Here is a 50572-nt window from a genome sequence, read left to right on the forward strand (position 1 = left end):
ACCTTTTTTCTTTTACCGGACAACAGTAAAAGTTTTTAGCAAGAAAGGTTAATTCTTATAGCTGGATGTCGTTTGCTGAAGTTGCATACAAACCGATCAGACTTCCTGTAAAACCACCCGCAACATTTGTTGAAAGGATATCTCCTGATACCGTTCCTCCTAAATTCTTAAATTCATTCTGATCTACTGCATAGTTGAACTTGTATTCAGCACCCTGTGCTTCTACCTGCAATCGAATAGGTTTGCGAACATCTACTTTTTCACTTGCAATGTTCGTGGTTTTACCGTCTTCCGTTCTTGCTAATACAAGATAGAAGTCATTTCCTTTCTTTGTTATTCCAAATACGTAATGAAAGGTTTCTTTCTGGTAGCAAACCAGACCTGCCATGTCTTTCTCTGATCCAGGAGTATATTTTATGTTCACGGTTGCATCAAATGTGCTATGTTGTTGCCTGTAAAATAGGGTAGAGGTGGGTGTTGTAGCATTTAGGCTCTTTTGAAATGGATTAATTGTCAATCCATTCTTTGTTGTGCTGATAAAGTTTTCGCGAGGGCCTCTTATTCCTATCCATCTGAAATCAAGGTTCTTTGATGTGAAATTATCCTTGAAAGTAAAGTTTCCGTTTGGTAGAAAACCATTCTGTCCGGTTTGATTCTTTACTCCAGCAGGCATTTTTGACTTCGGTTTTAATGGTACAAGTCCATTTTCGAATACCGGGTACTTGCCGGTCCAGTCCACAGGTAATATAAAGGTTTCGCGTCCAATGTTGACCTGACCTTTTTCGTTTGGACGAATAGCCAGGAATACACCGTAGTATTTACCATCCGGACCTTCAACTAAATCTGCATGACCAGCCCAATCTACTTTATTAGTCCTGTTCGCAGGAAAGTATCTTTGGGTAAGAATAGGATTATTGTTAGCCGGTACATAGGGCCCTTTGGGACTATCGCTTACAAAAATCACTTCACTATGCCAACCACCTGTGCCTCCTTCTGCACACATCAAATAATAGAGTCCATTTTTTTTATATAAATGAGGTCCTTCAATCCAGATTGGCTTTTGAGAGATGTCTGTACCACCATCCACAATAATTTTATCCGTTCCCGGAATAATTTTATCATTTTGAAGATCGTAATCCCACATTTTGATCACGCGATGGCCCTGATATAGTTCTTTTCCCTTCGCTGGAGCATCATTATGAAGAATAAAAGCCTTGCCATCATCATCGATGAAAATAGAAGGATCTATTCCGTCAAAAAGGAGCTTAATTGGGTCGCTCCAGCCTTTGGCGGGGTCTTTTGTTTTTACTACCATATTGCCAATGCCACCGGCAATTTGAGTGGTTATCATATAAAAGGTGTCATTATATGCACTGTATTTGATGTCTGGCGCATAAATTCCGGCAGATATTCCTGAATTCTCTACTTTCAATTGCGAAGTTCTGTCCAGGACATGTCCTATCTGTTTCCAGTTTACCAAATCGTTTGAATGAAAAATAGGTACTCCGGGGAACATAGAAAATGAGGAATTCACCAGGTAATAATCGTTTCCTTTGCGGGTGATACTTGGGTCTGGGTAACATCCTTGTAATATGGGGTTATAAAACTCATCGGTTTGCAGCGGATTTTCTTTATAGATACGATCATCTCCCCGATAGGTAAATTGATTAAAAAGCGGCGCATTTTTGGGAACCTTGTTTTTTTCCTGCGATGACGCATAAGAGAAGAGTAACATTGAAATTAATAACATCACTATCTGTTTTCTTGGAGTTATAATACACTTTATTTTATTTTCTTTCATCATAAGTAATTGTATACCATTTAAGGCTGCTAAGTTTATAGTTGTTTTGAATTTATTGGTTGTATAAAGTAAAATGACAATATATGCGGCTTCAACAAGAACGACTTTATGTTTAATAATCTGGTTAAATTTCGGTACTAAAAGCTATGAAACAAAAATGGTTCTAAGGTCATTGTATGATGCTTACAAATCGCACTATTTATAGCACAAATGTCCAGATTACCGATAAATATTCAGTTGATCGCTTTTGAGATCAAAGTTCATAGCTAATCAGTCAACACGCCAGCTGAACCTGTTTTAATACTATTTTCCATGTTTTTTAATAAGGTATAAACATTATTTGTATTCATTTGGACAATTGTTCTACTACATGTGCTAAATTCTACTCATTTTTACTGACTGCGTATTTAGAACTAACCGCATTCTAACCATTGGTTTTGAGAAAAATTGAATTCTCATGCCGCCTAATATAAATTGTATATGGAACTTAACTGTCAGCACGCTTAATCATGAAAAAACTAGGCATTATTTTGCTTTATCTGATCTTTCAGGCATTTAATCAAGATGCGTTAGCACAAGATCAAAACTTTTATATATTCCTCTGTTTTGGGCAATCAAACATGGAGGGGAACGCAAAATTCGAGGCACAGGATACCATTGTAGATAGTCGTTTCCAGGTTTTGGAAGCGGTTAATTGTGACAACCTCGGTCGGACAAAAGATAATTGGTACACTGCGGTTCCTCCATTGAGCCGTTGTAATACAGGAATTACACCTGCAGATTATTTTGGTCGTACCCTTGTTGCAAACCTTCCAAAAAATGTTAAAGTAGGTATCATCAACGTAGCTGTCGGCGGTTGTAAAATCGAGCTGTTCGACAAGAATAATTATGAATCGTATGTCACTGCAGCACCTTCCTGGATGACAAAAATGATCAAGGAATACGACGGTAACCCTTATGGACGATTGGTAGAGCTGGCTAAGATTGCCCAAAAAAGCGGAGTGATCAAGGGTATTTTGTTGCATCAGGGAGAATCAAATACGAATGATGCTGCATGGCCACAGAAAGTGAAAGGTGTTTATGACAATTTGCTATCGGATCTTGACCTGAATGCGAAGTCAGTTCCTTTGCTGGCCGGAGAGGTAGTCAATGCGGATCAGGGTGGTATTTGCTCAAGTATGAACACGATCATCGCAAAATTGCCTGAAACTATTCCTAATTCATATGTTATCTCTTCTGCGGGATGTCCTGATGCCGCTGATAATTTGCATTTCAACGCCGAAGGGTACCGGATGTTAGGAACAAGATATGGCCTTGAAATGCTTTCATTACTGGGGTATAAGGCCAACGCATCTAAATAGCACTTTACTTATTTGAAAACATTTTGCTGTTCGAGGTATTGATAGTAATCTATTTGTTTTAGCTTGCTGAGAGCTTAAATTGTGAATAGCGATTGCCGTTTGTTTTAATGCTAACTTTTCTTTTAGAGATCAAATAATGAAAATGAAATTAATTGACTTGACACTGCTGAGCCTGTTTTTGCTTGTCTGCTCCTTAACTTCTCAAGCGCAGAAGGTAAGTAATCCTATAATTCATGCGGATGTACCCGACCTTTCCATGATACGGGTTGGAGATACCTATTATATGAGTAGCACAACTATGCATATGAGTCCAGGCCTCCCAATCATGAAATCAAAGGATTTAGTCTACTGGCATCTGGTAAGTTATGCCTATGATGTTCTCGATGACGTTGATGCGTTAAATTTAAATAATGGAAAGAATGCTTATGGGCAGGGTTCATGGGCAAGCAGTCTTCGTTATCATAATAATACGTATTATGTTTCCACTTTTTCAAGCACCACAGGGAAAACGTACATCTACAGCACCCAGAATATTGAAAAAGGGCCTTGGAAGAAAAGCTCTTTTAAACCTTCACTGCACGATCATTCTTTGTTTTTTGATGATGACGGACGAGTTTACATGGTTTATGGCGGAGGTAAACTAAGATTAGCGGAACTGAATAAAGATCTCTCCGGAATCAAAGCAGGGACCACAGATCAGGTGATTATTGAAAATGCGGCATCACCTACAGGTGCAACCGCTGGACTGCCAGCAGAAGGGTCGCAGCTTTTTAAAATAAAGGGTAAATACTACCTGTTCAATATCAGTTGGCCGGCTGGTGGGATGCGCACGGTAATCATACATCGGGCAGATAAGATTACAGGTCCGTATGAAGGGCGCGTAGCTTTCCAGGATAAAGGTGTTGCACAGGGCGGTCTGATCAGTACACCGAAAGGGGAATGGTTTGCCTATTTATTCCGGGATTTTGGTGCCGTAGGTCGCATTCCTTATTTTGTGCCTGTTAAATGGGAGAACGAATGGCCCGTGCTTGGCATTGATAGAAAAGTACCTGAAACATTAGATTTGCCTGCAAGTAATCATGCTGTTTCAGGAATCGTTGCCTCTGATGAATTCAATCGAGGAAAAAATGATCCTTCTTTGCCACTGGCATGGCAATGGAACCATAATCCCGATGATCGGTTCTGGTCTTTAAAACAGCACAATGGATATCTCAGACTCCTCACCGGTCGTGTTGACACTTCTATTTTATCTGCACGGAATACACTTACTCAACGGGCATTTGGTCCTGAAAGTTCTGCAATTACATCAATTGATATCGCAGATATGAAAGATGGCGATCGTGCCGGTCTTCTTCTTTTACAAAAAAAGTATGGATGGGTAGGTATTAAAGTAGATGCTGGATCAAAATCTATTGTGATGATCAATGCCTCATCCGGTGTTCCGGAAGAGGTTAAAAGTGTTCCTGTCTCTCAGAAAAAAGTTTATTTAAAGGCAGATTGCGATTTTAATGATCGTACGGACAAAGCTTATTTCTATTACAGTTTAGATGGTACAACATGGGAACGAATAGGCTCATCCCTGCAGATGTCTTATACTTTGCCTCATTTTATGGGTTATCGGTTTGGCTTATTTAATTATGCAACGAAAATCGCAGGGGGTTATGTAGACTTTGATTTCTTCCGTGTAAGTGATAAAATTACAGCTTTGAAATAAATCAACTAACGAATGATGATACAACCTTTATTAAAAAAGATTTTATTTGTAATCCTGGTTTTTAGTCTCGCCAGGAGCGGTTACGCTCAAAACCCATTAATCACTAATCAATATACCGCTGATCCTTCAGCTCGCGTTTTTGGCGATCGGGTATACATATACCCCTCGCACGATATTTTGTGCACGGAAGGAAAAGGCCGTATTGGCTGGTTTTGTATGGAAGACTATCATGTTTTCTCCTCGTCAAACCTCACAGACTGGAAAGATCACGGCGTGATAGTAAGTCAGGATAAAGTGCCCTGGGTTGATCCGGCAGGATATAGTATGTGGGCTCCGGACTGTATCTCCAGAAATGGAAAATATTATTTCTATTTTCCTTCAAGAGCAAGGGATACCGTAGCTAATGGAAAGGGTTTTTCTATTGGGGTGGCAGTATCTGATACTCCCATTGGGCCATTTGTTCCTCAATCGGAACCCATCAAGAAGGTTCAGGGTATAGACCCCAATGTGTTTATAGATAAAGATGGACAGGCCTATCTTTATTGGTCGCAAGGAAATATTTATGGGGCAAAACTAAAGGAAAATATGCTGGAGCTGGCTTCAGATCCTGTTATACTTCAGGAATTACCTAGTGAAGGATTGAAAGAAGGGCCTTATGTGTTTGAGCGAAATGGGAAATATTATATGACTTATCCGCACGTACAAAATAAGATTGAAAGACTGGAGTATGCTATTGGTGATAATCCATTAGGTCCATTTAGAAAGGCAGGGGTGATTATGGATGAATCTTCAACTGGCTGTTGGACGAATCATCATTCCATTGTTAATTTTAAAAAACAATGGTATTTGTTTTATCATCATAATGACCTTTCGCCGAACTTCGATAAGAATAGGTCTATTCGGGCAGATAGCTTATTATTTAATACGGATGGAACTATACGTAAAGTAATTCCTACACTTAGGGGGATCGGATTGAGTAGTGCATTGAAGGAAATTCAATTGGACAGATATAGTGATTTGAGTCGGAATGGTGTAAAAGTTGACTTTTTGGATACCGCCAACCGGATGATGGGTTGGAAAGCAACTTTAGCTCAAAGTGATGCCTGGATTAGATATAATGCGGTTGATTTTAGTGTAAGTAAGTTAAAAAAGCTACATGTCAGGGCATGGTCTGCACAGGGAGCTGTACTCGAAATCAGAGTGAACAAAATTGACGGTCCATTGATAGATAAAGTGAACATTGGTAGTTCGACCGACTGGAAGCTGGTAACGTCATCAAAAGCCAGCGTTTTGCGTGGAGTACATGACCTGTTTGTCGTGTTGAAAAGTGCTGATCCTGTCTCGGTTGACTGGATTCGGTTTGAAAAATAAAAATAAAAGAGTAGAACCAAGTAATTTCCCTTGGTTCTACTCTTTTATTAAAACTTTACTACTTCCCAATAAGCCTTTTTAGGTTTTAGATTGGTATCAAATAACAAAGGAAAGTTCTTTCTGCCTCTGCCATCTAACCATGAATACTTGTCGGAAAGATTCCAGAATGTTACCCCTGTTATTTCTTTAGGGTATTTACGAAACACCTCAAATATCATTTTATATTTTTCCAGTTGTTTTTGTTCCATTTCAGGGGTAAAAACAGCAGCTTGCATTTGACCTTGTCCCTGGATCATCTGCCCGCCCTGTCTGCCCGTATAAACAGAAATATCAAGTTCAGTAAATTGGATCTGTAAACCAAGTGATGAGAACAATTGGATCGATTTTTCCAATTCTTCACGTGAAGGTGTATTTATTGACCAATGAGCCTGCAGACCTACGCCATGGATAGGAACTCCTTTGGCTAGCAAGTTCTTCAGCATACGGTAAATCTTTTCTCTTTTCGCAGGGATCTCTGTATTGTAATCATTATAAAAGAGTATTGCTTTAGGATCGGCCTCATGAGCGTATTCAAATGCTTTCTCAACAAAATCTTCACCGGTAATTTCAGACCATTTTGTTTTACGGAAGTAGGTAGAATCATCAGCAATTACTTCGTTAACCACATCCCAGGCATATACTTTTCCCTTATAGCGCGATACAACAGTGTTGATATGACTTTTCAGGCGTTGCAGGAGTACTTTCTTACTAACATCTTTTCCTGCTGAATCAACAAATAGCCAGTCAGGAGTCTGGGCATGCCAGCATAATGTATGTCCCCTGACTTTTATTTTATTCTGAACTCCGAAGGCTACGATTGAATCTGCATCTCTCCAGAAATAGGTATTTTCCTGGGGATGAATAGGTCCCATCTTCATCGCATTTTCGGGAGTGATACTATTGAATTCACTTAGAATTAAGGTTCTTTGGTCGTGATTGCTAGGGTCAGTTGGCCTTATTGCAACTCCGATCGAAAAAAATTTACTGTAGTAATCTTTTAGTCCTTTTGCTTTTTCCTTAATTGGATCGGGTCGTGCTGCAAGTAATACTACTGCAATAAACGAGAGCGCAAGCATAAATTTTGCTGTGTGTCTTTTCATTTTCAATGAATTTTAGATTTCACATAAAACTACAGGTACTCCAATTATTAGAATGATTTGTTTGAATATATTAAAGATACTTATGTTTAAAATAGTTTAATTCGTTGAAAGTTTACTGTTTTTTTTGCGAAAAATTATTTCGCTTATGTCAATGGGCTCTTCATTTAAATTCGGTTGTTTGTCAATCCAAATGAAATGTTTTGTATTTTAAGCAGGACATTAATGGCTATTGTCCTTTTGATTTGAACATTTATGCTATAATTTTTACAATTAAAGCAGTTCGGGCATCATGCAGAAAAATTATCTTCGATTTTAGTTATGAAGATGGATCAAATCACTAGTTTTAACCTAAGTATTTGTTTTGATTTGTATGATCAGATTAAGGGAAGTAGGATTATAGTAATTCTAACATCAGTTTTAAACCTAAGGGCCTGATAGATTCGCAAGTCAACCGGTTCCTGATTACTTAAGTTAACCAATAAAAGATGTTTAAAAAACTACTTAAATATATACCTGTTATTTTTTTTCTTACTTGTTCAAGCCTGGTTTTCTCTCAGGAAAACGAGCTAAACTTTACAAACCTAAGCAGTCGGGAAGGATTGTCATCCAATATAATTACCGCAATTCTTAAAGACAGTTATGGTTATATGTGGTTTGCCACAGATGATGGTTTAAATAAATTTGACGGCAACAAAATCGTGGTATACAGGCATAGTCCTGGCGACTCTAGCAGTATCCCATCAAATGACGTTCTCGATCTTCACGAAGATAAAAAAGGAAATTTATGGATTGGAACCACTGCAGGCTTAGTACTCTACAATCGAAAGATGGATTCTTTCGAAAATGTCTATTCCAATTATAAATATTCTGTGCTTTCAATTAGCAGTGATTTATCAGGAAAAATCTGGACGGCTGGATATGCAGGTGTTTATGTATTTGATCCTAAAACACGTCAGGCAGCCCATATTGAAACACAAAATTCAAAGGATAGGAAGATCGTATCCCAACCGGTGTTGAAAGTCTTTTCCGATAGTAAAGGCCGTATATGGCTCTCTACCGATAAAGGGTTGTTACTTTATATGCGTAAGAACAAAGCTTTTCGGAATTTCTATCATACTAGCAGCACATTTAGTATTGCCAGCAATTCGATCAGTGCAATTGGAGAAGATGATAAAGGGCATATTTGGGTAGGTACCGACAATGGATTAAGTATGCTTCTGCCGAACGGTCAGGATTTTCAAAATTATCATCACGATCCTGCAAATAGTAAATCACTTAGCAGTAATTTCATCTATTCCATTGATTTTGAGAAGGGTGGGAATATTTGGGTAGGAACAGAGGAAGGCTTAAATATATTCGACCCATCAAAAAAAGAAGCCTTACGTATTAGCCGTAATCCAAGGAATCTGTACAGTATGGTCGGTAAAGCGGTGAAAGCAATTTATATCGATAATAATGGAATTTACTGGGTTGCAACATTTAGAGGTGGTGTTAATAAATTTGATAAAAACCTAGCCTTTTTTAACTTAAAACATAGCAACCCTTACGATGCATTTGGTTTAAATGCAGATGTTGCTACTTCTTTTGCTGAAGTAAAGGGAAAAGGTGTTTATGTAGGTACTGATGGTGGCGGTATCAGACTATTTAATATTAAAACAGGACTTTTTTCTCCCATTTCACTCAATAAATCTCCAGCTAAAGGTGGGGGCCTTGCTATCTTAGCCATGGAGAAATGGAATTCTGAAGTATGGATTGGCACTTTTTTAAATGGATTATATATTCTTGATTCTAAGTCTGGAAAGGTTAGGCAAATCACAAAAGGCAAAGGACCAAACAGTTTAAGCGGAAATGATATCTTTTGTTTGAAAAAGGACAGTCAGGGTAATATGTGGGTAGGAACAAACGGTCAGGGTGTCGATTGTTTTGACTCCAAAAAAAAAATTGTAGCACGTTTTAATAAAGCGGCAAAGGGGAGCGAGGAGGTACTGTTAACTGGATACATCCGTGCAATTGAGGAAGACAGAGACGGAAATATTTGGTTTGGATCAAAGGGAGCAGGTATTGCCGTCTATAATCCGCTTACTGGCAATTCGAAGATGTTGAGAAGTGAAAACAGTAAATTGCCCAGCAATAATGTAATGACTATCTGTTCGGCTAAAAACGGTACGGTTTGGGTAGGAACGGGCGGAGAAGGTCTAGCTTATTATGACCCTCGTAAAGCTGAATTCGTTTCATTTTCGGTGAAAAACGGTCTATCAAATGGAGTTATCTACAAAATACTTGAAGACGCAGCAGGAGTTATTTGGGTAAGTACTAATAACGGCCTTTCAAGTTTTAATCCTCGAAACAAGAAGTTTAAAAACTATACCTATTATAACGGATTGCAAAGAAGTCCATTTGTAATAGGCTCAGGACTGAAACTCGCAGATGGTCAACTGTTTTTCGGTGGTGTAGATGGATTCAATTATTTTAATCCTAAAAATTTACACACAAATAAAAATGTACCAGAAGTTGTTTTAACTGAATTAAGGATTTCCAATAAAAGCATTCAACCATCTGAAAGTTCTGAAATTACCGAGCATATTTCTGTTGCCCGAGAAATTACATTAGACTATAAACAGAACTTTTCATTAAGTTTTGCTGCTTTGAATTATACCTCACCACAGGAGAATCGATATCATTATAAGTTAGAAAACTTTGATAAGGAGTGGAATAATGTGGGTTCAGTTACAACTGCTGTTTACACTAATCTAGATCCTGGTTATTATGTGTTTCGTGTTAAAGCTACTAGCGATGCAGGGGAATGGAGCACGCCGGTAACATCAATAAAGATCTACGTTCGCCCTCCGTTTTGGCTTACCTATTATGCATACGCACTATACGTCATTTTTGTGTTATCAGTCTTGTGGTATATGCGATACAGTGGCATTCGAAAGTTAAGGGCTAAATTCGAACTGGTTCAAGAGCGTTTGCAGGTGCAGCAGTTAATTGAACAGGAACGTCGTGAAGCTGAACGCTTGCATGAATTGGATGAACTGAAAATTAAGTTTCTCACCAACCTTAGCCACGAGTTTAGAACACCCATATCGCTGATTGTAGGGCCTGTGGAGCAGTTATTGCAAGTAGAGACGAGTACAAGTAAGTCAAGCCACTTAAACATGATCCGACGTAATGCGCGCAGATTGTTAAATTTGGTAAACCAGTTGCTTGACTTTAGAAATCTTGAAGAAAAAGAGCTGCAGTTAAATACTACAGAAGGGGACTTTATTGCTTTTGTACGAGATGTTGCTGAATCTTTTAAAGATCTTTCGGAACGAAAGCACATCGATTTTGTATACAGAAGTTCGGTAAAATTCTACTTTACTTATTTCGACCGTGATAAAATTGAAAGAGTGATATTTAACCTCCTTTCAAATGCTTTTAAATTTACTTTGAAAGGTGGACAAGTAAGTCTAATGCTAGATAGAGATAGTGAATCGGAAGGATTAAAAATCACACTCAGTGATACAGGTATAGGTATTGAGCCAAGCGAGAAGGATAAAATCTTTGACCGCTTTTTTCAAAGTGAGGTGGGTGATGCGGTTCAGAATAAGGGAACTGGCATAGGTTTATCCATTACCAGAGAGTTTGTTAAACTGCATGGAGGCTCAATTCAGGTGGATAGTACAACTGGTGAAGGTTCAGTATTCGTTATTAGGCTTCCATTCAAAGAAATAGAAGATATTGATGAAGTTAAATTATATAGTAAAGAAGAAGATATTGTAGAAGAGAGCTCTAGTGAAATTGAGAATGAAAACTCTGCTGTGGCGTCGCAGTTGCCAGTAATCCTTATAGTGGAAGATAATGAAGATCTAAGGTCTTATTTAAAAGATAATCTAAAAGCGTTTTATAAGATAGTTGAGGCATCTAACGGCAAAGAGGGGTGGCAAAAAGTTTTATCAGCACATCCTCAGTTAGTGGTCAGCGATATCAGCATGCCCTTGGTAAGCGGTATAGAATTATGCAAAAAGATTAAGTCAGACAAAAGGTCAAGCCATATTCCCGTTTTACTGCTTACCGCATTAGCAGGAGAAGAAGATCAGGTGCTAGGCTTAGAAACAGGGGCTAATGATTACATGACAAAGCCTTTTAATTTTAATATACTTAATATAAAAATCAGGAATTTATTACGGTTAAATCAGCAGTTTAAAAATACGTACAGCAAGCAAATCAAGATGTCTGCCCCTGAATTGACAATTGAATCAGATAATGAGAAGCTATTAAGCAAAGCAATTCAATATATTGAATCCAACCTGAATAATTCACAATTATCTGTTGAAGATTTAAGCAGAAAGATTGGTATGAGCCGGGGATCACTTTATACAAAAATATTGGAGCTTACAGGAGAAAGTCCAGTAGAATTTATACGTTCGGTGAAATTAGACCGTGCTGCAATATTGTTGGAAAAGAGCGACATGAATATTTCTCAGGTAAGCTACTCTGTAGGTTTTTCCACTCCTAACTATTTTGCACGAGCATTTAAGACAAGATTTAATATGTTGCCTTCGGAATATGTCCATTTAAAAAGAGGCGACAAGGGGCAGGTAGGGGTTAAACAATCTTTATAAATCTGCACAAGTAATGTATGAAAATCGTTGGATCCCATATCCAGCCTTTATTATCTCTTTATGCCCGCTATTCATCTTTACGCCAACCTTGGCATAAAGATGTTTTAAAACTTGCAAATAGCCTTTTAAACTAGCTTTTTTGAACAAATTGTACATGAATTTGTACAATTGTGCCCTTTTTTAAAAGGGGTCGGCAGTACCTTTATATCATAAAACTAATTGATAATTAAGCTAAGAATTAACTTCTGAACTGCTACATGTAAGAGTGAGAAATTTTTAAACCAACGGATATTGATCCTTTAAACGATTTTTTACTAATCAACATGAACCGGAACTGAAAGATTAAACCAATTTAAAATTTGCATTCAAGAATATTATTTTATTATAACCAAATTTAAACTATCATGCTAAAAATTTTACAAAGACGGGTTTATTTCCTGAATGAAAGGATGTGTTCGTTCCTTTCAGCTCTTCATTCTTCTGGTGATTACCGGGCAGAAAAAAATCTAAAAATGGTTGTGTTGTTCAATGAATAGGATGGGCACCAGACTTGAGCCAATTGGCTCAATCTATTAGATTCTGGCCATGAAAGAGGTCATACCTAATTATATAATGCTAACAAACAATCTATATTAACGAAAGAAAATAGTCATTTTCCTTGAAAATAGCTATACACTCTTTTGGGAACAACTAAGCAATTCTGTCCTCTGGAATACAAAGGATCAAACGAACAAAAAACTAATTTCTATTTCTTTAAACCCTTTTTAAATAATGGAAAATAATACCATAGTGTATGATGACACACCTTACAGCAATTACGACTGGAGACGTCAGTTAATAAAAATTTGCCTTACTTTAATGATCATTTCCTTGCTGACAAATACTGTAGTGTTTGGTCAGACAAGTCGTGTCTTGAAGGGGACTGTTGTTGATCAGCAACAGAATACAGTTATTGGAGCAACAGTCTCCATCAAAGGTACCAATGTCCGCCTTTCAACCAATGCCAAAGGGGAATTTTCGATACAGGTGCCAGCAACAGGGGAGACTCTTGTTGTTTCTTACCTTGGGATGATCAGTCAGGAAACTAACATAAGGGGAAAAACAAGTGTTAGAGTAATTCTTAGAGATGATGTTGCTAATCTGAAAGAAGTAGTTATTGTAGGATACGGAACACAAAAGAAAGAAAGTGTTGTAGCTGCCATAACACAAACTACAGGAAAGGTACTTGAGCGAGCAGGTGGTGTATCAAATATTGGAGCTGCATTAACAGGTAATGTCCCGGGAGTAGTTACTACATCCAGTACAGGAATGCCAGGTGAAGAAGATCCTCAAATAGTAATAAGAGGGAGAAGTACCTGGAACAATACAGAACCTTTAATTTTAGTTGACGGTATTGAAAGGCCGATGAGTAGCGTGGATATAAGTTCAGTTGAGACCATATCCGTTCTTAAAGATGCATCCGCTACTGCCGTTTTCGGAGTAAGGGGTGCCAATGGCGTAATACTTATAACAACTAAAAGGGGGCGTGATGGCAAAGCTTCTATTAGGGGAACAGTCAATAATACAGTTAAGGTGCCTTCCCAGTTGCCAGGGAAATATGATTCTTACGATGCTTTATCCATTCGAAATAAAGTTATCGAATACGAATTGGGAATTAAGCCCGAGAGTTGGAATGACTATCTTCCACAGGCAACGATAGACAAATATCGTTTTCCAGCAAATGTGGATGAGTCTGAACGTTATCCAAATGTGGATTGGGATAAAGTTTTATTCAAAGACTATGCAATGTCTCATAATGCTAACTTGAATATCGCAGGGGGAACAAAATTAGTCAAATATTTTGCCAGTGCAGATTATTTGAATGAAGGAGATTTGTTCAAGCAATTTACGAATAACCGTGGATATGATCCTGGTTATGGTTTTAAGCGTTTGAATGTAAGAAGCAACTTAGATTTTCAATTAACTTCCTCCACGCTTTTCAAAGTAAATTTATCAGGATCTAGTGGTGTAAAGAAAAATCCATGGGGATCTTCAAGTAATGACTATTCCTATTGGATTTCTGCCTATTCTACAGCACCAGACGTATTTATACCTCAATATGCAGATGGTACATGGGGTTATCATGCGCCAAATGTACAGCGTGGTTTAAATTCAGCGCAAATATTAGCGCTTAGTGGAGTTGAGTTTACTACAACGAATCGAATAACAACCGATTTTACGTTAGATCAGGATTTAAGTAAGCTGGTCAAAGGACTTAATTTTAGGGGAACCATTGCACTCGATAATACATTTGTAGAAGGCGATAGAGGGGTGAATGATTTATATAATAACTCTCAAAGTAAATGGATAGACCCTGAGACTGGTCTGGTAACCTATCAACAGGCTTTCGATGCCACGAATAGGTTTGATTTTCAAGAAGGTATTAACTGGACAACCAGCCCTGGAGCAATACAAAATAATTTAACTCAACGTAAGCTTTTCTACCAGGCGCAATTGAACTACTCAAAAACCTTGGGTGATAAGCATAATCTTACAGCTATGGGACTCTTTAATCGTAATGAAAATGCGATAGGAAGTGAGATTCCAAGTTATCGTGAGGACTGGGTTTTCCGTACTACATACAATTATGCTAATAAATACATGATTGAATACAATGGAGCTTATAACGGCTCTGAGAAATTTGGTCCTGCAAACCGTTTTGCATTTTTCTCTTCAGGTGGTATCGGATGGATGGTCACAGAAGAAAAGTTTATGAAGTCCCTCCCTTTTATTGATATGTTGAAACTTAGAGCATCCTACGGAGCTATTGGTGATGATAATGTTTATGGAAGATGGCTTTACCTAACCCAATGGGTATATGGAGGACAAACTCCATTAGGTGTAACAGGAGAAGGTTCGGAAACAAGTCCTTATATATGGTATAAGGAAAATGTGTTAGGAAACCCCAACGTGCGTTGGGAAAAGGTAAAAAAGACTAACTACGGTATAGATTTTAGCTTTTTTAAAGGCTTGGTTTCCGGTAAAGTTGATATCTTCAAAGACAGTAGAACAGATGTTCTTATTACGGGCGCTAACAGGGCAATCCCTTCCTATTTTGGTGTTGACGCTCCCGTTGCAAACTTAGGAGCTGTTGAAAACCAAGGATATGAGTTAGAGTTGGCATTTACCAAACAGCTTAATACAAATTCAAGGCTTTGGGCAAACTTCAATTATACGCAAGCTAAAGACAAAGTAATTGAGGCTGATAGTCCTGATTTATTTCCTGAATATCAGCAACCAGAAGGTAAGCAGATTAGTCAAAACTACTCATATGTGGGTGCCGGTTATTATAATACCTGGGACGAATTGTATGCTAGTACGATTCATGACGCTGGAGATGATCAAAAGCTTCCAGGAAATTACAACATTATCGACTATAATGGTGATGGTGTAATTGATACGAAAGATAATATACCTTATGCTTATCCATCAGTACCGCAGCATACCTTTAATGCAACTTTAGGTTATGACTGGAAAGGTTTTAGTGCGTTTGTTCAGATATATGGGGTAAATAATGTTACTCGTCAGGTTGTATTCGGAAGTTTATCCAGCCAAAGTCATTTAGTATATGATGAAGGCTCATACTGGTCTAAAACGAATACAAATGGTGATGTACCTCTGCCTCGTTGGTTATCTACACCAAGTGGCTACACTGCTGGTAACAGATTTATGTATGATGGTTCTTATCTAAGATTAAAAAATGCAGAAATAGCCTACACCTTTACTACGAATTCAAAATTTATTAAATCGATTGGTCTTGCTAGTATGAGGATCTACTTGAATGGTAACAATCTTCTTGTTTGGTCCAAAATGCCAGACGACAGGGAATCTAACTTTGCTGGTACAGGATGGGCTTCTCAAGGAGCATATCCAACAGTAAAGCGGTATAATTTAGGTGCTAACATTACTTTTTAACGCTATTCTTATGAAAAAATATATCAAATTCATTGTATGTTTCAACATTTTTTGGGCATGCTTTAGCTTAACTTCCTGTGAAAAATATCTGGATAAAGCAGATGATTCTATAATATCAGAAAAAGAAGCTTTTAAAAACTTTGTTAATTTTCAGGGATATAACGAAGAGTTATACAACTGCATTGTCAACTTTAGTAATAATTATTGGACTAACTCCTTTAATTGGGGAGAAGATGAAATACCTTCTACAGCTGGTACTTTTCATTTTGTAAATAAGATCGATGATGGCAACTTTTGGGGTTGGCAGTCACAGTCTGATGGTTGGGGAGCAGGATGGATGGATCAGCCCGATTTTACAACCGGCACATCTGGCGACAGGGCCTACAGAGACTTATGGAATGCTTCATGGTACGGTTTGCGTAAAGTTAACATTGGCTTAGCTAATATGAATTTAATGACCGACGCAACTGACGAAGAAAGGAATCTGATAAAAGGGCAACTGTTGTTTTTCAGAGGTTGGTTTCATCATCGCCTCATGGAATATTTTGGAGGATTGCCTTATATTGAAACAGTTCTGCCTAGTGCTGAACCGTTAAGATTGCCTCGGCTTAGTTATCATGAATGTGCAGATAAAGCAGCTGCAGATTTTAGAGCTGCTGCTGATCTTCTTCCTGTTAATTGGGACAATACTGTAGCAGGTAGAAGGACCCTGGGAAAAAATCAGTTAAGGATTAACAAAATCATGGCACTGGCTTATTTAGGCAAAAATTACCTTTGGGCTGGAAGTCCTTTAATGAATGAGGAGTCAACTGGTAGTGCCACATACAATGTTGAGTATTGCAAAAAAGCTGCAACGGCTTTTGCTGAGTTGTTAAAACTAACAGAAAGCGGTGAGACTCCTTACAAATTAGTTGATTTTAAGGATTATCATTTGAATTTTTATACCACAGGACAAAACTGGGCTTTACCTGGAAGTACTGAGGCGATATTCCGAGGTCCCTACATGAGCGCAAATAGTTCGAATTGGGGTACAAGTAAACAGTATACACCTGTTATTATTTCTGAAGGTGATCTTAAGTTTGTTCCAACTGCCAATTATGTAGATAATTATGGAATGGCTAATGGGCTACCTATTACAGATCCAACTAAAGCTGATGCCGAGTCGTCTTATGACCCTGAATATCCATGGAAAAATCGTGACCCTCGTTTTTATAACGATATCGTTTATGATGGTGTGAAATTCGTTCAGGGAAGTATTCCAGATCCAAAAGAGGAAACTAACCGTTATTCAAACTTATTTACAGGAGGCAGTTATAGGAATGTATCCTCTGGTAGTCGTACAGGTTATGTGCTTCGTAAGTTTATTCCAATTACTGCTAATAAATATGATAACGGATACAGCTACGGTAATAACTTACATATTTATGTTCCTTATATGCGATTATCAGATGTCTATTTGATGTATGCGGAATCAGCACTAATGGGATATAATTCAGCTCTTGGAAAGGATCCTACTTTTGCAAAAACAGCTGCGGATGCAGTTAATGTTATTCGCGCCAGAGCTGGTGTAAGTCCTGTGGCCACTAAGTTTCTCGGTTCAACGAATTTATTTTTAGGTGAACTGAGAAGAGAAAGAGCTGTAGAACTAGCTTTTGAGGGACTTCGTTTTAACGATCTGAGACGGTGGCTTTTATTAACAGAGAGCCCTTATACCCTAAAAAAATCTATTGAGTTTAATAGAGCAGGTACATTTAACACTACTGATCCCACATTGAACAGGGTAGTCAATTTAAGGGAGGTAACTATACTGGAACGTAGATTCACCAAAAAACATTACTGGTTGCCGTTAAAAAATGCCGATGTAAATATGTATCTGGAGTTTCCTCAAAATCCTGGTTGGTAACAGGTAGTTAAACTAATGTAAATCGAAAATAATGAAGCAAATAAAAATAGGAATAGTATTCTGCTTAACCTTAATGGGGATACCTGCAATCAGTTCGGCAAAATTAGCTATTAAAGTAAATGTATATAGCAATACTGGAAGCATTCGCACGATTAATCCTGGTATTGATAAAAAAGTACCCAATTCTAGAAAATTGGTTCCGGATTCTACTCAAAAATCAGATGAATCATTGCAAATGGATGATTCGGCATTGGTTCAAGTGGCGTTCAGAAAAATTAACAAACAGGATATCTTGGGCGGAGTTTCTGTACTGAATTTTTCAGAACTGATGGAGAGAAACTATGCCACAAGTAGTCTGGAGAATCTGGAAGCATTGGCTCCAGGTTTCAACGGAAATATTTGGGGTATGAGTAGTTATTTAGTTTTGGTAGATGGTGTTCCTCGAGATGCCAATACTGTGATGCCTACAGAAATTGATCAAATTACAGTGTTAAAGGGAGTTGCAGCAGTGGCTCTTTACGGAAGCAGGGCCGCTAAGGGGGTAATTTATATTACCACTAAAAGAGGAACTAGTTCTACACAAACTGTTAATATTCGCGCTAACGCGGGAGTAAATACACCTAAAGCGTATCCGAAATTTTTAGGGTCAGCAGAATATATGACACTATATAACGAAGCCAGGCAAAATGACGGTTTGCCAGCTCTTTATAGTGGAGAAACAATATATAATCACGCTTCCGGCTTAAATCCATATCGGTATCCAAATGTGGATTATTACTCTTCTGAATATTTAAATGATAGTTATAACCGTTACGATCTTACTGCCGAAATTTCAGGAGGTAATGAAAAAGCACGCTATTATACCAATTTAGGTTATTGGTCAGCAGGTTCATTATTGAATTTTGGTGAGGCAGTTGATAATAGTGGATCTAACAGGTTTAATGTCAGAGGTAATATTGATGTTAATTTAAATAAGATCATTTCCTTAAATGTAGATGCTTCAGTTAGTTTCTACACAGGTAAGGGTGTAAATACTGATTATTGGGCTAGTGCTGCTAGCATTCGTCCTTATAGATTCTCTCCTTTGGTGCCCATTGATATGATTGAAGGTACTGATGAGTCGTCTTTGACCTATGTGAATAATAGTAGTAATTTAATTGACGGAAAATATCTGTTGGGTGGAAGTCAATTAGACCAAACGAACTCCTTTGCAAATATTTATGCGGGTGGGTATAACAAGACCATTAACCGTCAGTTTCAGTTTAATACCGGCATTAACTTTGATTTGAATAGTTTTATAGACGGATTAACATTTAAGACTATGATGGCTGTGGATTATTCCACTTCCTTTCTTCAAACATACAATAACAGGTATGCGGTCTATCAGGCGTCTTGGAATGACTATTCAGGCATAGATCAGATTAGTAATTTAACAAAATACGGTGAGGATGCCACATCTGGTGTTCAAAATATTAGCGGAAGTACTTATCGTAGGACGGTAGCGTTTTCAGGGCAGCTTAATTATATTAAATCATTCAATCAAAAGCATAATATTTCTGCCATGCTGATTGCAAACGGATTTCAATTGGGTGAAGCTCAGTTATATCATAACACAAGTAACGCTAATTTAGGTTTACAACTTGGATATAATTTATCTAACAAATATTATGTTGATTTCAGTGGTGCTGCAGTTCATTCTGCTAAACTGCCAGCCAAAAATCGTATGGGCATTTCTCCAACATTATCTTTAGGCTGGAGAGTTAGTAAGGAGGGTTTCATGTCTAAAATATCAGCTATTGATGATTTGAAATTTACTGTTTCAGCGGGAATCTTAAATACCGATCTGGATATTAATAATTACTATTTATATCAGGGTTATTACACCTACAATGATGCCGCATGGTACAGCTGGCGTGATGGTAGTTTGGTGCACACTTTTGATCGTAGACGTGGGGACAATCCAGACCTTAATTATCCGCAAAGAAAAGAAATTAACGCTGGGGTGGACGGGTCCTTGTTTAAGAATCTCCTTTCTTTTAGTGGTTCAGTTTTCTATAATAAAACCACTGGAAATGTAGTGCAGCCTACAACGGTTACCTATCCAAATTACTTTACTACTGGGTTTCCCGTGTATTCTGATATTCCTTTCATCAATTACAATGATGATGAAAGAAAAGGTTTGGACTTTAGTGTGAACTTGAATAAAAAGTCAGGAAATCTATTCTGGTCTCTAGGGGTTACAGGTACATATTTTGAAGCAACCGCATCTAAACGAGCAGAGTTTTACGAGTTTGGATATCAAAATAGAGCTGGCCAGTCTCTGGATGCAATTTGGGGCTTACAAAATGAAGGGTTTTTTATGGATCAAGCAGACATTGCTAACTCTCCTACGCAATCATTCGGTGATGTCATGCCTGGTGATATTAAATACAAAGATCAAAACGCCGATGGTGTAATTGATACCAGGGATGAAGTTAATCTAGGAAGAGGGTCAAGTGCTCCGATGACATTAGGTATCAATTTTACTGCAAAATGGAAGAGCCTGACTCTTTTTGCTCTAGGAACTGGCCGTTTTGGTGGTAACGCAATCAAGAACAACTCTTATTTCTGGATCGATGGCGAAGATAAATATTCTATTGAGGTACGTGATCGTTGGACAGAAGAAACTAAAAATACGGCTACTTATCCAAGATTGACCACCTCTAATAGTGACAATAATTTTCGGACTTCTGATTTTTGGATATATAGCAGTAACCGCTTTGATCTTGCGAAAGTGCAATTATCTTATCAATTCCCTACCCGTATTTTGGGAAAAGGTTTTGTTCGGGAACTTGGAACTTACGTCAACGGATTCAATTTGCTGACCTTTTCTAAAGAAAGAGAGACAATGGAGTTAAATGTAAATCAGGCTCCCCAAACCCGCTTTTTTAACCTAGGTGTTAAAGCATTGTTTTAACAGGTTTCTTAGCTCAATTAAAATTTAGAACATGAAAAAAATTATATTAACATGCTTATCCATCGCACTCTTTTTCGCAGCTTGTGAAAAGGATATGTTTGATCCGGCAATTGAAAATAATCTTGAACTAGAAAATGCCTATAGCAATGCTTCTTATGCGCAAGGTTTATTGCTTAATGGGTATGCACGAATTCCGTCAAACAACTGGTCATTTAATGATGTAGCAACAGATGATGCTGTTACCAATGATAGAACAAGTCAGTTCTTGAAAATATCTACAGGTCAATGGACTGCTATCAATAACCCTCTTGATCGTTGGACTGGTGGGAGATCTGCAATTCAGTATCTTAACTTGTTTCTTTCTGTTTCGGATAGTGTAGAATGGGCAATTGATCCCAAAATAAGCAGGCTGTTCAGTGACAGAATGAAGGGTGAAGCATATGGTCTTAGAGCACTTCATATGTATTACTTACTCCAGGCACATGCAGGAAAATCTCCTAGCGGTGAATTGCTAGGTATTCCTTTGTTACTGAAGCCGGAAACTGTTACATCGGATTTTAATATACCAAGAGCTACTTTTCAAGAATGTATCGAGCAAGTTTATAAAGATCTGGATTCAGCAGAGGAACTTTTATCTTTAGATTTCGAAGATATAGCCAGCGACGCTCAGGTACCTTCTAAATACACTGGCGTTAATAAGGACGATTACAATCGTGTATTTGGTTTTTATTTTAGAGGACGATTAACATCACGTATTGCTAAAGGAATACGTACCAAAGCAGCTTTGTTAGCGGCAAGTCCAGCCTTTAATGCTGGAAATGCTACTGCTTGGGCAGATGCAGCGAATGATGCAGCTGAAGTTATAGATCTTAAGGGCGGAGTAAACGGTTTAGCAGCAAATGGCAGAACCTGGTATCTTGGAACTGAAGTTGATGGGTTAGCATCAGGTATTAATCCATCTGAAATTTTATGGAGAACTGATATAGGAACTAATAACGATCTTGAACGCACTCACTTTCCTCCAACATTATATGGTAGCGGTCGTTTGAATCCTTCGCAGAACTTAGTTAATGCTTTCCCTATGGCCAACGGATACCCTATTTCCGATTTAGCGAACAGCGGGTATAATTCTGCAAGTCCTTATGCCGCCCGTGATCCTCGTTTTCAATTGTATATTATGGTAAACGGAAGTACCGCAGGTACAAGTTCTACAGTAATTAATACTTCAGCTGATAGTCCTACTAATGATGGTTTAAATAAAGTAGAGACATCAACACGTACAGGTTATTATATGCGTAAATTGTTAAGACAAGATGTGAATCTAAATCCTTCTACTACGAGTACTCAAAAACATTATGTTCCTAGAATAAGATATACCGAGATCTATCTGGCTTATGCGGAAGCTGCCAATGAAGCCTGGGGCCCAACAGCAACCGGAGGTCATGCTTATTCTGCCTATGATGTGATTAAAGCTATCCGTACAAGAGCAGGTGTTGGAACTACAAATGGTGATGCTTATTTAGAGTCCGTTAAGAACAATAAAGATCAAATGAGAGTGCTGATCAGAAACGAGCGAAGATTAGAACTATGTTTTGAAGGCTTTCGTTTTTGGGACTTGCGTAGATGGAATGCAAACTTAAATGAAACCGCACAAGGGGTAAGTATTACAAACGGAGGTTTCTCCATAATTAATGTTGAAAACCGCTCTTATCAAAGCTTCATGAATTATGGCCCGATTCCTTATAGCGAAACTCTTAAATATAATAATCTGACTCAAAATTCCGGTTGGTAAAGGATTAAAACAAACTATTCACGTTCGTTTAACTAGATTGAAATGAAAATAAATTTAAAAATAAAACAAGTAGTCCTACTATCACTGGTAGTTTCGTCAATATTTACTTCCTGCAAAAATCAAGAATGGGAATTTGCAGATTATCCTTATCAGACCGTTTATTTCGCTTATCAAGGTCCAGTACGTACAATCACATTAGGTGAAGATATTTTTGATACCTCATTGGATAATGATTATAAATGTCAAATTATGGCCACTACAGGAGGTGTATATACCACCAAAGGTGACGTAACTATTGGTATTGCAGTAGATAATTCGCTGAGTACAGGAAAGGCGTTTAGTACAGGGGGCGATATAATTACTATGCCGGCTAATTATTATACACTGGCCTCAGATAAGATTGTAATCACGAAAGGAAATATTACTGGAGGTGTTGAGGTTCAGTTAACTGATGCATTCTTTGCCGATCCCTTAGCTATCAAAAATACATATGTTATTCCCTTAAGGATGACGAGTGTAGTGAATGCCGATTCCCTGTTAGCAGCTAAAGATTATGTGCTTTATGCTATTAAATATATTAATCCTTGGCATGGTAATTATTTGCGCAGGGGCAAAGATGTAATTACTGGCAAGAATGGAAACACAGCTCTTAATCAAACGATTGTAAGGCATAAAGCATTTGTAGAAAAGGATGATATCTCAACTTTATCTACTCAATCATTGAGTGGAACACGTTTTCCTATTGTATTCAAAGGGTCTGGTGGACAAAATATAACCCGCACCTTGTTGCTTACTATTAATAATGCAGGAGACTGTACCGTATCGGCCGCTACAACTGATTTTACAGCTACCGGTAGTGGTAAGTTTGTGAAAAAAGGGGAGAAAAATAGTTGGGGTAATCAAGACCGTGATGCCTTGTACCTGAATTATGAGGTAGATATGAATGAAATGCATGTTTCTTCTACAGATACACTAGTTATAAGAGATAGGGGCGTTAAAATGGAAACATTCAATGCAGTAACGAAATAGTTTGGTTTATAATAAAACAAATGGTATGAAAAATATTTATAAAATAGCAGTAGTCCTTTCGTTTTCGGCGATAATGGCTTCTTGTACCAAGCATGAAAGTCTTGATTTTCATGTAGATGAACCTGCCAGTTTTTTAGCGCAGAAGGAAATTGATAGCTATAGTGCTTTAAAATCCTACATCAAAAGAGATGCTCAACCTAATTTTAAACTTGGTGCTGCGATATCATTGTCTGACTATATTAACAAAGGAGTTATGTATAGATTGGTCAACAGTAATTTTGATGAAATAACCATTGGTTATGAAATGAAGCATGGAGCGGTGGTAAAAGCGGATGGTACTCTGGATTTGAATAATGTGAAGAACTTGCTAAAAGCAGCATCCGGAGCGGGTATTTCTGTATACGGGCATACACTTTGCTGGCATGCTAACCAGAATGCGACATATCTCAATAGCCTAATTGCTCCAACAGTCATTCCTGGTAATGGCCCAGCCTTGGAAGCTAATTTAATCCCCAATAGTAACTTTGAGTTAGGAAATTCAAACGGTTGGGGTGGATGGGGTAACGGTTCAACAAGAGGGATTAGTGCAAATGGACAAGGATTAGGGGGGGCTGGATATTCACTTTACATGACAAATCCAAAAGTAGTTAACTCTTGGGAAGCACAAACTCCGTATGATTTTAGTGCTTATTTCCAAAACGGATCAGTTTATAAGTTGAGTTTCTATGTCAAAGGATCTATAGCTGGATCCGCCTCTGTCGCTTTACAAGAGACGGTTACCTATGGAGCAGATGATTTCGGATCATTCCCTGTAACTACAGAATGGAAACTTGTCGAGCTTGAAAAGACGGTAACGAAAGCGGACAGGAAACGCTTTCTATTTAGCTTTGGAGCTTATGCTGGAACACTTAATTTTGACAATATCTCCCTTCGCCGTTTAAATCCAAATTCAGGGGAGCAGGCTATTGCAAAAACAGCTACTGAAAAGAAAGTTATTATTGACCAGGCACTTAATCGATTTATATCTGGTATGGTAGACACTTGCAAATCTTATGTTAAGGTATGGGATGTTGTAAATGAACCGATGGATGATGCTAATCCATATGAACTTAAATCAGGTATTGGAAAAACGCTTAAGGCAGACGAGTTTTACTGGCAAGATTATATGGGTAAAGATTATGCGGTTAGAGCTTTTCAATTAGCCAGAGCCCATGGTAATACTGGCGATTTGCACTTTATAAACGATTACAACCTGGAATATAGTCTTGATAAATGTAAGGGACTGATTGATTATGTTAAATATATTGAAAGTAAAGGTGCGAAGGTTGATGGAATAGGTACTCAAATGCACATTGATGCCACATCAGACAAGGGTAAGATTGACGAGATGTTTAGATTGCTGGCTGCGACAGGTAAGATAATTAAAGTATCTGAATTAGACATGGGGGTAGGTGCACAAACAACTGTTGCTACAGCAGAACAGTATGCCGCGCAAGCTGCAATGTATAAATATGTAATAGCCAAATATTTTGAGCTTATTCCTGCCGCACAACGTTACGGAATTACAATATGGAGCCCACTTGATAGTCCAAAAAGTTCGAGCTGGAGAGCAGGTGAACCAATTGGTTTATGGACTGAGGGTTTTGTGCGTAAACCATCATATGTTGGTGTTGCAGATGGCTTAGCCGGAAAATAATTTGATCTGATCAGATTGAATAGTCATATTTGTGACTATGTTGCTATGCTAGTTTTAAGGTACAAGATGTTTATTTTACATCTTGTACCTTAAAATTTTTGAAGTATATAAACCTTATTCCATTAAAGAACTCAAAGAGAGGTGAAGCAAAAATTATGCAAAATTCCTGATAGAGAAACGGCCTTATAAATACCTGGAAATTGACGGATCCATTATTTGAGTAAATGGAAAAAATAAATTGATAAGTTATAAGATGAAACAAACTTTATTAATTTTTTTGATTTTATTAAATTTCTTGTGTTTTTCGCAGGATAATGTACTGAAGTTATGGTATACTAATCCTTCAGGCAAAATTTGGGAAAATGCATTACCCGTTGGAAATGGTAGGTTAGGTGCCATGGTATATGGCAATGTTGCTTTAGAAACCATTCAATTAAATGAACATACTCTTTGGAGTGGGGGCCCAAACCGTAATGATAATCCTTTATCATTAGATTCACTGACAAAAATTCGAAATCTCCTATTTGAAGGGAAACAAAAGCGGGCAGAAGTTGTGGCCAATAAATCGATTGTCAGCAAGATATCTCATGGTCAGATGTTTGAGCCTTTAGGCGATTTTAACCTTTCGTTTAAAGGCCATGAAAATTACAGCAACTACTACAGAGAATTGGATATTGAAAAGGCAGTAGCAAAAACTTCCTATGATGTTGACGGTGTATCCTATACAAGAGAAGTGATTGCCTCATTTCCGGACCGTGTGATCGTAATGCATTTAACTGCCAGTAGACCCAAAAGTATTTCTTTTAATGCCTCTTTTGCTGCAGCTATGCCTAAAGCATCTATCCACACTTCCAATAATAACCAGATATCAGTATCGGGTACTACTATTGATCATGAAGGAGTGAAAGGCATGATCAAATATAAAGGCATTGCACAGTTGAAAACAAAAGGAGGGAGTATTACCTCGACAGATTCATCTCTAATTGTGAATAATGCGGATGAAGTAACCATTTATATTTCAATAGCTACCAACTTTAATTCGTATCAAGATTTAAATGGAAATCAAGATGAAAGAGCTTCTAACTACTTAAAGCGTGCAGTAACCAAGTCTTTTCCAGATATTTTAAAATTACATGTTGCTGCCTATCAGAAATTTTTTAAGAGAGTAGAATTAGATTTGGGCTCATCTGAGGCAACAAAACTTCCAACAGATCAGCGGCTTAAAAATTTCCACTTGAACAATGATCCGCAGTTTGTCACATTATACTACCAATTTGGGCGATATCTTTTAATTTCTTCATCACAGCCAGGCGGTCAACCTGCTAATTTGCAAGGCATCTGGAACAAGAATGTGAATCCGCCATGGGATAGTAAATATACCATCAATATCAATACTGAAATGAATTACTGGCCCGCAGAAAAGACAAATCTGGCGGAACTGCATGAACCTCTGTTGAAAATGGTTCAGGAACTATCTGCAACAGGCCAAAAAACGGCAAAGGATATGTACAATGCAAGAGGTTGGATGGCCCATCACAATACAGACATTTGGCGGGTTACAGGTTCTGTGGATGGTGCATTTTGGGGTGCCTGGAGTAATGGTGGCGGCTGGTTGAGTCAACACCTTTGGGAGCATTATCTTTATAGTGGAGATAAGACATTCCTGGCATCAATTTACCCTGTATTGAAAGGTGCTGCGCTATTTTATTCTGATTACTTAATCGAACATCCTAACTATCATTGGCTAGTCGTTAATCCGGATGAATCGCCTGAAAATGCACCAAGTGCACATCAGGGTTCTTCTCTCGATGTTGGCGTAACAATGACTAATCAGATCGTATTCGATGTTTTTTCTACAGCCATTAGAGCAGCTGGTATATTAGGTAAAGACAAGGACTACGCCGATACATTGTTAATGAAAAGAAGTCGCCTGGCACCCATGCAAATTGGCCAACATGGGCAGTTGCAGGAATGGCTTGATGACATAGATGATCCAAGAGATAATCATCGTCATATTTCTCATCTATACGGTCTTTTTCCCTCAAATCAGATCTCTCCCTATCTTACGCCAGAACTTTACAGTGCGGCAAAGAATACGTTGATTCAGCGAGGTGATGTGTCAACAGGTTGGAGCATGGGATGGAAGGTGAACTGGTGGGCAAATATGCTTGATGGTAATCATGCTTATTCACTTATTAAGGATCAACTTACACCCGTGGGTACTAACGTTGCGGGAGGGGGTACCTATAACAACCTTTTTGACGCACACCCACCATTTCAGATTGATGGTAACTTTGGTTGCACTTCGGGGATTACCGAAATGTTATTGCAAAGTTCACATGGTGAAATACAACTCCTTCCTGCGATTCCCGACCTCTGGAAAGAAAGGGGAAGCGTCGGGGGGCTAAGGGCAAGAGGAGGGTTTGACTTAGTGAGTATGGAATGGAAAGATGGCAAAGTAGTTAAACTTATTATTAGATCAAGGTTAGGAGGAAATCTTCGTTTAAGGGTTCAAAGTGGGCTTAAATTAACGAGCGAAGGGAAATTGAAAGAAGCTAAAGGTGTAAATTCTAATAGATTTTATCAGATAGAACCGATAAAAACTCCACTGATTTCAAAAAAGGCAACTGTGATAAAACCTCGGTTTAAACCCACAAAACTGTATGATATTGAAACTAGAACTGGAGGTCTGTATACATTTGTTTCAGTCTGATGAATGGAGCAAACAGCAATTTTATCATAGAATAAAAAACTTTATTTATAAACCAAACCAATGAAGACAAAACAATTTTTTAAAAGATTTAACCTTTCTATTGTAGCTCTTTTATTTTTTACTCCTTTGTATTCCCAGGTTAAGTCACCTTCCGCTGACTTTGATCAAGAGCGTTCAGCTATTGATCACGGGGAAATTGATACCATAAGATACCATTCGAAAACGGTTGGTACTACCCGTAAGGCCGTTATTTATACTCCACCGGGATATTCGAAAAGTAAAAAATATCCGGTTTTATACCTACTGCATGGAATAGGAGGCGATCACATGGAATGGCTTAACGGTGGAAAACCTCAGGTTATCTTAGATAATCTATACGCAGACCACAAAATAGAGCCTATGATTGTAGTGATGCCCAATGGCAGGGCGATGAAAGATGACCGCCCTATAGGGAACATTATGTCTAAGGATAAAGTTGAAGCATTTGCCGCCTTTGAAAAAGACTTATTGAATGATCTGATCCCTTATGTTGAAAAAAATTATCCGGTATATACAGATCAAAAAAATAGAGCGATCGCTGGTCTATCTATGGGAGGAGGTCAATCTCTGAACTTTGGATTAGGTAACTTCGATAAATTTGCATGGGTGGGAGGGTTTTCTTCAGCCCCAAATACTAAAAGTCCCGAACAATTAGTTCCTAATCCTGCCAAGGCAAAAGAAAAGCTTAAACTACTATGGATCTCCTGTGGTGCCAGTGACGGTTTAGTTAGTTTCAGCAAGCGAACACACGATTATCTGACTAAGAATAATGTACCCCATATCTACTTCATTGAACCTGGATTTCACGATTTTACTATTTGGAAAAACAGCTTATATATGTTTTCGCAATTGTTATTTAAACCAGTAGACGAATCTACATTTCCAAAATATCCAGTTGCAGGAGCTCCCGCTTCCACTAATATACGATCAGCTAAATATCCCCAGATTCTAACCGATAATAGAGTGGTTTTTTCTATTAAGGCCCCCGATGCTCAAAAGGTGCAGGTGGATTTGGGTAAAAAATACGACATGGTCAAAAGCGATGAAGGCGTTTGGAATATAACTACAGATTCTATTGGAGAAGGTTTCCATTACTATTCGATACTAATAGACGGTGTCGCTGTAGCGGATCCGTCAAGTGAAACATTTTATGGTATGGGAAGAATGGCCAGCGGAATAGAAATTCCTTTTGCCGCTGGTGCATATTACGCTTTAAGAGATGTCCCACATGGAGACATCCGAATAAAAAAATACTTTTCAAAGGTGACCAATAGCTGGCGACAGCTTTACATGTATACTCCTCCAGGATATGATACTCAAACGGAAGAAAAATACCCGGTTCTTTACATTTTACATGGAGGCGGTGAAGATCAGACAGGATGGGCAAATCAGGGAAAGACGGATTTAATTCTGGATAACCTGATTGCAGAGAAAAAAGCATTACCTATGGTTATAGTCATGCCAGATGCAAATATGGGCGGCTCTGCATTTGACGAGTCGGCATTAAAAAGATTTGAACTAGAGTTAAAAGACGTTGTCATACCAATGATAGAGAAAAATTATCGCGTTAAAACGGATGCAAACAGTAGGGCATTAGCGGGACTTTCGATGGGAGGCATGCATACCCTTTATACTGGTATTAAAAACACAGATATGTTTAATTATATGGGTGTATTTAGTTCCGGATGGATTGCTCAAAGGCAAGATCAGGTTGCAGAGGTTCAATATGCATTTATGAAGAATAATACGGATAAGATTAATAAAAATTTAAAGCAATTCTGGATTGCAATGGGAGGTAAGGATGATATTGCGTATAACAATTGCCAGATTATGCTTAAGAAGTTCAAAGATCTAAAAATTAACTACACGTATTACAATTACCCGGGTGGTCATACGTGGCCGGTATGGAGAAATAATTTATATCAGTTTGCGCCACTGTTATTTCAACAATAAGATACGCTATAATTACATGAAGAAAGCTTTGAATATTTTAAATTTTCTTCAATTTTTGCTATTATACTGTTTTAAACAAGTAAAAATAATCTTTAAAGATCATTTGATGTCTTTTTGAACAAAAATGATAGTATCATAAGAGATTGTGTTAATGGAAAAATAATAATCAGTCTACATTAGACTGATTATTAAGGCCTACCTTTTTACATTGAGTAGAGGATATATAGAATGGAAAGATGACCAATTATTAAGGAGAATCATGATACTAATCAACTCAATCAAAAAAGAAATAAGTATACTAGTTTGTCCAGCAAAGAAGCGTTTTTGCCGCATTTTAATTTATAACATCTTCAGAACAAAAGGTAGCTGATCATACAGCTTCACCTCTTTTTTTATATAAAATGAAAAAATTAAATATTATCCTTATTCTTTCGGTAATCAACATATTTCCTGTTTTCTCACAGAAAAATATAGTGCGATCTCCCAATCAAAAGATTAGTGTAGAGTTGATTTCTCAACATAATAATACTAACATGGGTGAATGGTATTTAAAAGCTTCTTCCACCAGTGAAGGTAAAAATGTAGTAATTATTCCACGTATTGATTTAGGGTTGATAAGAAGTGACCAGAAGTTCTCTGATAAATTAAAATTTCTAAAAGCCTCTAAGCAAAAATTTATAACTGATCGATATACCAGTATTCATGGAAAACGAGCGATCTGCAGTAATTCGGCCAATGAGGTAATTGTTTCATTTGAAAACCCTAATAAATCAAAATTAAATATTATTCTACGGGCATATAATGATGGCATCATTTTTAGATATGAATTTCCGGAGAAGAAAGGTTCGTTTGTAATAAAGGATGAGCTTACCTCTTATATCATACCGCGTGAAACAAAACGTTGGATGGAAAAATGGAATACAGCCAATGAAGGTCTTTATTCCGTTATGAGCAAAGATAAAGTTCAAAAACAAGAATGGGGTTATCCTGCACTATTTCAGCAAGGGGATTCTTCATACTGGTACCTGCTACATGAAGCAGATTTAAATCAAAGCTATTGTGGTACAAAACTAAGCAACAAAGAAGACAGTGCCCGGTATAAACTTACCTTTCCTAATCCAAGGGATGGAAGAGGAATAGGTTCATCAACCCCTACCATCGCTCTACCATGGAAATCACCATGGCGTGTAATTATCATAGGTAGTCTGTCGGATATTGTTGGGTCAACATTAGTTGATGATGTTTCAGAGCCTTCAAAGATTAAAAATCCCAAATGGATAAAGCCTGGTGTGGTATCATGGAATTACTGGTCAAGTAACCACGGCACAAAAGACTATAAAATTGTTACTGATTTTGCAGATCTGGCAGCTGAAATGAACTGGCCTTATACTTTGCTGGATTGGGAATGGGACGCTATGACCAATGGTGGTAATGTTGAAGATGCAACAAAATATATTTTATCCAAAGGAGTTAAGCCCTTGATTTGGTACAACTCAGGTGGAAACCATACTTGGGTTTCTTCCACACCTAAGGATAGGATGCTTACACATCAAAATAGGGTGGAAGAGTTTTCTAAGCTGCGAAAAATGGGATTTGTAGGAGTGAAAATAGATTTTTTCGAAAGTGAAAAGCAGGATATGATTAAGTATTATATTGATATTCTGGAAGATGCAGCAAAGTTTGAAATGATGGTTTATTTTCATGGATGCCTTGTTCCCAGGGGTTGGGCTAGAACTTATCCAAATTTAATGACTTATGAGGGTGTCAGAGGCGCTGAATGGTATAATAATGGTCCGGAATTTACGCTTGAAGCTTCTGAGCACAATACAATTCTTCCTTTTACACGTAACGTGGTAGGGGCAATGGATTATACTCCTACTACCTTTACTAACTCCCAGTTCCCGCATTTAACGTCCTATGGCCATGAATTGGCTTTGAGTATTGTATTTGAATCTGGTTTACAACACTTTGCTGACCGTCCTGATGGTTATTTAATGTTGCCCGATGTTGTAAAATCTTTTCTTAAATCAGTTCCAAATGCTTGGGACGATACCCGGTTAATTGATGGTTACCCTGGTGAAGATGCAGTGATTGCACGTCGGAAAGGGACTTCCTGGTATATTGGAGGTATTAATGCAGAAATAAAGGAAAAGCAACAAAATGTAAAGTTTCCGTTTCTGCAAAATGGAATCAAGTATAAATGTACGCTAATAGCCGATGGAAAGCATGATAAAGACTTCGAAGTCAGATATTATGAAGTGGATATGTCAAGCGCTATTGATGTCAAATTGCTTCGTCGCGGAGGTTTTGTGATGACTTTAGTGCCAACTAATTAATGTATAAATAACCATTTGGAGTAATCTTATGAGGGCTATATATCTCTTCCTGATCTTTCTTTTACCCTCCATTGTACTTGGGCAGACTTACAAGAAACACACATTACGACCAGATAGGCTTTCAATTGAGCTTTCTGAAGGTGTTTTGAATTTGATTCCATTAACTGATAAAACGATCAGGGTGCAATGGGAAAAAGATGGTTTAAAAGAGAGGCAGGAACTCATTTTGATAAACAAAGTTCCTGCTCCACGATTTAAATTCTCAGAAACGCCGTTACAATTGAAGTTAAGCACTGACTCGGTTGCAGTAGTTTTTGACAAACGAAGTAGTGTTCTTGAGTTTATGGACCATAGAGATATCGTGTTTTTAACTGAAGCGGCGGGAAGTAGAAAATTGAAATTGGATTCCATATTAGGAGAAAAGTGTTTTGTGGCAGAGCAAAGCTTTTTCTCTCCTAAAGATGAATATCTGTTCGGATTAGGACAGTTTCAAGATGGTAATTTCAACCTCCGTAACGTAAGTCGAAAGTTAACTCAGGTTAATACTCAAATATCTATACCCTTTCTTTACTCTAGTCGGGGTTATGGGATTTTATGGCATCAGTATGGTTTAACCTATTTTAATCCTGCTGATAATTTAATTGCACTTGCTAAAAGAGATTCATCAGGCAATGAACAGCGAGATGTTGAAGTAACAACAACTGCTGGTACACAGAAAGTTTCTCAGCAGCAATCAGTATATACTGGCAACTTTAATGTGGAAAAAGATGGTGACTATTCCATTATGCTCGATTTGGGTAACATGGATAATCGCCATCTGGTAGTAATTGACGGTTTTACACATATTGATCAATCTAATTTATGGCTTCCACCTGCAGTTGGTAAACTTGTGAACCTCAAAAAGGGAGCGCATACTGTCCAGGTGGTTTGTAAAGCTACCAATACTCCTAAACTATCATGGAAGCTTGCAGAGGATGCTACTACTTTTCGTTCCCCTAATGCAAAATCATTGGATTATGTAGTATTCTACGGAAGTAATGCAGATGAAGTAATTAAGGACTATCGAAACTTGTCGGGTGATGTTCCAATGCTGCCTTTATGGGCGTATGGATTCTGGCAATGTCGTGAACGGTATACTTCCGGAAATCATTTGGTTGTAACAGTTAAGGAATTTAGAAAAAGAAATCTTCCCATGGACGTAATTGTTCAGGATTGGCAGTACTGGGGTAAGTATGGATGGGGTGTCCCTAAGTTTGATGAGGCCCATTACCCTGAACCTGAAAAGTTTATAAAACAGCTTCACGATCTTAATGCGCATTTCTCAATCTCCGTATGGGAGAACCTTGACAAGAAATCAGATGTCGCTAAGGAGTATGTTACAAAGAACCTTTATATTCCAAACAGCCCATGGATAGACATATTTAATCCTGAAACACAAAAAATACACTGGCAGGCCTTAAATCAAAATCTGTTTAAATATGGTGTTGATTCATGGTGGATGGACGCTACCGAACCTGAGAATGATGCGTTAACTGGTAAGCAAACTTATTTGGGGTCAGGCGATTTTTACCGATTGACGTATCCTTTGTTTGTTAGTAAGGCAATTTACGAAGGTCAGCGGAATACCGACCCTCAAAAAAGGGTGACTATTCTAACCCGATCTGCCTTCGCCGGACAGCAGCGTTATGGAACTATTAACTGGTCCGGGGATATAGGCTGGAACTGGGATGCTTTCAAAAGACAGATTGTCGCCGGTTTGAATTTCAACATGACAGGAATGCCATACTGGACAACTGATATAGGAGGTTTTTTTCGCCCTGGACCTACCCAGTATACAGATCAGAAATACCATGAGCTGCTAACCCGCTGGTTTCAATGGGGAGCATTTAATCCAATATTCAGAACCCATGGTTATCAATCGGAAACTGAACCCTGGAAATACGGGGAAAAAGTAGAAGCAAATATGAGAGGAATGCTTAATCTTCGGTACCAGTTAATGCCATATATTTATTCCACAGCATGGCAGGTTTCAAAAAATGGTTCGACAATGATGCGCCCCCTCGTCATGGATTTTAGTGAGGATGAATCAGCAGTTCAACAAAAGTTCGAATACATGTTTGGAAAGTCACTGTTGGTTGCTCCCATAACAGAAGCAGGTGTTCGTAAATGGGATGTATATTTGCCCAAATCGACCTCTTGGTATGACTTATGGACGGGTGGATATTATGCCGGAGGACGAGTAGTGAAAATCGATGCAGCTCCAGATAAAATACCTGTGTTTGTTAAAAGTGGCTCCATTATTCCGGTAGGGAAAGTAATGCAGTATACAAGACAGCAGGCAGCCGATACACTTGAAATACGAGTATATAGGGGAGCGAATGGCAAATTTGAGCTTTATGAAGATGAGGGTGATAACTATAATTATGAAGAAGGAGCATACACTCTTATTGCATTCCATTGGAATGAAAAAGCAACGACTCTAACCATTGACAATTTAAAGGGTTCTTATGCAAATTACTTAAAGAGAAGAATATTCAATATCGTTTTTATATCAGAAGGAAAAGAAATCGGAATAACAAAAAGTTCTGCAGCAAAACAAATTGTTTACAATGGGAAAAGCACTGTAACTAAGATAGAATAGCTAGAACTTGTTGTTGCCAAAATTTGGGTCTATGGCTGACATTAGAAACCGAGTTGCTCTCAGATATAGATTTACTGTAGCCAACATTGTTATAGGGGACTTAAAATTATTACCAATTGAAAACATATACATCAATAAATTAATCAAGAAATGAAAAGGAAATTATTAACTAGCGCACTTGTTTTTTTTGCTGTAATAAATTTACAGGCACAAAATCCTATTATTAAACACATTTTTACTGCAGATCCATCACCAATTGTTTATAAAGACACCGTATTCTTATATACAGGGCATGATACGGCATCTGTAACTGCTACTAATTACAAGATGCCGGACTGGCATGTATTTTCATCTACAGATATGGTTAACTGGAAAGATTATGGTGCTTTGCTTTCACCTAGTACATTTTCATGGGCAACAGGTGATGCATATGCAGCACAATGTATATTTCGTAATGGTAAGTTTTATTGGTTTGTATCCACCTTCCATAAAAACGACGAAAATAGCAAAGGTGGAGCCGCTATCGGTGTGGCTGTTTCCGACAGCCCTACTGGTCCATTTAAGGATGCCATTGGTAAGGCGCTTGTAATAAACGAGATGACAAAAGATAAACCTCATGCCTGGGACGATATTGATCCCACTGTGTTTGTAGATGATGATAATCAGGGCTACTTATTTTGGGGCAATGGGAGTTGCAAATGGGTAAAGCTGAAAGAAAATATGATTGAACTTGATGGTCCTATTACCGTATTAAATCCACTTCACTATATTGAAGGACCATGGGTCTACAAAAGGAAGGACCTTTATTATTTAGTATATGCAAGCGCTGGTACCAAACCTGAGATGATTGAATATTGTACTGCGACAAAACCTACCGGACCATGGACATATAGAGGAATTATTCAAGATAACGTACCAAATAGTTTTACTACACATCCTGGAATAGTTGATTATAAAGGGAAGTCCTATTTCTTTTACCACAACGGTGTTTTGCCTACCGGGGGGAGTTATAGACGCTCTATTTGTGTGGATTATATGTATTACAATGCAGATGGTACAATTAAAAAGATAGTTCAAACTACTAAGGGAGTGGCTGCTGTTAAATGATTAACTACTCGTCATTCCGTAGGTATCGAGCACCTTTATTTCAACCCTAATGGGACAATAAAACCTATAACCCTTACTACTGAAGGAATTAGTGTTAAACCGAATTAATGATAATATGATAATGATGAAAATTTCAAAATTGTATTTTAATGACGATTAGGAATGATAAGCAGGCGTATATTTGGGTAACAATTCGAGGAAGCTCCATGGGTTTTTAAGTGAAATAGCACCTATTACATGCTTTATGCGGCACATATTCCCGAAGCTATTCATTATTCTACCAGCAGCTTTCCTCTTGGTCCTTGGGAATACGGTGGAGTGGTAATAAAGGCTTTTAATCCCAAGCTATAAAAATGATAAGTTTTTCTGTATTCTTATTGGCAGTATAATTATAAATCTGTCCTTAGAACGGCTCCCTGGCTTGCATTAGTTACTAATGCCCTATATTGACTAAGCCACCTTGATTTCAAAATCTTCTTAACCGGCATGAATTCTGCTTTTCTTCTTATGATTTCGTCGTCGTTCAAATCGACAGACAAGATGTATTTATCGACATCGATATGGATTTCATCACCATTTTTGAGTAAACCGATCATACCGCCTTCGGCTGCTTCAGGTGAGACATGACCGATTGATGCACCTCTTGTTGCACCGCTAAATCTCCCATCTGTAATTAGCGCAACAGAACTTCCTAATCCCATACCCATGATCAAACTTGTAGGCGTTAACATCTCCTGCATACCCGGACCACCCTTGGGTCCTTCATACCTGATCACCACAACATCACCAGCCTTTACTTCTCCTAAAAGAATTCCTGCAACGGCTTCTGCCTGGCCGTCGTAACATACGGCTTTACCAGTGAAAACTCTGGCGCCGGTAAGACCTGCTGTTTTAATTACAGCACCCTGCTCAGCCAGATTCCCGTAAAGGATAGCCAATCCACCGACTTGGCTGTATGGATTATCTATGGTACGGATAATGTTTTTATCCTTGATTTGTGCATCTGCAATCTTCTCCAACAAGGTTTCTCCGCTGATCGTCAGATTATCTATCAATACGTTAGGCCCTCTTTTAGTCATCTCCTTCATCACGGCATTTACACCACCAGCACTATTTATATCTTCCATATGAACCGTTGACAGACTCGGAGATATTTTAGCGATATGTGAAACGTTTTTAGAGATCTCATTGATGTCTTTAAGTTCAAAATTAACGTCAGCTTCATTTGCGATGGCCAGCATATGTAAAACGGTATTGGAGCTTCCGCCCATTGCCATATCAACGGCAAATGCATTTCTTACTGCATTTTCATTCAGTATGTTTTTTAACTTGAATTTTTCACTTGCAGTTTGATCTAATGCTATTTCACAAATTCGTTTGGCAGCTCTTCTGTAAAGTGCTTCACGTTCGATGGTTTGGGCCAGTATCGTTCCATTCCCTGGCAACGCAATTCCCATAGCTTCCATCAGGGTGTTCATGGAGTTCGCGGTAAACATACCTGCACAGCTTCCTCCGCTTGGACAGGCATTACATTCAATCTCCAGAAGTTCTTCATCGCTCATGTTTCCGGCTTCATGTTTCCCCACAGCTTCAAACGCAGTAGCCAGATCTATCGGTGTTCCATCTTTTTTATGCCCTTTTGCCATAGGTCCGCCACTAACAAAAATTGTGGGTACATTAACCCTAAGTGCACCCATAATCATGCCTGGAACTATTTTATCACAGTTAGGTATCGCGATCATTGCATCAAGTTTGTGCGCGTTCATTACGGTTTCTATTGAACTTGCAATAAGTTCTCTGCTTGGCAAGGAGTAAAGCATTCCATCATGTCCCATTGCAATGCCGTCATCAACGCCAATAGTATTAAATTCAAATGGAACGCATCCATTTGCCCGGATCTCATCTTTTATGATCTCAGCTACTTTATTCAAAAAAAAGTGTCCTGGAATGATCTCTATAAATGAATTTGCTACACCGATAAAAGGTTTTTCAAAATCTTCGTCTTTCAATCCGGTAGCTCTGAATAATGATCTGTGTGGTGTTCTTTGATGTCCTTTTTTTACTTCGTCACTTCTCATGTTAGTATTTTGTTCTATCTCTATAAATTTCTTGGTGAATCATTATACCTGCGACTTTAATCTACTCAGCGTTTCTGGCGATATGTTGAGGTAGGCTGCTAGATTAGCGTTAGATAATCTTTGAATAAGTTCGGGGTTGTTTTTGAGCAAGTCGCGATAGCGTTCAGTGGCATTTTGTGTGAGCAGGCTACTAAGTCTGGAAGTGATCACTGTCAATCCATATTCCAGAATGTAGATATACATTTTATCCCATGAAGGAATAGTGCCCCGTAAATTAAAGAAGTCGTGATGAGAAATTACTAATAATTCTGATTTTTCGACTGTTTGAATATATTCTTTTGAGGGCTCTCTGGAAATGAAACTTACTATTGACGTTAAGAATGTATATTCAAATGCCATGAACCGGGTAGCTGTACTGTGCTCTTCAGTGTCATAGTATAATCTGAGGCATCCCTTATTGATAAAGAACAGCCGGTCGGCTATTACGCCGGGTTCCAATAGAATCTCATGCTTTTTTACCGCTAATGGTTTAAAGCAGGAAATAACAGCCACTAACTGCTCCTCATCGAGGTCCGTTATTTTTAGTATTAAATCTGCAAGCACCGCTGTCATTATCTCTATTGCCTAACTGAAATTCAAAGTTGCATCAAAAACACGTAAAAAACATTGACGAACGTCAAAATCGAACCTCTCTAACAAAATAAAATTTCCAGATCTTTTTGTTTAATACTGAAATTGCCTTATATGTATTATTAGTTATAACCTCAGTAGGAAACCATTGCTGTTATCAAGTATTATATCATATAAGAGACATTGTACCACAGAAGCTCCCCCAATCACTAGAATGAAATGTGATTGGTTTTTTAATATAATCAGATAGAAGTACTTTATTACTTTTATTAAAGCTATATTTGGCAATCATTATGTAAATACGCTCCTCTTAAACGAAATACATTTATCTCTAAGACAAAATAATTCATGATCATAGAAGAAAAAATCATACGACCCATTAGTTTAAAAGTATCAGCAATTTTTATTGCTCATATCGGCTTACTTACATTATTTTTAACCACTTCCATATTGTTTGATTTGTTTGGAATCAGAGCTTACGAAGGTAATTATATTGCGTTTGTGGTCTGGGCAAATTTCGCATGCGGCTTCATTTACCTTTTTGCTGCATATGGTTTTATTATGAAGAGAAAGTGGACTGCAGCCATTTTAGGTTTGTCTGCCTTAATCTTAATTGTGGCATTTATAGGATTATACCTGCATATTAATTCAGGTGGCAGGTATGAAACTAAAACAATAAGTGCAATGCTATTCAGGATTACAGTAACACTTGTTTTTGCAATCCTTGCCTATTTTACGATTACAAAAAAGAAAATATGAAAATTCAACTGATACCAATTTTACTGATTGGTTTATTTTTAACTGGCTGCAGTTCTTCTTCAGACATAAAATCAAAGGGCCAAACACATGTGATAGAGGAAAACCATAATCATGGTGATAGTTCTCATTTAGTGGCACTAAAAAATGGCAATAAATGGATTGTCAACAAAGAAATGTTGTCACCCATAGATCATACCCATACGATTATTCATGATTTTGTCAACCAGGAGAAAAAGGATTATAAGCTGTTAGCAGCAAATCTACTCAGTGATGCTAATTTAATTATTTCAAGCTGTACGATGAAAGGCGAATCACATGATGAACTGCATAAATGGTTAATGCCCTATATGGCCGAGGTAAACGAACTTTCAAAGGCAGAAGACAATGCTGCAGCTGCACAGAAATTTGAAAACATTCAATCCGCATGGGACACCTTTAATCAGTATTTCCAATAAGAGAAAACGACAGGGATGTCTAAAAATAACAGTTAGTGCAACTCCCTTTTTAATAGTGAATAGATGATTAATCGGAACTCTCAATTTGCAAGGTAACAAACAAAAGAATTGAATACTACTCACTAGGTGTTGAAATTTTATATATTATTCATTTCCAATTAATTGTATCCTGTAGGGTATAATTAAATAACTTTATAATACACAATAATTTTAAATATGAAAACAGTCAATAAACTCTGGATCGCCTTCGGGTTAGTCGTTGGTTTATCTTTCTCTGTATTGATTTATTACGGATTTGAGATTTATCAGAAAGCTCCACCAGTTCCTCTTAAAGTAGTGAACACGAGTGGGCAGGAGCTCTTCCTTGGCCAGGATATTAAGGATGGACAAAATGTATGGCAAAGCATGGGTGGACAAGAAGTTGGATCAATTTGGGGGCATGGTGCTTATGTTGCTCCGGACTGGACGGCAGATTGGCTACATCGTGAAGCTCTTTTTATTTTAGACTATTGGGCCCAACAAGAGTACCAAACCTCATATAAAAAGCTTAGTGGAGAGTTGAAAGCGGGATTAGAAGTGCGTTTGCAAAAAGAATTACGCACCAACACCTATAATCCGGAAACAAAAATATTAACGATATCTCCCATCCGGGCAATGGCTTTTGAACATCTTCGGCAGTACTACTCATCCCTATTTACCGATGATCCTGCATTCGATGAACTACGGGATAATTATGCTATATCGAAAAATGCAATAAAGGATGCCGGGAGATTAAGGCAAATGAATACTTTCTTTTTCTGGGCAAGCTGGGCTTGTGTAACCGTACGTCCGGGTGAGAACGTATCCTATACACATAACTGGCCACCTGATAAATTAATTGGAAACGTAGCCTCTGGGGATTTAGTGATATGGACAGGCTTTAGTGTCATCATCTTACTTTTGGGAATAGGGATACTAGCTATGTATAACTCCAGGGCACATGAAGATGAACATGCAGAGGAAATTCCAGCCGCGGACCCTTTAATGAATAATTCTTCAACACCTTCTATGCGTGCTACGCTGAAATACTTTTGGATAGTAACGCTATTAATGCTGATCCAGGTGGTAGTGGGTGTTATTACAGCGCATTTTGGTGTTGAAGGTGGAAGCTTTTATGGCATCCCTCTTGATGAAGTCCTGCCTTATTCTTTAAGCCGGACCTGGCATGTCCAGTTAGGAATATTCTGGATTGCAACTTCATGGCTGGCCACCGGCTTGTATATTGCTCCGGCTGTATCTGAATATGAACCAAAATATCAAAAGCTCGGAGTAAATATCTTATTTGTTGCTTTATTAATTGTTGTTGCAGGATCGATGATCGGTCAGTGGTACGCAATTATGCAACGCCTTGGTCTGGTTGAAAACTTTTGGTTTGGTCATCAGGGTTATGAATACGTAGACCTTGGTAGATTCTGGCAGATATTACTTCTTGTTGGTCTGTTTTTATGGCTTTTGCTGATGGTACGGGCGTTACTACCTGCTCTAAGGAAAAAGGAAGGAAACCGGCATTTGCTTATCATGTTCCTTATTGCTTCAGCTGCGATTGCTTTATTTTATTCAGCTGGATTAATGTGGGGCAGACAAACCAATCTTGCCATTGCCGAATACTGGAGATGGTGGGTAGTTCACCTTTGGGTAGAAGGGTTTTTTGAAGTGTTTGCTACTGTTGTTGCTGCTTTCTTATTCGTACGGATGAAATTGCTAAATGAGAAATCGGCTACCCTCAATGTAATTTTTGCAACCATCATTTTTCTTTCAGGTGGTATTCTTGGAACATTCCATCACTTATATTTTTCAGGAACACCTAAAATTATTATGGCACTAGGAGCAAGCTTCAGTGCACTGGAAGTAGTTCCTTTGGTATTAATTGGTTACGAAGCGTATCATAACTACCGGCTTAGCGGCAAAAAGGGATGGATTAGTGGTTATAAATGGCCTATCTATTGTTTAATAGCGGTTACCTTTTGGAATTTCCTGGGCGCTGGTATATTTGGTTTTGTCATCAATCCTCCAATTGCTTTATACTACATGCAAGGATTGAATACCACACCACTTCATAGTCACCTGGCCTTATTTGGTGTATATGGTGTGTTAGGAATTGGCCTAATGTTATTCGTGCTGAAAGGGATCTACCGGAAAAACGTCTGGAAGAATGGATTAATCGGTTTTGCATTTTGGTCCATCAATATCGGATTGATGCTTATGGCGATTTTAAGTCTGCTCCCTATGGGTATGCTTCAGGCAGTTGCCAGTGTGAATGAAGGAATGTGGTATGCCCGTTCTGCAGAGTTCATGCAGCAGCCCATGATGGAAACATTCCGATGGTTAAGAGCGATAGGCGACACCATATTTGCAATCGGTATGATTGCATTGGCTTTATTCGTAGCAGGATTAAAGTTTGGATGGAGTTACCATAAAGATGAATTTGATATTCCTTCTAAAAAATAAAAATAAAGGGCTGTCTTGTTTTTAATAAGACAGCCCTTTATTTTTTGACTAATTAAGCAATGGATTTATTCACTTTCGGGCCATTGCTTAAATTATCCAATTAAATAAGTCAGCCCACTGCTAACTGGGCCACAAAGGTCCTTGATTTTTCTATTGTGGAATAAAGATTCAATTAAATCTCTTGCTACTTTATACTCGTCATGAATAGGGCAGGGGTGCAAAGCAGAGCACTTACTTAAACCCAAACCACATTCTTTAAATACATCTTTACCTTCTATCGTGTCAATAATGACACTGATGGATTGATCTTGTTGCTCAGTGGTTATAAAGAATCCACCTGTTGGCCCTTTTAAACTATTAATTATTCCATGCTTGGCTAAAGTCTGTAATATTTTACCCACAGTATGTTCACTGGCATTGATATGTTCAGCGGTTTCTTTTATTCCGGCTCTATCTCCAAGCGAACTTTTTGAGGCTAGATAAATTACTGCTTTAATGGCTGTTTTACAGGTATAACTTAACATGCTTCAGAATCTGAATTTCCTAAGGTAAAAATTGAAAAACCAGGAATAGCATAAGGTATTCGTATGTCTTGTTCCTTAGGTCGGTTAACTGTTAATAACTTATTTGACATGGTCTTTTTTTTACTGAATTATAATCAAAGATAAGAGTATTCGAATACTTTTATGCTTGGTGAATGTAAAATGTGCTATTTTTCGTTCCGAAAACACATGCAGCATTTTAGTACTTGGCAGCATCAAGGTAAGAAAAGAACAAGAAAGGGTATTTGAAAATTATTGGAGAGGTTCTTTTTTATCAAAATTGAAACACACAATGGAATGAATGTTAACTGGATACATAAAATCCTTTTAACGGATTTGGGTACACTTAAATGGTCAGCACACCTCCTCAATTTGTAACTAAGAAACATTAATGAAAAAGATTATTAACCCATTTAGCATGTTCTACTTTAAAAAGACACAGGTAATTTAAATATCCTACAACTTTAATAGATTATTAATATGTTTGTACACATATTTAAATATCTCCGGTAACTTTAAAATACCTGCGTTTTAAAACAATGCTCTTTAATATAGTACTCATCTATTTTTTGTTTTAGCTTATTAATAAGCGCCAGAGGTTTCTCCATTGTATAAATAATTCTTCATGAAATATATTGAAACAAGTCTGATTCATACCGGTAAAGAATTTAATACCACATCTTCAGTTACTCCTCCAATTTATCAAACGTCTACCTATTATGCTCCGGAAAATCCCGAAGAATACCTGGAAATGGCAGGGGAGATAAGTCCTTCTCATTTTTATCATCGTCATGGAAACCCTGTAAACAATCAGGCTGCCGCTGTTATTGCTTCGCTCGAAGGAAAAGAGGCTGCACTTATGACTTCATCAGGAATGGGGGCCATCAGTACGGCTGTATTATCAATCATTGAAAAAGGGGATCACATCATAGCCCAAAATGCCCATTACTCTTCGGTAAGTATGTTGTTCAGGGAGTTTTTACCGTCACTAGGCGTGGAGGTTAGCTTCGTTGATCAGGCAGATAATGAAGCGTTTCAAGAGGTAATAAGGCCTAATACTCGCTTGATTTATCTGGAAACACCTTCTAATCCTATTTTGACTATTACTGATTTGTCTTTCGTGGGGAAACTGGCTAAGGAACATGGAATAGTGACCATGTGCGACAATACTTTTGCCAGTCCGATCAATCAAAGACCTGGTGATTTTGGGATTGATGTGGTTGTGCATAGTGCCACAAAATACTTGGGGGGGCATAGTGACCTAACTGCTGGGGTAATTTGTGCAGACAAGGAATTTATAGCAAAGGCATGGAAGAGGATGATCATTTTAGGCACATCGCTGAGTTCTTTTGATTCATGGCTTTTGTTGAAGGGGCTTCGTACACTATCCTTGCGCATGGAGCGGATCAATAGTAATGCGCTTCAACTGGCTTCCTGGATGTCTGAACATAAAGCGATCAAGCAGGTACTTTATTGTGGTTTGCCCTCTCACCCGCAATATGAACTTGCGCGAAAACAAATGAAGGGATTTACCGGAATGATTTGCATTGATGTAGCCGGAGATGATGAAGATGCCCAATTTAAACATGCGCAGACTATTTTAAATAAGCTGGTGCTATTTACAAATGCAGCAAGTTTGGGAGGTGTAGAATCTTTGATCGTTCATCCTGCCAGTATGTGGGGTAAACATCATACTAAAGAACAGAAATTAAAGGCCGGGATTAGTAACGGTTTATTGCGAATCTCAGTTGGCATTGAACATATTAATGATCTGATTGCTGACTTCGACCAAGCACTATAATGATTTTTTTATACGTTATAAGGTAGTTGAAATGATTTGTTTAAATAAAAATGCTCTTCTGCTTTTTCGTTCATAAATAAACCTGTTTGCCGGATTTTCAACTGAATCCATGTAGGAGGAAGGCCATTATCATTATAAATGATTCTAATAAGAATGCGATAAGATTCTGGTATGAGTCCGACTCTAGCTAGTTTAAGTTGGACTTTTACTGGATTCTTACTAGTTTATATGCAGTTTCAATTACTTGATTATAGCGATTCGTTTAGTTGTTCTATTGCAATTTAATATCCACAGATTCGGCTAAAGAGTGAATTAAACTTAATTATACGACTCGAAAATACAATGCATATAATTTACAATTAATCAATATCACGATACAATGGCAAAAAAAGAAACATAAGTGGCTAAGTTTGATTTAACGTTTTTTTTCTTTTAGGAACTATCCGTTTGGTTTTGGAGAAGTCTTGATGAAAAGAAGGTTCAAAATAAGGGAATCGGGCGTGGTTAAATCAAATGTGCATACTAGATCAGATATTCGTATTACAGGATAACAATAAATAGTTTTTGGAAAAAAGAGACAAATTTAAGATGGAAGATGACATACAACCTATTGTTTACTCTTGTTCAGGATGTTCAAGTGCGGCTCAAATGGCAAATTATCTGGCATTGCAATTAGACCGGGCAAAGGTAGCCGAAATGTCTTGTATTGCGGGTTTGGGAGGAGATGTGAAAAAGATGGTTAATACTGCAAAAAAAGCTACAAAAATAATAGCTATTGATGGATGTCCACTAGCCTGTGCGAAAGCAACCTTGAAGCGGCATGGTTTGGAGCCAGCTATTTATTACCAGCTTGCTGATAAGGGAGTAAGAAAAGTACAACATGAAGATTTTGACAAAGCAGAAGCTAATCTTCTTCTGAATCAAATTATTAGTGATTTAAAATAAAAAATTTCGTAATCTGATTGGTGGGTATTACGAGCTAAATCGTTGTTAAGGTAAATTATTGTTTAGTGGATTCCTCTAAAAATAGTGCCAATACCAGTGCATGGTTATGTTTCTCATCTTTAGCGCCATAAATTAGCGTAACTGATTTATGTATGTTTATCAGTCTAAGAAGATGGTCGATTGCTTCATTCTGTTCCAGTTCTGTTGTATATCGTTTAAAAAATGCTTCCCATTTTTGTGGATCATGATCAAACCATTTGCGTAAAGCAACAGATGGGGCTATTTCTTTCATCCACTCATCTAATTGTGCATCCTCTTTTTTTATGCCTCGTGGCCATAAACGGTCCACTAAAATTCGGAAACCATCGCTTTTTTCAGCAGGTTTATATGCCCGTTTTATGTTAATTACAGTCATAACGTTCGTGGTGATGTGTATTTATCTTAATTATATGCGATTTTTCTGATAGACCGATTAGTGGTGTAATTAATTGTACTAATCATCGTGTATACTTCAAAAATAATGAATCCATTTGGGATAAAAATGTCCTTTATGGATTTTATTGTAACTTTGCTTATATTAGAAAGATATAATAGATGAAGATACCAATCCCCCAAAAGTCTACTACAAACCATAGAAAGAAATTATTGATATCAGTTTTAACTTTAATTTTTGGTTTTAGTCCATTTCTTTTATTTGGCCAAACTGTCAATTCTAATACTGGCATATTCTCTCAACCGGGAGTTATCATTACAATCGTATTGTTACTCATTCCTTTGTTGTCAGCTTTAGCATTAGTGGTTATTAAAATAGAAAGGATCAGAAAAAACTTACGCTATAAAAAGGATATTGATGAAGCGGGTCGTTTTTCAAATTACCTTAAGAGTCTGAGTAGCGAACAGATCAATGAATTGAATAAACGCCAGGAAAGTTTAGATTACAAACTTACCAACATCGAGCTTACCGGTTCTTTACCTGCTAAAGACGATAAAGGTTTATTAAGCAATGTAAATGAAAATGCCAATATCCGGTTTATAACTGAAAAAAAAAGGGGGCTGAATAGACCGGGAATTGATCCTGCTCATTCAAAACTCATTATATGGTACATGATCACTGCTACCTTTTGGCTGCTATTTGGAACCTCAGTAGGCGAATATGTAGGCATAAAATTCGTTGCCCCTGATATAGATCATTACAGCTGGTTAAGTTTTGGAAGGCTTCGTCCGGTTCATACCAACGCGGTATTCTGGGGATGGTCATCATTAGGCATGCTAGGGTTGGCTTATTATGTAGTTCCCCGTGTTAGTAATGTCCCTCTTGCAAGTTTAAAAATTGGATGGTGGAGTTTATGGCTTATTAATGCATCTGTTGTACTGGGCAGCCTGGCTCTGATGGCAGGTATCAATAATGGGGGAGGTGAATACCGTGAATATATTTGGCCGATACAGCTTTTGTTTGCTATTGCCTTGATTATCACACTGATTAATTTTATTAAAACAGTAGCCAGGCGTAATACAAAAGAAATATATGTTTCTAACTGGTATATCATTGCATCTATCATTTTTACCATCACGATTACTGTTGTTGCCTATGTACCTGCCTGGCAAAACGGAATGGGCGAAACTATTGTTCAAGGGTATTATATGCATCAGGGAGTGGGCATGTGGTTTATGCTATTGACACTGGGTTTGGTTTATTATTTCTTACCCCAGCAACTCAATAAACCTATTTATTCTTACAGTTTAGGTATTCTTGCTTTCTGGTCGCAGATATTTTTCTATACCCTAATCGGAACGCACCACTTTGTGTTTAGTGCTATCCCCTGGTCATTACAAACGGTAGCCATTGTAGGAAGTGCCGGTATGATCATTCCAGTTGTATCGGGGACTACAAACTTTGTCATGACGTTTAAAGGCTCCTGGAACAAAGTATCAGGGAGTTACACTCTTCCTTTCTTTATTGTAGGTATCATTTTTTACTTCACTGGTTCTTTACAGGGCACTGCTGAGGCGTTTCGCTATACCAACTTGGTGTGGCATTTCACTGATTTCACCACAGCCCATTCTCATATAACCATGTATGGTATTATTGCCTTTTTCCTTTGGGGAGGAATATATGCAGTATTACCCAGACTTACTGGTCAAGAGCCTCCGCAGGTAGCTGTAGGTATTCATTTTTGGATGGCATTTATCGGGTTGATGTTTTATTCAATCCCATTAATGATCGGTGGAACTTTAAAAGGAATGATGTGGATGGATGGACAACCGTTTATAGACAGTGTCGTGTTAATGGCTCCATATTGGTTGTGGCGTGCGATAGGAGGTACATTAATGTGGGCATCGCATCTCTTTTTTGCTTATAATATGTATAAAATGATTGTATCCCGAGATGTAATCAATATTAATGCATCAGCAATTGAAAAATTAAGTATAGGGGATTCTGAATTAGTTAATCTGCAGGATGACGGTAAACAGGAGCCGCAATAATTAGCGTTTGGTTATACGCTTTCTTATTTATTCTAAACCAGGTTATTCCAATCTAATTTTAACATACAATAGATACGATGGATTTCATCAACGATCATAAAAAATTATTTTTAACAGCATTTGCACTGTTTGCTTTCTTAACGATAATGGTGGCTATTATTCCTGCTATTCAAAATCAAAACAATAACAGCACCTTACCCGGTGCCGAGTCACTAAGCGAAGATGCCTTGGCGGGTAAAGCCGTTTATTTATCTAATGGTTGCGTTGCTTGCCATACACAACAGGTTAGAAATGTAGCGATGGACGAAGTATGGGGATCACGACCTAGTTTGGCGGCAGATTATGCTGGAAATAAACGTACTGATTTCTGGCGCAATACCGCTACCTTAATGGGAACAGAGCGTACAGGTCCCGATTTAACAAATATTGGAAACCGTCAACCTAGTGTAGATTGGCATTTACTTCATCTGTATCAGCCCCGGTCGGTAGTAGCGCAATCTATTATGCCAGCCTATCCATGGTTATTTGAAACAAAGAGTAAACTGGAAAAGGGTGATGTAGAAATTAAAGTTCCGGAAGGCTTTAGTGATAGTGATGGCAATAAGATCGTCGCAACTAAAGAAGCTCTTCAGCTGGTTGCTTACTTGAAGGCGCTAAAACAAGCAAAATTATATGATGAAAATCTTGCTCCGGATTTTTTATATAGAAAGGAGCCAGAGTTAAGTGATGCCTCCTCGGGAGAGAAAAAAGACAAAGCTCTTAATGGTAAGGCTTTATATTCAATGCAGTGCCAAACTTGTCATCAGTTGAATGGCGAAGGGTTAAAAGGTGCATTCCCCCCATTAAAGGGAAGTCCTGTTGTTTTGGATGATAATCCGGAAAAGCTAATTGATATTATCATGAATGGATATGATGCCCGGGAAGAATATGGGGTTATGCCTGCTGTAGGTAAAAATGGTAATTTAAAACCGGAAGAAATTTCAGCTATCATTAATCATGAAAGAAGCAGCTGGGGTAATAACGCCAGAAAAGTTTCTCCCGAAGAAGTGAAAAAGATAATTGAGTCTTTAAAATAAAATGGTCTATGAAGAAATTATCATGCATTATTATATTACTATTTCTCCAATCTGTGGCATTTGCTTGTCCGGTTTGTGAAAAAAATCAGCCCAAGTTTCTGAAGGGTATTTCTCATGGAACAGGGCCACAAAGCAACTGGGACTATGTTATTGTTTGGGCAACGGTAATTGTGGTTTTAATTACCCTGTTTTATACTATTAAATGGTTGATCAAACCAGGAGAAAAAGACGAAACGCACATCAAAAGAATGGTCATTAATTAATCAACCAATGGAAGAGAAAAGCGCTATACTGATTTTTATAGATGACGAGCAACAGCCAGTAGCGTCATTTAAATCGCCTATTAATTTTGAATTAGATACCCGGAAATTGGTAGATGGCGACCATTTTTTACGTATTGTGAGTAAAGATCCGTCAGGCAGGGAAGGTGTTAGGAAAATACCATTTATTGTAAGAAACGGACCGGATATTTCGATAGTAGGACTAAGCGAAAATGATGTTGTTGATGGTGTTCTTCCTATCATGATCAGTGCATACGGGAAAGGCGATCAAAAGCTGTTTTTGATAGATGGGAGTGAAACTCCCCGAAGTGTGCCTAGTTGGGTTTGGCTAATCCATATCATATTTGGCGGATGGGCTATGTACTATTTGATAACTAATTTGTTTTTAAATTAATTATCATGAATAAAAAACCCGATATATGTGGATTAGGAAAATTTCAACCTTAATAGATGAAATTATACTGAAATATGATCTCAAAAGCATGTAAATACGGAATTAGGGCTACAGTTTTTGTGGCTTCTAAGGCTGAAACGGGTATTAAACTAAATGTAAAAGAAATAGCTAAAGAAGTGGATGCCCCTGAAGCATTTACCGCTAAAATTTTACAGGTTTTAAATAAGCACAGAATAATTACTTCGATGAAAGGACCATACGGAGGATTTTTTATTGAAGACTTTCAACTTGAGCAACCAGTAATAAACGTGATAAATGCGATAGATGGAATTTCTATATTTAAAGAATGTGGAATGGGCTTGAAACAGTGTTCTGAAAAACATCCTTGTCCATTACATTGCCGCTATGCGGAAATAAGAGAAACGCTATTAGAAACATTTCAGAACACTACTATTGGACAACTTGGATTAGAAGTGAATGGCGGAGCAACGTTTATTAATAATCACTGCTGTCCGATAAAAATTAAAC

General features: G+C 37.9%; 32 protein-coding genes. 26 read left to right on the plus strand and 6 right to left on the minus strand.

Annotated features, from left to right (window positions below; translation table 11 throughout):
- Positions 1–55: 55 nt before the first annotated feature.
- Complete coding sequence (locus BFL47_RS16935) at positions 56–1750, minus strand: glycoside hydrolase family 43 protein (protein WP_245681399.1); 1695 nt, start codon at positions 1748–1750, stop codon at positions 56–58.
- A gap of 560 nt (positions 1751–2310) precedes the next feature.
- On the opposite strand from BFL47_RS16935, the gene BFL47_RS16940 reads away from it, so the two are divergent.
- From BFL47_RS16940 to BFL47_RS16950, 3 genes are all read left to right on the plus strand, one after another.
- Positions 2311–3162, plus strand: a complete 852-nt coding sequence (locus BFL47_RS16940; protein ID WP_069660986.1) for a sialate O-acetylesterase — start codon at positions 2311–2313, stop codon at positions 3160–3162.
- 136 nt (positions 3163–3298) lie between these two features.
- Entirely contained in the window at positions 3299–4876 is a 1578-nt protein-coding gene (locus BFL47_RS16945) for a glycoside hydrolase family 43 protein (protein WP_083257247.1), read from the plus strand.
- A 12-nt stretch (positions 4877–4888) separates the two neighbouring features.
- Complete coding sequence (locus tag BFL47_RS16950; RefSeq protein WP_245681400.1) at positions 4889–6247, plus strand: family 43 glycosylhydrolase; 1359 nt, start codon at positions 4889–4891, stop codon at positions 6245–6247.
- Between the two features lie 47 nt (positions 6248–6294).
- On the opposite strand, the gene BFL47_RS16955 is transcribed toward BFL47_RS16950, so the two are convergent.
- Positions 6295–7386, minus strand: coding sequence for an endo-1,4-beta-xylanase (locus BFL47_RS16955; RefSeq protein ID WP_083257248.1), 1092 nt, complete (start codon positions 7384–7386; stop codon positions 6295–6297).
- A gap of 485 nt (positions 7387–7871) precedes the next feature.
- Between BFL47_RS16955 and BFL47_RS16960 the strand changes: the two genes are divergently transcribed.
- The 13 genes from BFL47_RS16960 (at position 7872) to BFL47_RS17015 (ending at position 36112) form a co-directional block, all read left to right on the plus strand.
- The gene (locus tag BFL47_RS16960; protein ID WP_069660988.1) at positions 7872–11993 is read left to right on the plus strand and encodes a hybrid sensor histidine kinase/response regulator transcription factor; all 4122 of its coding nucleotides are present in this window, start codon (positions 7872–7874) and stop codon (positions 11991–11993) included.
- A gap of 404 nt (positions 11994–12397) precedes the next feature.
- Positions 12398–12529, plus strand: coding sequence for a hypothetical protein (locus BFL47_RS20395; protein ID WP_262482895.1), 132 nt, complete (start codon positions 12398–12400; stop codon positions 12527–12529).
- 235 nt (positions 12530–12764) lie between these two features.
- Positions 12765–15947 carry a SusC/RagA family TonB-linked outer membrane protein gene (locus BFL47_RS16965; protein ID WP_211480977.1) on the plus strand — a complete coding sequence of 1061 codons (3183 nt, stop codon included), beginning with the start codon at positions 12765–12767 and terminating at the stop codon, positions 15945–15947.
- A gap of 10 nt (positions 15948–15957) precedes the next feature.
- Positions 15958–17850, plus strand: a complete 1893-nt coding sequence (locus tag BFL47_RS16970; RefSeq protein ID WP_069660989.1) for a RagB/SusD family nutrient uptake outer membrane protein — start codon at positions 15958–15960, stop codon at positions 17848–17850.
- A 31-nt stretch (positions 17851–17881) separates the two neighbouring features.
- Positions 17882–20806 (plus strand): SusC/RagA family TonB-linked outer membrane protein, encoded by a 2925-nt coding sequence (locus BFL47_RS16975; RefSeq protein WP_069660990.1) that lies wholly within the window; start codon positions 17882–17884, stop codon positions 20804–20806.
- 31 nt (positions 20807–20837) lie between these two features.
- Positions 20838–22598, plus strand: a complete 1761-nt coding sequence (locus tag BFL47_RS16980) for a RagB/SusD family nutrient uptake outer membrane protein (protein ID WP_069660991.1) — start codon at positions 20838–20840, stop codon at positions 22596–22598.
- A gap of 42 nt (positions 22599–22640) precedes the next feature.
- Complete coding sequence (locus tag BFL47_RS16985; protein WP_139125859.1) at positions 22641–23627, plus strand: DUF5627 domain-containing protein; 987 nt, start codon at positions 22641–22643, stop codon at positions 23625–23627.
- 25 nt (positions 23628–23652) lie between these two features.
- Positions 23653–25323, plus strand: coding sequence for an endo-1,4-beta-xylanase (locus BFL47_RS16990; protein WP_069660992.1), 1671 nt, complete (start codon positions 23653–23655; stop codon positions 25321–25323).
- A 253-nt stretch (positions 25324–25576) separates the two neighbouring features.
- Entirely contained in the window at positions 25577–28036 is a 2460-nt protein-coding gene (locus BFL47_RS16995; protein ID WP_069660993.1) for a glycoside hydrolase family 95 protein, read from the plus strand.
- Between the two features lie 60 nt (positions 28037–28096).
- The gene (locus tag BFL47_RS17000; protein ID WP_069660994.1) at positions 28097–30028 is read left to right on the plus strand and encodes an alpha/beta hydrolase-fold protein; all 1932 of its coding nucleotides are present in this window, start codon (positions 28097–28099) and stop codon (positions 30026–30028) included.
- A gap of 401 nt (positions 30029–30429) precedes the next feature.
- Complete coding sequence (locus BFL47_RS17005) at positions 30430–32364, plus strand: glycoside hydrolase family 97 protein (RefSeq protein WP_069660995.1); 1935 nt, start codon at positions 30430–30432, stop codon at positions 32362–32364.
- 28 nt (positions 32365–32392) lie between these two features.
- A complete protein-coding gene (locus tag BFL47_RS17010) occupies positions 32393–35005 on the plus strand; it encodes a glycoside hydrolase family 31 protein (protein ID WP_069660996.1) in 2613 nt (870 codons plus the stop codon).
- A 150-nt stretch (positions 35006–35155) separates the two neighbouring features.
- Positions 35156–36112, plus strand: coding sequence for a glycoside hydrolase family 43 protein (locus BFL47_RS17015; protein WP_069660997.1), 957 nt, complete (start codon positions 35156–35158; stop codon positions 36110–36112).
- Positions 36113–36501: 389 nt separating this feature from the next.
- Here the strand turns inward: BFL47_RS17015 and ilvD are convergent, their stop codons facing one another.
- Both ilvD and BFL47_RS17025 read right to left on the minus strand, forming a co-directional pair.
- The gene (ilvD, locus tag BFL47_RS17020) at positions 36502–38190 is read right to left on the minus strand and encodes a dihydroxy-acid dehydratase (protein ID WP_069660998.1); all 1689 of its coding nucleotides are present in this window, start codon (positions 38188–38190) and stop codon (positions 36502–36504) included.
- A gap of 42 nt (positions 38191–38232) precedes the next feature.
- Positions 38233–38802 (minus strand): Crp/Fnr family transcriptional regulator, encoded by a 570-nt coding sequence (locus BFL47_RS17025; protein WP_069660999.1) that lies wholly within the window; start codon positions 38800–38802, stop codon positions 38233–38235.
- A gap of 366 nt (positions 38803–39168) precedes the next feature.
- Between BFL47_RS17025 and BFL47_RS17030 the strand changes: the two genes are divergently transcribed.
- The 3 genes from BFL47_RS17030 to BFL47_RS17040 all read left to right on the plus strand — a co-directional run bounded on the left by BFL47_RS17030 (position 39169) and on the right by BFL47_RS17040 (position 42521).
- Positions 39169–39579: a hypothetical protein gene (locus BFL47_RS17030; protein WP_069661000.1), complete on the plus strand. Its 411-nt coding sequence runs from the start codon at positions 39169–39171 to the stop codon at positions 39577–39579.
- Positions 39576–40034: a hypothetical protein gene (locus tag BFL47_RS17035; protein ID WP_069661001.1), complete on the plus strand. Its 459-nt coding sequence runs from the start codon at positions 39576–39578 to the stop codon at positions 40032–40034. Before BFL47_RS17030 ends, BFL47_RS17035 begins: the two co-directional genes overlap by 4 nt.
- A gap of 216 nt (positions 40035–40250) precedes the next feature.
- Positions 40251–42521 carry a nitric-oxide reductase large subunit gene (locus BFL47_RS17040; RefSeq protein ID WP_069661002.1) on the plus strand — a complete coding sequence of 757 codons (2271 nt, stop codon included), beginning with the start codon at positions 40251–40253 and terminating at the stop codon, positions 42519–42521.
- A gap of 92 nt (positions 42522–42613) precedes the next feature.
- Here the strand turns inward: BFL47_RS17040 and BFL47_RS17045 are convergent, their stop codons facing one another.
- Positions 42614–43045, minus strand: a complete 432-nt coding sequence (locus BFL47_RS17045; protein WP_069661003.1) for an RrF2 family transcriptional regulator — start codon at positions 43043–43045, stop codon at positions 42614–42616.
- A gap of 643 nt (positions 43046–43688) precedes the next feature.
- Here BFL47_RS17045 and BFL47_RS17050 point away from each other — a divergent pair.
- Both BFL47_RS17050 and BFL47_RS17055 read left to right on the plus strand, forming a co-directional pair.
- Entirely contained in the window at positions 43689–44864 is a 1176-nt protein-coding gene (locus BFL47_RS17050) for a trans-sulfuration enzyme family protein (protein ID WP_069661004.1), read from the plus strand.
- Between the two features lie 588 nt (positions 44865–45452).
- Positions 45453–45809 carry a putative zinc-binding protein gene (locus BFL47_RS17055; RefSeq protein WP_069661005.1) on the plus strand — a complete coding sequence of 119 codons (357 nt, stop codon included), beginning with the start codon at positions 45453–45455 and terminating at the stop codon, positions 45807–45809.
- Between the two features lie 55 nt (positions 45810–45864).
- Here BFL47_RS17055 and BFL47_RS17060 read toward each other — a convergent pair whose 3' ends face one another.
- The gene (locus BFL47_RS17060; protein WP_069661006.1) at positions 45865–46224 is read right to left on the minus strand and encodes a DUF488 domain-containing protein; all 360 of its coding nucleotides are present in this window, start codon (positions 46222–46224) and stop codon (positions 45865–45867) included.
- A 179-nt stretch (positions 46225–46403) separates the two neighbouring features.
- Here BFL47_RS17060 and BFL47_RS17065 point away from each other — a divergent pair, with 179 nt between their 5' ends.
- The 5 genes from BFL47_RS17065 to BFL47_RS17085 all read left to right on the plus strand — a co-directional run.
- Positions 46404–48293 (plus strand): cbb3-type cytochrome c oxidase subunit I, encoded by a 1890-nt coding sequence (locus BFL47_RS17065; protein ID WP_083257249.1) that lies wholly within the window; start codon positions 46404–46406, stop codon positions 48291–48293.
- A gap of 77 nt (positions 48294–48370) precedes the next feature.
- The gene (locus BFL47_RS17070; RefSeq protein WP_069661007.1) at positions 48371–49369 is read left to right on the plus strand and encodes a cbb3-type cytochrome c oxidase subunit II; all 999 of its coding nucleotides are present in this window, start codon (positions 48371–48373) and stop codon (positions 49367–49369) included.
- 8 nt (positions 49370–49377) lie between these two features.
- Positions 49378–49632 carry a hypothetical protein gene (locus tag BFL47_RS17075; RefSeq protein WP_139125860.1) on the plus strand — a complete coding sequence of 85 codons (255 nt, stop codon included), beginning with the start codon at positions 49378–49380 and terminating at the stop codon, positions 49630–49632.
- Positions 49633–49639: 7 nt separating this feature from the next.
- Positions 49640–50044, plus strand: a complete 405-nt coding sequence (locus BFL47_RS17080) for a cytochrome C (RefSeq protein WP_069661009.1) — start codon at positions 49640–49642, stop codon at positions 50042–50044.
- 74 nt (positions 50045–50118) lie between these two features.
- Positions 50119–50572: RrF2 family transcriptional regulator (locus BFL47_RS17085; RefSeq protein ID WP_069661010.1), on the plus strand; the 454-nt coding region annotated here is incomplete at its 3' end.

The sequence above is a fragment of the Arcticibacter eurypsychrophilus genome, from assembly GCF_001730525.1.
GTDB classification, from domain to species: Bacteria; Bacteroidota; Bacteroidia; order Sphingobacteriales; family Sphingobacteriaceae; genus Arcticibacter; species Arcticibacter eurypsychrophilus.

Coding starts and splice junctions, on each gene's coding strand:
- BFL47_RS16935 (WP_245681399.1), bottom strand. CDS start 1,750: ATGTTATTAATTTCAATGTTACTCTTCTCTTATGCGTCATCGCAGGAA.
- BFL47_RS16940 (WP_069660986.1), top strand. CDS start 2,311: ATGAAAAAACTAGGCATTATTTTGCTTTATCTGATCTTTCAGGCATTT.
- BFL47_RS16945 (WP_083257247.1), top strand. CDS start 3,299: ATGAAAATGAAATTAATTGACTTGACACTGCTGAGCCTGTTTTTGCTT.
- BFL47_RS16950 (WP_245681400.1), top strand. CDS start 4,889: ATGATGATACAACCTTTATTAAAAAAGATTTTATTTGTAATCCTGGTT.
- BFL47_RS16955 (WP_083257248.1), bottom strand. CDS start 7,386: ATGAAAAGACACACAGCAAAATTTATGCTTGCGCTCTCGTTTATTGCA.
- BFL47_RS16960 (WP_069660988.1), top strand. CDS start 7,872: ATGTTTAAAAAACTACTTAAATATATACCTGTTATTTTTTTTCTTACT.
- BFL47_RS20395 (WP_262482895.1), top strand. CDS start 12,398: ATGCTAAAAATTTTACAAAGACGGGTTTATTTCCTGAATGAAAGGATG.
- BFL47_RS16965 (WP_211480977.1), top strand. CDS start 12,765: ATGGAAAATAATACCATAGTGTATGATGACACACCTTACAGCAATTAC.
- BFL47_RS16970 (WP_069660989.1), top strand. CDS start 15,958: ATGAAAAAATATATCAAATTCATTGTATGTTTCAACATTTTTTGGGCA.
- BFL47_RS16975 (WP_069660990.1), top strand. CDS start 17,882: ATGAAGCAAATAAAAATAGGAATAGTATTCTGCTTAACCTTAATGGGG.
- BFL47_RS16980 (WP_069660991.1), top strand. CDS start 20,838: ATGAAAAAAATTATATTAACATGCTTATCCATCGCACTCTTTTTCGCA.
- BFL47_RS16985 (WP_139125859.1), top strand. CDS start 22,641: ATGAAAATAAATTTAAAAATAAAACAAGTAGTCCTACTATCACTGGTA.
- BFL47_RS16990 (WP_069660992.1), top strand. CDS start 23,653: ATGAAAAATATTTATAAAATAGCAGTAGTCCTTTCGTTTTCGGCGATA.
- BFL47_RS16995 (WP_069660993.1), top strand. CDS start 25,577: ATGAAACAAACTTTATTAATTTTTTTGATTTTATTAAATTTCTTGTGT.
- BFL47_RS17000 (WP_069660994.1), top strand. CDS start 28,097: ATGAAGACAAAACAATTTTTTAAAAGATTTAACCTTTCTATTGTAGCT.
- BFL47_RS17005 (WP_069660995.1), top strand. CDS start 30,430: ATGAAAAAATTAAATATTATCCTTATTCTTTCGGTAATCAACATATTT.
- BFL47_RS17010 (WP_069660996.1), top strand. CDS start 32,393: ATGAGGGCTATATATCTCTTCCTGATCTTTCTTTTACCCTCCATTGTA.
- BFL47_RS17015 (WP_069660997.1), top strand. CDS start 35,156: ATGAAAAGGAAATTATTAACTAGCGCACTTGTTTTTTTTGCTGTAATA.
- ilvD (WP_069660998.1), bottom strand. CDS start 38,190: ATGAGAAGTGACGAAGTAAAAAAAGGACATCAAAGAACACCACACAGA.
- BFL47_RS17025 (WP_069660999.1), bottom strand. CDS start 38,802: ATGACAGCGGTGCTTGCAGATTTAATACTAAAAATAACGGACCTCGAT.
- BFL47_RS17030 (WP_069661000.1), top strand. CDS start 39,169: ATGATCATAGAAGAAAAAATCATACGACCCATTAGTTTAAAAGTATCA.
- BFL47_RS17035 (WP_069661001.1), top strand. CDS start 39,576: ATGAAAATTCAACTGATACCAATTTTACTGATTGGTTTATTTTTAACT.
- BFL47_RS17040 (WP_069661002.1), top strand. CDS start 40,251: ATGAAAACAGTCAATAAACTCTGGATCGCCTTCGGGTTAGTCGTTGGT.
- BFL47_RS17045 (WP_069661003.1), bottom strand. CDS start 43,045: ATGTTAAGTTATACCTGTAAAACAGCCATTAAAGCAGTAATTTATCTA.
- BFL47_RS17050 (WP_069661004.1), top strand. CDS start 43,689: ATGAAATATATTGAAACAAGTCTGATTCATACCGGTAAAGAATTTAAT.
- BFL47_RS17055 (WP_069661005.1), top strand. CDS start 45,453: ATGGAAGATGACATACAACCTATTGTTTACTCTTGTTCAGGATGTTCA.
- BFL47_RS17060 (WP_069661006.1), bottom strand. CDS start 46,224: ATGACTGTAATTAACATAAAACGGGCATATAAACCTGCTGAAAAAAGC.
- BFL47_RS17065 (WP_083257249.1), top strand. CDS start 46,404: ATGAAGATACCAATCCCCCAAAAGTCTACTACAAACCATAGAAAGAAA.
- BFL47_RS17070 (WP_069661007.1), top strand. CDS start 48,371: ATGGATTTCATCAACGATCATAAAAAATTATTTTTAACAGCATTTGCA.
- BFL47_RS17075 (WP_139125860.1), top strand. CDS start 49,378: ATGAAGAAATTATCATGCATTATTATATTACTATTTCTCCAATCTGTG.
- BFL47_RS17080 (WP_069661009.1), top strand. CDS start 49,640: ATGGAAGAGAAAAGCGCTATACTGATTTTTATAGATGACGAGCAACAG.